The 57,671-nt window shown below is 48.5% G+C and carries 57 protein-coding genes, 1 tRNA gene, 1 other RNA gene and 3 pseudogenes (2 of these 62 cut by a window edge); 40 read left to right on the top strand and 22 right to left on the bottom strand.

Features of this window, described 5'->3' with window-relative positions; genetic code table 11:
* Positions 1–585, top strand: the 3' portion of a protein-coding gene (locus D8682_RS12480) for an HNH endonuclease (protein WP_121814401.1). Its footprint begins 294 nt before the window's first position; 585 of the gene's 879 nt are visible here — the last part of the coding sequence; its start codon lies off the left edge, out of view; the stop codon is at positions 583–585.
* A 50-nt stretch (positions 586–635) separates the two neighbouring features.
* On the opposite strand, the gene D8682_RS12485 is transcribed toward D8682_RS12480, so the two are convergent.
* Entirely contained in the window at positions 636–1,778 is a 1,143-nt protein-coding gene (locus D8682_RS12485; RefSeq protein WP_238392845.1) for a DNA cytosine methyltransferase, read from the bottom strand.
* 254 nt (positions 1,779–2,032) lie between these two features.
* Between D8682_RS12485 and D8682_RS12490 the strand changes: the two genes are divergently transcribed.
* The 4 genes from D8682_RS12490 to D8682_RS12505 all read left to right on the top strand — a co-directional run bounded on the left by D8682_RS12490 (position 2,033) and on the right by D8682_RS12505 (position 6,719).
* Positions 2,033–3,442 (top strand): McrB family protein, encoded by a 1,410-nt coding sequence (locus tag D8682_RS12490; RefSeq protein ID WP_121814402.1) that lies wholly within the window; start codon positions 2,033–2,035, stop codon positions 3,440–3,442.
* A 10-nt stretch (positions 3,443–3,452) separates the two neighbouring features.
* Complete coding sequence (locus tag D8682_RS27345; RefSeq protein WP_121814403.1) at positions 3,453–4,190, top strand: LlaJI family restriction endonuclease; 738 nt, start codon at positions 3,453–3,455, stop codon at positions 4,188–4,190.
* Positions 4,177–4,746, top strand: coding sequence for an LlaJI family restriction endonuclease (locus tag D8682_RS27350; RefSeq protein ID WP_162303067.1), 570 nt, complete (start codon positions 4,177–4,179; stop codon positions 4,744–4,746). The genes D8682_RS27345 and D8682_RS27350 overlap by 14 nt, the downstream gene beginning before the upstream one ends.
* 500 nt (positions 4,747–5,246) lie before the next feature.
* Positions 5,247–6,719: a hypothetical protein gene (locus D8682_RS12505; protein WP_121814405.1), complete on the top strand. Its 1,473-nt coding sequence runs from the start codon at positions 5,247–5,249 to the stop codon at positions 6,717–6,719.
* Positions 6,720–7,024: 305 nt separating this feature from the next.
* Here the strand turns inward: D8682_RS12505 and D8682_RS12510 are convergent, their stop codons facing one another.
* From D8682_RS12510 to D8682_RS12520, 3 genes are read right to left on the bottom strand one after another with little or no spacing between them, the layout of a single operon-like run.
* Positions 7,025–7,600: a phage polarity suppression protein gene (locus D8682_RS12510; RefSeq protein ID WP_121814406.1), complete on the bottom strand. Its 576-nt coding sequence runs from the start codon at positions 7,598–7,600 to the stop codon at positions 7,025–7,027.
* Positions 7,601–7,618: 18 nt separating this feature from the next.
* On the bottom strand, positions 7,619–7,858 hold the full coding sequence (locus D8682_RS12515) for an ogr/Delta-like zinc finger family protein (protein ID WP_121814407.1): 240 nt from the start codon (positions 7,856–7,858) through the stop codon (positions 7,619–7,621).
* A 2-nt stretch (positions 7,859–7,860) separates the two neighbouring features.
* Positions 7,861–8,664: a capsid protein gene (locus D8682_RS12520; protein WP_202914389.1), complete on the bottom strand. Its 804-nt coding sequence runs from the start codon at positions 8,662–8,664 to the stop codon at positions 7,861–7,863.
* A gap of 547 nt (positions 8,665–9,211) precedes the next feature.
* Here D8682_RS12520 and D8682_RS12525 point away from each other — a divergent pair.
* The 8 genes from D8682_RS12525 (at position 9,212) to D8682_RS12560 (ending at position 14,703) form a co-directional block, all read left to right on the top strand.
* Complete coding sequence (locus D8682_RS12525) at positions 9,212–9,478, top strand: AlpA family transcriptional regulator (RefSeq protein WP_121814408.1); 267 nt, start codon at positions 9,212–9,214, stop codon at positions 9,476–9,478.
* Positions 9,475–10,026 (top strand): host cell division inhibitor Icd-like protein, encoded by a 552-nt coding sequence (locus D8682_RS12530; RefSeq protein WP_121814409.1) that lies wholly within the window; start codon positions 9,475–9,477, stop codon positions 10,024–10,026. Before D8682_RS12525 ends, D8682_RS12530 begins: the two co-directional genes overlap by 4 nt.
* Complete coding sequence (locus tag D8682_RS12535; RefSeq protein ID WP_238392846.1) at positions 10,019–10,318, top strand: Derepression protein; 300 nt, start codon at positions 10,019–10,021, stop codon at positions 10,316–10,318. Before D8682_RS12530 ends, D8682_RS12535 begins: the two co-directional genes overlap by 8 nt.
* 3 nt (positions 10,319–10,321) lie before the next feature.
* Complete coding sequence (locus D8682_RS12540) at positions 10,322–10,759, top strand: hypothetical protein (RefSeq protein ID WP_121814410.1); 438 nt, start codon at positions 10,322–10,324, stop codon at positions 10,757–10,759.
* Positions 10,760–10,828: 69 nt separating this feature from the next.
* Positions 10,829–11,086, top strand: a complete 258-nt coding sequence (locus D8682_RS12545; RefSeq protein WP_121814411.1) for a hypothetical protein — start codon at positions 10,829–10,831, stop codon at positions 11,084–11,086.
* Positions 11,083–11,406 carry a DUF5375 family protein gene (locus D8682_RS12550; RefSeq protein ID WP_121814412.1) on the top strand — a complete coding sequence of 108 codons (324 nt, stop codon included), beginning with the start codon at positions 11,083–11,085 and terminating at the stop codon, positions 11,404–11,406. The genes D8682_RS12545 and D8682_RS12550 overlap by 4 nt, the downstream gene beginning before the upstream one ends.
* A gap of 11 nt (positions 11,407–11,417) precedes the next feature.
* Entirely contained in the window at positions 11,418–13,748 is a 2,331-nt protein-coding gene (locus tag D8682_RS12555; RefSeq protein WP_121814413.1) for a primase-like DNA-binding domain-containing protein, read from the top strand.
* A gap of 106 nt (positions 13,749–13,854) precedes the next feature.
* A complete protein-coding gene (locus D8682_RS12560; protein ID WP_121814414.1) occupies positions 13,855–14,703 on the top strand; it encodes an HNH endonuclease in 849 nt (282 codons plus the stop codon).
* Between the two features lie 152 nt (positions 14,704–14,855).
* Here D8682_RS12560 and D8682_RS12565 read toward each other — a convergent pair.
* From D8682_RS12565 to D8682_RS12580, 4 genes and pseudogenes are all read right to left on the bottom strand, one after another.
* Positions 14,856–15,182 (bottom strand): annotated as a pseudogene (locus D8682_RS12565) (tyrosine-type recombinase/integrase); the annotation flags it as partial.
* Positions 15,183–15,211: 29 nt separating this feature from the next.
* Positions 15,212–16,374, bottom strand: a protein-coding gene (locus D8682_RS12570; protein ID WP_121813398.1) for an IS3 family transposase whose coding sequence is annotated in 2 segments (ribosomal slippage) — positions 15,212–16,113 and positions 16,113–16,374 — 1,164 coding nt in all. Because the reading frame shifts where the segments join, the coding sequence is not laid out codon by codon here.
* Positions 16,375–16,440: 66 nt separating this feature from the next.
* Positions 16,441–17,376, bottom strand: a pseudogene (locus D8682_RS12575) (tyrosine-type recombinase/integrase); the annotation flags it as partial.
* A gap of 165 nt (positions 17,377–17,541) precedes the next feature.
* A tRNA-Leu gene (locus D8682_RS12580) sits at positions 17,542–17,626 on the bottom strand.
* 274 nt (positions 17,627–17,900) lie between these two features.
* Between D8682_RS12580 and D8682_RS12585 the strand changes: the two genes are divergently transcribed.
* The 5 genes from D8682_RS12585 to sstT all read left to right on the top strand — a co-directional run bounded on the left by D8682_RS12585 (position 17,901) and on the right by sstT (position 23,351).
* A complete protein-coding gene (locus D8682_RS12585; RefSeq protein ID WP_121814416.1) occupies positions 17,901–18,917 on the top strand; it encodes an HNH endonuclease in 1,017 nt (338 codons plus the stop codon).
* On the top strand, positions 18,917–19,495 hold the full coding sequence (locus D8682_RS12590) for a bifunctional 2-polyprenyl-6-hydroxyphenol methylase/3-demethylubiquinol 3-O-methyltransferase UbiG (protein ID WP_121814417.1): 579 nt from the start codon (positions 18,917–18,919) through the stop codon (positions 19,493–19,495). Before D8682_RS12585 ends, D8682_RS12590 begins: the two co-directional genes overlap by 1 nt.
* A 72-nt stretch (positions 19,496–19,567) precedes the next feature.
* A complete protein-coding gene (locus tag D8682_RS12595) occupies positions 19,568–20,566 on the top strand; it encodes a Gfo/Idh/MocA family protein (RefSeq protein WP_121814418.1) in 999 nt (332 codons plus the stop codon).
* 277 nt (positions 20,567–20,843) lie between these two features.
* The gene (locus tag D8682_RS12600; RefSeq protein WP_064540382.1) at positions 20,844–21,812 is read left to right on the top strand and encodes a TerC family protein; all 969 of its coding nucleotides are present in this window, start codon (positions 20,844–20,846) and stop codon (positions 21,810–21,812) included.
* A 294-nt stretch (positions 21,813–22,106) separates the two neighbouring features.
* Positions 22,107–23,351, top strand: a complete 1,245-nt coding sequence (gene sstT / locus D8682_RS12605) for a serine/threonine transporter SstT (protein WP_064540384.1) — start codon at positions 22,107–22,109, stop codon at positions 23,349–23,351.
* Positions 23,352–23,443: 92 nt separating this feature from the next.
* Here the strand turns inward: sstT and D8682_RS12610 are convergent, their stop codons facing one another.
* The 3 genes from D8682_RS12610 to uxaC all read right to left on the bottom strand — a co-directional run bounded on the left by D8682_RS12610 (position 23,444) and on the right by uxaC (position 26,992).
* The gene (locus tag D8682_RS12610) at positions 23,444–23,989 is read right to left on the bottom strand and encodes a YgjV family protein (protein WP_064540386.1); all 546 of its coding nucleotides are present in this window, start codon (positions 23,987–23,989) and stop codon (positions 23,444–23,446) included.
* Positions 23,990–24,076: 87 nt separating this feature from the next.
* A complete protein-coding gene (locus D8682_RS12615) occupies positions 24,077–25,564 on the bottom strand; it encodes a UxaA family hydrolase (RefSeq protein ID WP_064540388.1) in 1,488 nt (495 codons plus the stop codon).
* An 18-nt stretch (positions 25,565–25,582) separates the two neighbouring features.
* Positions 25,583–26,992, bottom strand: coding sequence for a glucuronate isomerase (gene uxaC / locus D8682_RS12620; RefSeq protein WP_121814419.1), 1,410 nt, complete (start codon positions 26,990–26,992; stop codon positions 25,583–25,585).
* Between the two features lie 490 nt (positions 26,993–27,482).
* Between uxaC and D8682_RS12625 the strand changes: the two genes are divergently transcribed.
* From D8682_RS12625 to D8682_RS12675, 11 genes are all read left to right on the top strand, one after another.
* Complete coding sequence (locus D8682_RS12625; RefSeq protein ID WP_064540396.1) at positions 27,483–28,778, top strand: MFS transporter; 1,296 nt, start codon at positions 27,483–27,485, stop codon at positions 28,776–28,778.
* Positions 28,779–28,904: 126 nt separating this feature from the next.
* Positions 28,905–29,681, top strand: a complete 777-nt coding sequence (gene exuR, locus D8682_RS12630; protein ID WP_064540399.1) for a transcriptional regulator ExuR — start codon at positions 28,905–28,907, stop codon at positions 29,679–29,681.
* Positions 29,682–30,009: 328 nt separating this feature from the next.
* Positions 30,010–30,672 (top strand): DedA family general envelope maintenance protein YqjA, encoded by a 663-nt coding sequence (gene yqjA / locus D8682_RS12635; protein ID WP_064540402.1) that lies wholly within the window; start codon positions 30,010–30,012, stop codon positions 30,670–30,672.
* A gap of 11 nt (positions 30,673–30,683) precedes the next feature.
* Positions 30,684–31,061: an EnvZ/OmpR regulon moderator MzrA gene (mzrA, locus tag D8682_RS12640; protein ID WP_064540405.1), complete on the top strand. Its 378-nt coding sequence runs from the start codon at positions 30,684–30,686 to the stop codon at positions 31,059–31,061.
* 164 nt (positions 31,062–31,225) lie between these two features.
* Positions 31,226–31,594 carry a DUF1090 domain-containing protein gene (locus D8682_RS12645; RefSeq protein ID WP_064540408.1) on the top strand — a complete coding sequence of 123 codons (369 nt, stop codon included), beginning with the start codon at positions 31,226–31,228 and terminating at the stop codon, positions 31,592–31,594.
* A 45-nt stretch (positions 31,595–31,639) separates the two neighbouring features.
* A complete protein-coding gene (locus D8682_RS12650; protein ID WP_064540411.1) occupies positions 31,640–31,945 on the top strand; it encodes a YqjD family protein in 306 nt (101 codons plus the stop codon).
* A gap of 2 nt (positions 31,946–31,947) precedes the next feature.
* Positions 31,948–32,340, top strand: a complete 393-nt coding sequence (locus tag D8682_RS12655; protein WP_064540414.1) for a phage holin family protein — start codon at positions 31,948–31,950, stop codon at positions 32,338–32,340.
* A gap of 2 nt (positions 32,341–32,342) precedes the next feature.
* Entirely contained in the window at positions 32,343–32,633 is a 291-nt protein-coding gene (locus tag D8682_RS12660) for a YqjK-like family protein (RefSeq protein WP_064540417.1), read from the top strand.
* A gap of 209 nt (positions 32,634–32,842) precedes the next feature.
* A complete protein-coding gene (locus D8682_RS12665) occupies positions 32,843–33,235 on the top strand; it encodes a DoxX family protein (protein WP_064540420.1) in 393 nt (130 codons plus the stop codon).
* A gap of 78 nt (positions 33,236–33,313) precedes the next feature.
* Positions 33,314–34,306: a glutathione S-transferase family protein gene (locus D8682_RS12670; RefSeq protein WP_064540423.1), complete on the top strand. Its 993-nt coding sequence runs from the start codon at positions 33,314–33,316 to the stop codon at positions 34,304–34,306.
* Between the two features lie 85 nt (positions 34,307–34,391).
* On the top strand, positions 34,392–34,775 hold the full coding sequence (locus tag D8682_RS12675) for a DUF805 domain-containing protein (RefSeq protein ID WP_064540426.1): 384 nt from the start codon (positions 34,392–34,394) through the stop codon (positions 34,773–34,775).
* 348 nt (positions 34,776–35,123) lie between these two features.
* On the opposite strand, the gene D8682_RS12680 is transcribed toward D8682_RS12675, so the two are convergent.
* Positions 35,124–36,014, bottom strand: coding sequence for a LysR family transcriptional regulator (locus D8682_RS12680; RefSeq protein WP_064540429.1), 891 nt, complete (start codon positions 36,012–36,014; stop codon positions 35,124–35,126).
* A 106-nt stretch (positions 36,015–36,120) separates the two neighbouring features.
* Between D8682_RS12680 and D8682_RS12685 the strand changes: the two genes are divergently transcribed.
* Positions 36,121–36,822: a pirin family protein gene (locus D8682_RS12685; protein ID WP_064540644.1), complete on the top strand. Its 702-nt coding sequence runs from the start codon at positions 36,121–36,123 to the stop codon at positions 36,820–36,822.
* Positions 36,823–36,855: 33 nt separating this feature from the next.
* Positions 36,856–37,041, top strand: a complete 186-nt coding sequence (locus D8682_RS12690) for a hypothetical protein (protein WP_064540432.1) — start codon at positions 36,856–36,858, stop codon at positions 37,039–37,041.
* Between the two features lie 5 nt (positions 37,042–37,046).
* On the opposite strand, the pseudogene D8682_RS12695 reads toward D8682_RS12690, so the two are convergent.
* The 8 genes and pseudogenes from D8682_RS12695 to D8682_RS12730 form a co-directional block, all read right to left on the bottom strand.
* Positions 37,047–38,353: pseudogene (locus tag D8682_RS12695) on the bottom strand (serine dehydratase subunit alpha family protein).
* Between the two features lie 45 nt (positions 38,354–38,398).
* Positions 38,399–39,721, bottom strand: coding sequence for an amino acid permease (locus D8682_RS12700; protein WP_121814420.1), 1,323 nt, complete (start codon positions 39,719–39,721; stop codon positions 38,399–38,401).
* Positions 39,722–40,229: 508 nt separating this feature from the next.
* On the bottom strand, positions 40,230–41,327 hold the full coding sequence (locus tag D8682_RS12705) for an AAA family ATPase (RefSeq protein WP_064540439.1): 1,098 nt from the start codon (positions 41,325–41,327) through the stop codon (positions 40,230–40,232).
* Positions 41,328–41,521: 194 nt separating this feature from the next.
* Positions 41,522–41,900, bottom strand: an RNA gene (gene rnpB, locus D8682_RS12710) — RNase P RNA component class A.
* Positions 41,901–41,941: 41 nt separating this feature from the next.
* A complete protein-coding gene (garK, locus tag D8682_RS12715) occupies positions 41,942–43,087 on the bottom strand; it encodes a glycerate 2-kinase (RefSeq protein WP_064540442.1) in 1,146 nt (381 codons plus the stop codon).
* 98 nt (positions 43,088–43,185) lie between these two features.
* A complete protein-coding gene (gene garR, locus D8682_RS12720) occupies positions 43,186–44,076 on the bottom strand; it encodes a 2-hydroxy-3-oxopropionate reductase (protein WP_121814421.1) in 891 nt (296 codons plus the stop codon).
* A gap of 27 nt (positions 44,077–44,103) precedes the next feature.
* Entirely contained in the window at positions 44,104–44,874 is a 771-nt protein-coding gene (garL, locus tag D8682_RS12725; RefSeq protein WP_121814422.1) for a 2-dehydro-3-deoxyglucarate aldolase, read from the bottom strand.
* A gap of 37 nt (positions 44,875–44,911) precedes the next feature.
* The gene (locus D8682_RS12730; protein WP_064540452.1) at positions 44,912–46,243 is read right to left on the bottom strand and encodes an MFS transporter; all 1,332 of its coding nucleotides are present in this window, start codon (positions 46,241–46,243) and stop codon (positions 44,912–44,914) included.
* A gap of 348 nt (positions 46,244–46,591) precedes the next feature.
* Between D8682_RS12730 and garD the strand changes: the two genes are divergently transcribed.
* Positions 46,592–48,163, top strand: coding sequence for a galactarate dehydratase (gene garD, locus D8682_RS12735; RefSeq protein WP_121814423.1), 1,572 nt, complete (start codon positions 46,592–46,594; stop codon positions 48,161–48,163).
* Between the two features lie 88 nt (positions 48,164–48,251).
* Here garD and D8682_RS12740 read toward each other — a convergent pair whose 3' ends face one another.
* Positions 48,252–49,181, bottom strand: a complete 930-nt coding sequence (locus D8682_RS12740; protein ID WP_121814424.1) for a LysR family transcriptional regulator — start codon at positions 49,179–49,181, stop codon at positions 48,252–48,254.
* A 121-nt stretch (positions 49,182–49,302) separates the two neighbouring features.
* On the opposite strand from D8682_RS12740, the gene D8682_RS12745 reads away from it, so the two are divergent.
* Positions 49,303–50,697: an MFS transporter gene (locus D8682_RS12745; RefSeq protein ID WP_121814425.1), complete on the top strand. Its 1,395-nt coding sequence runs from the start codon at positions 49,303–49,305 to the stop codon at positions 50,695–50,697.
* A gap of 103 nt (positions 50,698–50,800) precedes the next feature.
* On the opposite strand, the gene D8682_RS12750 is transcribed toward D8682_RS12745, so the two are convergent.
* Positions 50,801–51,613: a DeoR family transcriptional regulator gene (locus tag D8682_RS12750; RefSeq protein WP_064540462.1), complete on the bottom strand. Its 813-nt coding sequence runs from the start codon at positions 51,611–51,613 to the stop codon at positions 50,801–50,803.
* 251 nt (positions 51,614–51,864) lie between these two features.
* On the opposite strand from D8682_RS12750, the gene kbaZ reads away from it, so the two are divergent.
* The 7 genes from kbaZ to D8682_RS12785 all read left to right on the top strand — a co-directional run.
* A complete protein-coding gene (gene kbaZ / locus D8682_RS12755) occupies positions 51,865–53,166 on the top strand; it encodes a tagatose-bisphosphate aldolase subunit KbaZ (RefSeq protein ID WP_121814426.1) in 1,302 nt (433 codons plus the stop codon).
* An 18-nt stretch (positions 53,167–53,184) separates the two neighbouring features.
* Complete coding sequence (gene agaV, locus D8682_RS12760; protein WP_034492996.1) at positions 53,185–53,658, top strand: PTS N-acetylgalactosamine transporter subunit IIB; 474 nt, start codon at positions 53,185–53,187, stop codon at positions 53,656–53,658.
* A 10-nt stretch (positions 53,659–53,668) separates the two neighbouring features.
* Positions 53,669–54,451, top strand: coding sequence for a PTS N-acetylgalactosamine transporter subunit IIC (gene agaW / locus D8682_RS12765; RefSeq protein WP_034492995.1), 783 nt, complete (start codon positions 53,669–53,671; stop codon positions 54,449–54,451).
* Entirely contained in the window at positions 54,441–55,316 is an 876-nt protein-coding gene (agaE, locus tag D8682_RS12770; protein ID WP_064540468.1) for a PTS N-acetylgalactosamine transporter subunit IID, read from the top strand. Before agaW ends, agaE begins: the two co-directional genes overlap by 11 nt.
* Before the next feature lie 29 nt (positions 55,317–55,345).
* The gene (gene agaF / locus D8682_RS12775; protein ID WP_064540471.1) at positions 55,346–55,780 is read left to right on the top strand and encodes a PTS galactosamine/N-acetylgalactosamine transporter subunit IIA; all 435 of its coding nucleotides are present in this window, start codon (positions 55,346–55,348) and stop codon (positions 55,778–55,780) included.
* Positions 55,777–56,910 (top strand): N-acetylglucosamine-6-phosphate deacetylase, encoded by a 1,134-nt coding sequence (nagA, locus tag D8682_RS12780; protein WP_121814427.1) that lies wholly within the window; start codon positions 55,777–55,779, stop codon positions 56,908–56,910. Before agaF ends, nagA begins: the two co-directional genes overlap by 4 nt.
* A gap of 303 nt (positions 56,911–57,213) precedes the next feature.
* Positions 57,214–57,671, top strand: the 5' portion of a protein-coding gene (locus D8682_RS12785) for an SIS domain-containing protein (protein WP_121814428.1). It continues 697 nt past the right edge of the window; only the first 458 of its 1,155 coding nucleotides appear in the window; the start codon lies at positions 57,214–57,216; its stop codon lies off the right edge, out of view.

The following is a 57,671-nucleotide window of genomic DNA, read 5'->3' on the forward strand; positions in this document are numbered from 1 at the left end:
TTATATATGAATGCCAGTATTAATTTTACAGGCAATCACAATGATATATTTATAATTTATACAGCAAGAAACCTATCCAACCCTATAATTGGTTTTGTTTCACAAGAGGCATGGGTTAAATTTACAAATCACAGTGATGTAATATTTATTATAAAAAACGAGAATGAAGAAGATATTTTTTATCAGCAAGCTATTTTTTTAGCACAAGCAAAAATCCCTAATGAAAGAAGAATGTTTAGATATGAACGAGATGTTAGCTTAGCTAAAGATGCAATAGAAAGAGCAAGTTATAGATGTGAGGTTAATCATCAACATCAAACATTTATATCACCTTTGACTAATGCTCCATTCATGGAGGCTCATCATATTATTCCATTAGGAAGCCAGCATTATTTTAAATTTAATATAGACCATATTGATAACATATGTTCACTGTGCCCTAACTATCATCGAAAAATTCATTATGATCAAAGCAATATGAAAAGAATACTTTTAAGACAGCTTTTTGATAAACGGAAGAATGTAATGGATAAAATGGGCATTAATTTTGATGTTCTGTGCATGTTATATGGCACTACCAGCTAATAATAGTAAGTAGCCAGCATCTAGGCGAACATGCTGGCTAATAATAAACCTTAAGCCATTTGACGCTTTTCTGCATTTCTGCTTAATTTATCTTCTGCATTTTTTAAAGTAGATATTAGTTGCTCAGCAACTGCATCGATTACCTTCACACACACAGAATTACCAAATTGCTTATAAATCTGGCCATGCGAGACCGAGTCAACAATATAGCTTTCAGGAAAACCTTGCAATCGAGCACATTCTCTCGGCGTTAGCTTTCTTGGATTTTTACCTAGTAAGCTTTGGTCTATTAGAATCTCCGAACCATCTTTATAGTAACGAGCACTTATCGTATTTGTATATTCACTATTCTCATTAAAAAGAGAATAACCAAATCCGTTACCTTTATTTTTGTGTTCTTCTTTTCTTTTCTGATGTCCTACCCACAACTTATCAGAAATAGTATAAGCATCTTTATTTATTGAATGTAAAATTTTCTGTAACTCATCTTGGTTATGTAAAATACTCCCTAATCGAGTCTTAGATTTTGGTGCTACAGGCCATTTGAATAGGGAGCTAAAATCTACATCTTTAAAATAGTCTTTATCAAATCCAATAATGAAAATCCGCTCTCGATTTTGAGGAATACCGAAATCAGCAGCTCTTAAAACTCGATAATCGACCCAATAATTCAATTGCTTAGACAATGCATTGCGAGCTTCTAAACTCATCGGTATCTCAGAGGGTATTTCTTGTTTATTCTCCCCCCTGAGTATATCAAGGATGCTTTTTAGTGTATTACCTTTGTCGTGACCTTGTAATTGTTTTACATTTTCTAAGAGAAATGCTTTTGGTCTTTTTTCAGCTAAAATACGCTGAATTTCAAAAAACATAGTTCCCCTGGTATCACTAAAACCTTGTTTCAATCCTGCCTGAGAAAATGCCTGACATGGAAATCCCCCTAAAAGGATATCGTGTTCTGGTATCTCTGAGGCCGAGATTTTAGTGATGTCACCATGCGGCATTTCACCAAAATTTGCAAAGTATGTTTTCTGTGCAAACTTATCCCATTCGGAAGTAAAAACACAATGCCCACCAAGCTTTTGAAAAGGAAGGCGTATTCCTCCAATTCCAGCAAAGAGATCTATAAAAGTGAAATCGCATGCTTCGAGAGTTTTCTGTTTGAATGGAGCATCAGCAATAGTTGAATTCATTTGTTCTTCCAGTAGTAGTAACTCGCGCCATTTAGTGTCGGATGGAATATGTTCTCCGGATTCCCATCCCCTTACTGTTCTCTCACCAGAAGCATTCATACCTAACAAAGAGGCAAAATTACTGGTACTTAAACCTAATTTAATCCTCAACCTTTTGATATAATTCGCTCGATTAGTACACATGGCATCTAAGTTATCCGGTTTTCGTCCCGGCGATCATAACGCTGTATAAAATCACATGCAATGGAAATTTTATGTATACAAAAACTATCGATGAATTGATAAATGATTGTTCAAAACTATCAAGTGGAATGTCTATTTCTTACAGCCCAATAGCGCCTAGCTTTAAATTTTCTAATACTGGAAGACGTGGTATAAAATATTTTTCAGTAACACTACCTCAATTATTATCCATCTTCGAAGATATTCGTAAAAATATAAATGCGTTCGAAAACCATACTTTCTATATAGAAGGTGAATGGAGAGATTTGCTTTCGAATTATGTCACAGATAATGTTGTAAATGCACTTTCAACAGTTCAAACATTACCTTTATTTGCTCTTTTAAATAAAGTAATCACCATATGTAATGGCAATGTTTATAACGAGAAAAATATATCTTTAGACAAAGATGAACTTGATACAGCTATTGAGTATTTAAAAAATCAAACTCCGAATAATGAGGAATACATTCTAAATCTGTTGAAGAATAAAAACGAAATATCAAATAACATTACTGCTATAAACAAAATTATTTATGGTGCACCGGGAACAGGTAAAAGCTACAAAGTAAATGAAATTATAGGAAGTTCCAAATGCATCAGAACTATATTTTATCCTGATATGCAGTATTCTGATTTTGTAGGATGCCTTAAACCAACATGCTATAAAGATGAAAATGATATCAATCATGTTACCTATGAATTTAGAGCAGGTCCATTTACAAGAGCATTGATAGAAGCCATAAATTTAATGGGTAGTGGGGAACATGTGTATCTAGTCATCGAAGAAATAAACAGAGCTTCAGCTCCAGCTGTTTTTGGTGAAATATTCCAACTGCTAGATAGAGATGACACAGGAAGAAGCAAATATGAAATAGATGTTATTGATCCTGACATGCTTGATTATATTAATAGTAACATTCCTAATAAAATTGAAAAATTGATAATACCACATAATTTAAGTATATTGGCTACAATGAATAGTAGTGATCAAGCAGTAATGCCTATGGATACAGCTTTCAAAAGACGATGGCATTTTGAATACTTATTAATTGATTATAGTAACTCTACAGATGGAACAATACCCATTGATATTTCACATGAAAATAATTCAATTCAAACTATAAATGTTAGCTGGAAAGATCTAGCCCAGGTTATAAATGAAGAGTTAAAGTTATTAAAAATACCAGAGGATAGATTATTAGGACAACGTTTTGTTTCAAGCTCGGAATTAAATTCACCTGAGTTAGCTAGATCTACTCTCGTAAGTAAAGTGTTAGTATATTTATGGGATGATGTTTTGCGACATGGGAAAAAACATTACATTTTCAGCACTGAAGAGTTTAATACTTTTGGTGATATTTATAATGCTTTTATAGAAAGGAAACCTATATTCAATGAGAATATTGAAGAGAAATTAATGTCAATATCACTATCTAAATGAGTCTTGGAATATGTCTGATTTTAATTTTTTCTGTGATAGAGCATTAGTTAATAAAGTTCCGCAAGAACTGGTTTCTTATCTGAGATTAAAAGGATTTATTTTACCCGAGCAAAAAAAAATTCACTTTGTTGGTTTAATTTATCTACATACTGGTATATACATTTTCCTACCTAGAAACAGTAATATTAGCAGTATCATAAAATCAAATGTGTCACTGAAGCATGAAATAGCCAGAAACCTATTATTATCAATCCACAAATATTTTCAATCATCCAGAAATATTCTCACTGGTGCAGATGAGAATGAGCATATTACAGGTGAAAAAAGCTTAAATTTATTAATTACATTACTAGAGGATTATAACACGAATGGTTTATACAAAAGAAGAAACCGCAGAATAGTAAAAAACTCAGGCAAAGTAGACTGGAATAGGACAATTAAAAAATGTGAATCAACTATTGATGAAAACACTCTGAACTTTCTAGATCATATAGGAACACGAAGTGTTGTTGACACAACTAATGAAATTTCAAAAATTCATGCGGAAATTATACGCCAAATTAGCAAAAATTTTGGATGGCTTACTTTTGCAAGTAATGAACATTATGAAAATTCTTTGAACCACATACCTATCTCACATATGGACTCTATTAATAAAATAAAATCAATAGAACATGAAATACTTCTTACTTATTCTGATCGAGATATTTTTTTATTAAAATCTTTAGAACTATATTTTAGATGTTAGCAAAAATGGACATTCAGATTTAATTATCGGCATCCGTGAATTTCATGGAATGTGGGAGAGAATGCTGGAAAAGAGTCTTACTTTAACAATAGATATTAATCATAGGCTTACGGCCCCTCTTTATAAAATTTCTGATGAATATATTTTTGCAGCACAGAAGGGCCAAAAAACAGATATTGCAATTCAATATAAAGATAGAATCATAATCATTGATGCGAAATATTATGGTGCTTCTAACATTAATAATTCGCCAAGTCTTTACGATATTGTCAAGCAGTTTTTCTATGCGAAGTCTCTAAAAATAGCGGAGCTAAGCATAAGTAAAATAGATAATGTTTTTGTTTTTCCAGGACAGACAGGAAGTATTCAATCGATTCACATGGCAACTAAAAGTACTAAAAAGATATATTCTTCTATCGACTGTCTGGATAAGCAATACCCCCCGATCATTTGCTTCTATCAAGACCCTTTAGAATTACTCAATTATTACTCTCAAGATAAAAAAGATAAAAGCCTTACACAAAAAATAATATCAGTTATTGATAACAGTACTTAATAATACATATCGCTATCATTAACAATGATAGCGATATGTACTTTTTTACCATCTGAGCCTAGATCAGCCTAAAGAATATTGGTACTCCAAAATTTGACTGATAGTTTTCAGACGCAAAAAAAGCCGCTCGTGAGCGACTTGATTTGCATATCAGATGGTGCGAAGGCCGGACTAGAAAAAAACAACTATCCAAATGAAATAAAAGGAATAAATTTTTTTAAACATCGTTAAAGACCACCAAATTGACCCCAAACACAAAATTCATCACGGTAATTCAGTTATTTTGCTCATAAAATAAAAACAAATGAAATTATAATTTTTGATATTATTTGCATTGAAACTATCAAAGTCCTATAAACCATCAATTACTCATACAAATGAGCAAATAATGCCATGTACAAATCTACTTCTTGTTTCATGATGTTCCTCATAGACTTACTAGGCATTCCTTGCTTAAGCTGATGAAAAGCTACACGTCATTCTTTACAAAGGATTAGAGCATGTCAAAACCCAAGCTAAGGATTTATTTCTCCGATTTTTATAACGTCAGTCCTGACAGTATTACCGATTATGGCGCTTTTAATATTTCATTAATTAATGATCTACCATTGTTCATTGATCCTTTTCTTTTGTTTAATAGTGAGAATGATAAATATAAAGCTCTTCATACTGAAATAATCAATTATGTATCGTTTCTAAAAAGAATGTCAGATGAAGGAAGATTAACTCCTGGGCTTATAAAAAGTTGGTTTTTATTCCCAGAAGTGAAACAAAACTGGTTTGGTTTTAGTCTAGTTGGCAACGGAGGTAGAGGATTAGGCCCTGAGTTTGCTAAGGCACTTATTGAAAACTTTAGCACTACTTTCAAAAACTTTGGAAATGAAACCTTAACTCGTGGAAGCCACCTTGAGAAGTTATGCCTTATAAAAGATAAAGTTGGAAAAGACAGCATCAGTGATTTCACATCCAACTTAATAAAGAAATACCTTCTCGAGTACACACAGGAATTTTCAATAAAAAATATTGATAAGTCTTTCCTGTCAAAGTTTATGGTCGAAAAAGTTGAATTTAATTATATAACACAGACCTGGGCAGCAAGAGAGTTTACGCTTCCAGCCTACTATGGTGAATATGTTTTACTAACACCTAGAGATATACTTACAAAAGATGAGGCTTGGATTAACCAAAACGAAATGATTGAAGATTTCAGCTTCATTTGCTCATCCATTCCAAATGACCAGTTAAGGGAGCAACTTGGCGATTACTTTGCCAGGATGATTCCTGATAAACCGAAAAAGAAAGACTATGAAGATGCAGCAAGATTTGCAATAAAAAAACATCCTGAGTTTATTGATTATTTTATCAAGTATAAAGAAGACCATAGTTCTGAAGCACATAAGCAAAGTGACTTAAAAGTTTCAGAAATCGAGGATATATTTATTGAACTCGTCCAAGAATTGGCGGAAAAAATCAATACAGAATCTGATTTTTACCGTTCTAAATTCAATACTCTCGATGAAAGTTTCAAACGCGTCAATTACTTGAAACAAGTCATCGAAAACAATGACGGGTATAAGATATTTTACCTCAAAGGATCACCAATAAAACGGGAGGCAGACTTACAACTGCTATTTAGATTAACATGGTTTGCGACTCCTTCTGATGTTAACAGTGAGGTCAATAACGGTAGAGGTCCTGTTGATTATAAGATATCTCGTGGAAATAAAGATAAAACCCTTATTGAGTTCAAATTAGCTAGTAACTCTCAACTAAAGAGAAATTTAGCTAATCAAGTTGAGATTTACGAAAAAGCTAATGAGACTCACAATTCAATTAAGGTGATTCTTTACTTCACCGACACTGAATTAAACTCTGTATATAAGATACTTAAAGAGCTTAAATTGAAAGAAGGTAAAAACCTTGTACTTATAGATGCAAGGCCAAATAAACTCTCTGCTTCAAAAGCAGGATAATATCACTCCCTAATAAGCGCTGCTTGCTCCTTATGTTAGAGCAGCAGGCAACGCTTACACATTTTAAAACGAAAGTGATTTACTCTCTAGTATATAAATTAAATGCTCTACTCTATCTGCGCGCAATGCTATCCCCGCCACGCCTGCGCGCTTCATGGGTGGGTTTTAATGCAGGTGCATGACCACACCGGAGCCGTGCCAGCTCTGGGGTGATGAGGTGTGAAAAATACGGGGTTTTACATGCAAAACCATGCACCGTAATGCATGGTTTAATTGAATTAAATGGCGGGGTTTTCAGGTCGATTTTATGCGGGTGGTAGCTGGCTCAGTTCTGCCTGCCGATGTGCGTAAACATGGTTTTGTGCCGGTGTATATTTCTGCTGATTATCTGCCCGCGAAGCCTTATCAGGCCTGAATCCGATGGCTGTCAAAATGTCGCTGTTTTCCGCTGTGTAATGAATTTCCGGGCCAGTCACCAGATAATCCCGCAGGGCTTCCCCGATGTAATGCGTCGCTCGCCGTATGGCCAGCTCGCGGATTGCCGACGGAAGCTGATTAATCCCCATTAATTCCGGTGCCAGCGTACTGACCAGTGCTGCCCCATTTTGCTTCATAAATGCACCGAGTGAATGACAAATACTGGTGTGCTGTACCGCTTCATGCGAGCGAATATAACGCCCCGCCGCACAGGTGATTTCCCACTGTTTAACCTCGATATATTCACTCAGATAAGTAATCCGCTCCGCGTTCCGGGGATGTCCCGGTGCAAGCTGTTCATCCAGCGCCGTTTCGGCAGTTTTCAGTTCATCTTTTTTATTCTGCCAGGCGGTTTTATTCGCCTGGCATACGGTAAAGGCCTGCTGTAATGGTGTGTCGCTCATGGATTCATCCCCGGCTGGTCATTGTGTCGCTGACGGTCGCTGTTTCGGTGCTTTATCCATTTCCCCCTGGATAAATTCATCAGCCGGTTCATCAGCGGCTACCGGCTGGCGGATAATCGACTCAACGGACTCCATCGAGCGGAACGTTGCTGAACAAAGCACATTCTGGCACTGGTAATAGCGATGTTTAACGCTGTCGGACAGATAACGGCTTGTGCGTGAATGCGCCGAGTTTCTACAAAACGGGCAGTGCATCATGATCACCCCTCCTGTTTTTTGGCTGCTTTCTCTGCCAGCTCTCTGGCAATTATCATTCGTTTAGCGGGGCTGTCGTAAAGATTCATATCGACGCCGGTCAGCGCAGGACGGTACAGGCCAAGCTGAGAAAGCACGGGTTCATTTTCCATGCTGAAACTGTGGAGCTGGCTCTGGCTGAGAATGCGGTCGCCCAGCTCCTGTACTAGCGTTCTTTTCGGTGCCTCATTCCCCTGAATTTCCAGCTCACGCAGGCGCAGGCAGAATGCACGGATCAGGGCTGGACTCAGGTCTTTAATTGCCGCATTCCATTCATTATTTGCGTAAGTGCTAAAAGCGGTACGGTGTGCCTCGATATAGGCTTTGCCTGATGTACAGGCACTGAGCATGGCGCGGGTTTTATCTGTTTCCAGCTCGCCAATCAGCGCAGTGAACTCCTCCGCCAGCTCGCGGTTAGCAATCCGCTGGCTGTGCTCGTTTTTCATTTCCGGTGTAATGGCACCTTTGAGGGCACGAAAGCGGCTGCGCCAGCTGTGCTCTGCTTCCTCACTTTCTTCCAGCGCGACCTGTCGCTCCTTCTCGCTGCGGCTGATGGCGGTGCCAATCTCATTAAGCTCAAGCATGTTTGCGGTATGTCGGGATTTCGCATTGCCGAATGATTTCAGGTCGCGGGTCAGTGCGGCGGTGAGAACCTGGCTTTCCTGTCCGTTCAGCGTATTCAGTGCACTTTTGACACCGTTCTGCGCTTTTCCATCCTGCGCGATACTGGTGACTTTTATTACCGTGTTGAGTGAGTCAGTTTTCATCATTGAGTTCTCCGTTTTTTCAACCTGACGTCATTCTGCCTGTGACGACACAACATCAGTGAGCCACTCCGGATGTACCAGATATGACACAAGAAGACCTGAAAACCGGCTTGCCAGAGGAAAGGTCGCAGGAACATACCCCCCTCTTTTATTATTTTTTTACTAATAACTATTCACTCTGTTCACCTTTAAAAAAAGATAAGTAATACAGTATATTAGAGGGTGAACAATCGAGGTCTGACTGTTCACCATCTGTTCACCACTGTTCACCCGACCAAAATCACTTTGTGCTTTTATTGGATGTTTTAAACTATCAATTTTCTTTTATTAATTGCTGATAATAATTACAATTCTAAGTTATTGCTCTTCCAGTTGCTTCCTGTTGCCTACAGTACCTAAAAAAGTAATTTCGCTTAAAAAACAGACTCCTTGTTCTGTGCCTCATACATATTCACCTTGTTGCATTGAGGGAAAATATTCACAAAATAGAGAGCTACCCGAAGCCGGACGGACACGACCGGATCTCTATGGACTGTTATGAGGTAGCTTTATGCACACCGCTTTTTCCGCACCATCTTCCGCGCCAACCGCGCATCTGCCGCCTGTTTCTGCCCCGACTCAGGAGCGTTTTTTACGCCTCCCGGAAGTCATTCACCAGTGCGGATTGTCCCGCTCCACGCTCTACGATTTGATCGCCCGTAATGCGTTCCCGGCGCAAGTCTCCCTCGGCGGCAAAAATGTCGCCTGGCTTCAGTCAGAAGTCACCGTGTGGATGTCAGAACGTATCGCAGAACGTAACCGGGGATGTGACGCATGAATCAGCCTGGTTTTCAAAAAGCCCCTTTCCCTGGCTTGCATCCCTTCCTGGTTTGCGGTTATAGTTTTTCCGCTGTCGCAAAATCGACAGCCGGGCGTGAGAACCCGTGTTACTTATTGGCGACACAACACGCGCCATGCGTGTTTTTTTACGTCGTTGCTCAGGCACACCTGTTTTTCGGGCTGTGGTGTTTACACCGTAGTCTCGCTCAAATAATGGTGATCCGGGCGGGGCAGCCTTCGGGCTGGCCGGTTTCCAATAAGGCCGGTTTCTCACCCCCGTTCGGGTCACCACCAGAGTGTGAGAACTCCGTTGGTGGCATTAACCGCTACTTATTGGAGGTTGCCCTTATGGCTTCGACCCTCGCCCCGACTCACCCACAATTTGTCTTTGTTTTTGCCGCCGTTCGTCGTACCGAACGCACCAGCCGCGTTTCCATGCTTCGTACCGTCGCCGGTGACGAGCACACAGCCCGCCTTTCCCTTGTCCGTGATTACATTCTTTCCTTTGCCGCCCGTCTGCCCGTTGCGGAGGTGGCGCATGCATAACGCAACCCCCATTAAAAATGTCTCTGCCTGTCGTGGTAACGAAAAACCCGTCATTGCTCATCTGAGTATCGAGGCGTATCACAAACTCAACCGCGCCAGTGCCGTATCGCAGTTTGTCGGCGGTGATTTACAGCGCCGGGAAATGAACGGCTTACACCAGCTCTATATTCCGCAGATATTCAGCTATCTGCATGAAGACATCAGTTTTGTGCTGGAGGAATTAAAAGCGAAAGGGCTGTGTCAGGAATTTCTGTCGCAGGGTGGTCTGTCTGAATTACACGGCGGGGAATAAACCATGTTTGATTTTCCTCAGCCGCGTGAAAAATACCGCACGGATATTTATGCCGCTGTGACGGTGGTGGGGATTCTGGCCGATGGCATTCCTTGGGATTTGCCTTACCGCTGCCCGGATATGGTCTGGAATCCGTTCCGCAAGCCTTACACCATCCTTATTCGTATTGAGTCAGATGGTCAGATCATCGAGATACCGCTCGGGCGCTTTCTGCGGGAATTTACCTGTATTCGTCCTGACGTGTTTAAGCGAAACCCTGAGAACCGTTATACCGTGCTGAAAATAATAACGAATGACCCGGTATTACAAATCTGGCGTGAGCAAAATATTGATATTTATCCGGAAGAGAACAGACCGGTAATTAAAAACAAACCGGTGGTGTATTCGTGGCGTGATATTCCCCGCCTACAACCGGATAACAGTTACCGCCATTATCTGTAATTAAAAACACTTTAAACATTTTGTGTGCGCCCCTGCGCAGGGCTTCGCACACCCTCAGGAGACCGAATCATGAATATCAGCCAGCCGGTAACACCGTCCGGAATTAACGCCACCATTACGCTGGATGACCTGCGTTGCCTTGAACATTTATTACGTGTCGGCCAGTTTGCCGGTGATTTGCTGGAGCATCAGGAATGCACCGTACTGAGCCAGCCCCCGGCACAACAGACACAACTCGCTTCACTGCTGTTTCTGATGACCACGCAGCTCGACGGTGTGGTCGAACGCTGCCACATGAGCTGGATGACTACGGAGAAAAACCAATGAAAAGAATGCCACTTTCACCCGTTCTGCGCGCAGCGCTCTACCGTCGCACCGTGGCCTGTGCCTGGCTCACTGTCTGCCAGCAACAGAAACGCTTTCCACAGCTCACGCTCGGCGAGGTGGAGGATGCCATTGCCGGTGAGCTGGAGGGATTTTATCTGCGCCAGCACGGACTGGAGAAAGGTCGGGAAATTGCCTGTGCATTACTTGAGGATTTACTCGAAAGCGGCGCACTCAAGACAACACCGGCGCTCTCGTTTCTCGGGCTGGCCGTCATGGACGAACTTTGCACCCGCCACTTAACGCAACCGGCGCAGCCGTAAGGAAATAAGCAATGAACATGAAAGTTACCGAAGCCGTGAACGCCGCAAAAGGTCAGTGGCCGCACATCCTCCCGGCGCTGGGCGTGAATGTGGTGCTTAACCGTCATCAGCCGTGTCCGGTGTGCCAGGGCAAAGACCGTTTCCGTTTTGACGATAAAGACGGGCGCGGCACCTGGTACTGCAACCAATGCGGAGCCGGTGACGGCCTGAGCCTGGTTTCAAAAGTGCTGGCCGTGTCGGTTGCGGAAGCGGCAAGCCAGGTCAACAGCGTGACCGGCAATCTGCCGCCGGTGCCAGCAGATGAAGTCGCCACCGCCCCGGACAGTGAGAAAACCATGAAGGACGCGGCGGCAATGGCTACCCGTTTATTTGAGACCAACCGCACCGCTACCGGCAATGCCTATCTCACCCGCAAAGGGTTAGCACAGCGAGCCTGTCAGGTGCTGACCACCACGCATAAAGTGGCGACCATCACTTACCGCGCCGGTGATGTGCTTGTGCCGCTGCACACCCCGGAGGGGGAACTGGTTAACCTCCAGCTCATCAATTCTGACGGCACCAAACGCACGCTCAAAGGCGGCCAGGTGAAAGGCACCTGCCACACCATCGAGGGGAAAAACACCGCCTCAAAACGGCTCTGGTTAGTGGAGGGGTACGCCACCGGCCTGACGGTAAACCAACTCACCGGCGATACCGTTCTGGTGGCGCTTTCGTCCGTGAACCTCCTTTCTCTGGCAAGCCTTGTCCGGGAACGGCACCCGGCACAGCAAATCATCATTGCTGCCGACCGTGACCTTAACGGCGACGGGCAGACCAAAGCCGCAGCCGCCGCAAATACCTGTCAGGGCATTGTCGCGTTGCCGCCGGTATTTGGTGACTGGAATGATGCATTTATGCAGCGCGGCGAAGAGGCCACCCGCAGCGCATTACAGGAAACTGTAAAAGCACCGGCGGTCAGCCCGTTCGAGCAAATGAGCGAGGCCGAATTTACCGCCATGAGTACCAGTGAAAAGGCGATGCGCGTTTCTGAGCATTACGGCCATGCACTGGCCGTTGACCCGAACGGGGAGATTATTTCCCGCTATGAAGCCGGTGCCTGGAAAGTGCTGCCCTCCACGCAATTTGCCCGCGATGTGGCGGCACTGTTTCAGCGTATCGGCGCGGGCTTCTCGTCCGGGAAAATCTCGGCGGTGGTCGATACCCTGAAACTGATTCTGGCGCAGCACGAAGCCCCGGCACGGCGTTTAATCGGTTTCCGTAATGGTGTGCTCGATACCACCAGTGGCATTTTCAACCCGCACAGTAAAACGCACTGGCTGCGCACCCTGTGTGATGTGGATTTCACCCCGCCGGTGAGTGGGGAAACGCTGGAGCGCGATGCGCCGCATTTCTGGCAGTGGCTCGACCGTGCCGCAGGACGGAACGCACAGAAGCGCGACATTATTCTCGCAGCCCTGTTTATGGTGCTGGCGAACCGCTACGACTGGCAGCTCTTTCTTGAAGTGACGGGGCCAGGGGGAAGCGGGAAAAGCATCATGGCCGAAATTGCGACGATGCTGGCCGGGAAAGACAACACCACTTCAGCCGATATTAATGTCCTTGAGTCCCCACGTGAACGTGCGGCGATCATTGGTTTTTCGCTGATTATTTTACCTGACCAGGAGAAGTGGAGCGGTGATGGTGCAGGACTTAAGGCTATCACAGGAGGTGATGCGGTTTCAGTCGATCCCAAATACCGCGACGCCTACTCGACGCATATTCCGGCGGTAATATTAGCCGTGAACAATAACCCGATGCGCTTTACCGACCGCAGCGGCGGTGTTTCCCGTCGTCGTGTCATTCTGCATTTCCCGGAGCAGATTGCCCCGGAAGAGCGCGACCCGCAGCTCCGGGATAAAATCTCGCGGGAGCTGGCCGTGATTGTGCGCCAGCTTATGCAGCAGTTCAGCCGGCCGTTAACGGCTCGCAATCTGCTGCAGGCACAGCAGAACTCTGATGAAGCAATTAGCATCAAACGTGATTCAGATCCAGCATTCGACTTTTGCGGTTACCTCGAAGCTACGTCAGAACCTGACGGGATGTTTATGGGTAACGCAAATATCATTCCACGACAGCCGCGCAATTATCTCTATCACGCCTATCTGGTCTATATGGAGGCCAACGGATACAAAAATACGATGAGCCTGACCATGTTTGGTAAAGGGCTACCCGTAATGCTGAAAGAGTACGGGCTTAATTATGAAAAACGACGAACAAATCAGGGCATGCAAACCAATTTGATACTTGCTAAAGAAAGTAATACCGACTGGATGCCCAAATGTGATACTCCAACAATAAATTAACCAATTCAAGACCGGCAGCCGCCGGTCTTTTCAATCTACTTACAACTATCTCGAAATTACCTTAATCTATGCCCTATAGTGTCGGACACATTGCATAGGCTAAAAAATGAACACATGGATCATATATGTTGGCGGTAAATCATCGACTAACTATGTCATTGGTAAGAAAGGAGGAATATGGGGACTTAAAAACCTGAAATCTCACTCTGAATTGAAGGAAGTAAATTCAGGGGATGAAATAATTTTCGTACATAATATTACTCGCCCTAAAAAACTCTTTCCCGAATCTATTCCAGGTTTCCCTAGGGTAAAAAATGCTGAACACTTCAAATTTCAAGGTGTTGTCGAAGAAATAGTAAAAGGAAAAATAACTAAAGGCTTCTATGAATCATCAGAAGTAGTTTGGCCTGATAATACCTACCCGTATCGATTCCACTTCGAAATTGAATCAACTGAAAAAAATGTACTTTTCACTATTCAAAAACATGGTGATGACTTTATTAAAAAAACGTTACTTTCATTCCATTCCAAGGGTGATGTAGCAAAAATTGAATTAGAAAATAATGCTTCTTCGCTAAAAGACGAATTAACTTTAGATGCCAACTCTAAAGAACTTTCATCATTAGAAGGAAAAATCACCTACAGAATAGCTAAAGAAGTCGTCAGGGATGCCAAACTAGCACAGAAGAAAAAAGCAAATCACCTAATTGAGCATGGTAAGTATTTTTGCCAAGTCTGCGATTTCTCTTTTTACGATTTCTATGGCGTTCAATATGATTATATAGAGTGCCATCATATCAACCCACTTTCTGAAACTGGCGAAACAGAGACTCAACTATCAGACCTTATCTTGCTATGTGCCAACTGCCACAGAGTTGTACATCAATCCACGGAATGCATGACCATAGAGAAGTTAATGGTGCTCGTAGGCAAACGCAAAACAGACGTCATTTAAACCCCGCCCCTTGCTTTAAAATCCTTCTTTGTCGTTTAGGTGAAGAGTAGAGTGTTCACTCTTCACTAACTAAACACCTATTATCTTATTGATTTATAAAAATAAAAATACGTAGTGAACAGAGTGAACAGTTATACTAAAAAAAAGTTTATTTATGACTGATACCGCTTAGCAAACTCAAATGGTGTTATATGCGCGTTTGCGTTGGCATCTAAATAATCAGCCCACCATTGCACCATCAATCTCCGTTCTTCCAAATGTTCTGCTTTATGAATGTATGCAGCGCGAACACCGTTTCTTTCCTGATGGCTCATTTGCCTTTCTACCGCATCACGAGACCATAGTCCTGACTCAACTAACGCACTACACGCCATCGCACGGAAACCATGTCCACATACTTCGGTTTTGGTGTTATAACCCATCCCACGTAAAGCGTTATTGATGGTGTTTTCACTCATGGGTTTAGTTGGATGATGATTGATCCTACCCACGTAATGCAGACACGGCCCTAAGCGAGATTCAGATTTTCAAATTGTTCCGGGCTGAGTCCGCCACAGGCACTGTGGCGACGCCACCGATTGTAATCACACTCGATATAATTAAACACCGTCGTCCGCATCATTTCCCGGCTGATAAAGCGTTCACCGTGGATACATTCGACTTTCAGTGAGTGGAAGAAGCTTTCTGCACAGGCATTATCGTAACAACAACCCTTTGCACTCATGCTACCGCGCAGGTTATGCCGCTTCAGTAGCGCCTGATAATCCGCTGAGCAGTACTGCCCACCACGGTCGGTGTGAACGATGACATTTTCCGGGTGCTTACGTCGCCACAACGCCATCTGTAGCGCATCGCAGGCCAGCTGTGCCGTCATCCGCGATGACATTGACCAGCCGATAACAGCACGTGACCACAGATCGATGACGACAGCCAGATATAGCCAGCCTTCATCAGTACGTAAGTAGGTGATGTCACCCGACCATTTCTGGTTTGGACCGCTGGCGTAAAAATCCTGCTTCAGCAGGTTCTCCGACACCGGCAGGTCATGCTCGCGGTAACTGACCGGGCTGAACTTCCGTGACGCTTTCGCCCGAAGCCCCTGACGACGCAGGCTGGCTGCCACGGTTTTCACGCTGAAGCGGTAACCCTGAGCATGCAGTTCATCGGTCAGGCGCGGTGCGCCGTAGCGCTGTTTTGCCCGGTGAAAAGCCTCGTGCACGGCGCTGTCACAACTCAGACGGAACTGCTGGCGTGAGTTTAGCCTCGCACGCCGCTGAGCCCACGCATACCAGCCGCTGCGGGCCACCCGGAGGACGCGACACATGGCTTTGATGCTGAACTCAGCCTGATGTTTTTCAATAAAGACATACTTCATTTCAGGCGCTTCGCGAAGTATGTCGCGGCCTTTTGGAGAATGGCCAGCTCCTCGTCCCGTTCCGCCAGCTGGCGTTTGAGACGAGCATTTTCAGCAGCGAGTTCATTTTCACGCTCAGAGGATGAGAGCTGTTGCTGCTGTTTACTGCGCCAGTTATAAAGTTGCGATTCATACAGGCTGAGTTCACGGGCAGCGGCAGCAACACCGATGCGTTCAGCGAGTTTCAGGGCTTCACTGCGAAATTCAGGGGAATGCTGTTTACGGGGCTTTTTGCTGGTTGATACTGTTCTTGTCATGTGAGTCACCTCTGGTTGAGAGTTTACTCACTTAGTCTCGTGTCCACTATTCGCGGGTAGGATCAGATCGCCGGGGAAGACTAGATCACTATGACCACTTAACATCCTGATTTCTTCAAGTAATGCTATCGCCTGATGAGATAGGGGTACTAAATGAGTCGTTCTCATTTTCGACCCACGGTGGGAATGTTTTACACCTTCAATGGCCTCTCGTTCACCAGGAATAGTCCAAAGTGCTTTCTTGAGATCAATCTCCTTCCATCGTGCAAAACGTAACTCGCTGGAACGGATAAAAACATTGAGGCAAAGTTGAAGAGCCAAACGCGTTAGTAAGCGGCCTTTATGGCATTCAATTTTTTGCAGAAAATCAGGTAGTTTCTCAAGAGGTAAAGCAGGTCTGTGAGTCGCTTTTTTTGATGTAATAGCCCCAGCGAGATCCTGTGCTGGATTTCGGTCAATGAGGCCACTTTGTACGGCGTAGCGCATAATACCGGTGATACGTTGCTGTAAACGAGAAGCTACATCCAGGCGACCGCTCATTTCTACTTCACGCAGTGGAAGCAAGAGATCTCGTGTAGATAAATCTGCAATGTTTCTTGCGCCGATAGTTGGAAGAATATTGCGCTCTAAATCTCGCCATACTCTTTCAGCATGACCGCTAGACCAACGCTTATTATTCGAGTGCCAGTCTTTTGCCACTTTCTCAAAAGTATTTAACGCTGCTTGCTCCTGCTCTCTCACCTCTTCTTTTTTTGCATTAGGGCTAATCCCTTCAGCTAACAAGAGGCGTATCTCATCACGTTTTTCACGCGCTTTTGCGAGGGATACAAGAGGATAAGCACCCAAAGCAACTCGGCTTTCTTTACCTTCAAAGCGGTACTTCAGATACCAGCGTTTAGAACCAGTTGGTTTAACTAAGAGATATAAGCCGTGGGAGTCAGTGAGTTTGTATTCTTTTTCGCGGGGCTTTGCTGTGCGGGCTGCTACGTCTGTGATAGCCATAAATTGGGGGTCAATCCTTTATCGAACCGAGCTGACCACCATTCTGACCCCCATTAGTACTGGATGTCAACGGATGCCCTCGGACGAATCAGGACCAAAAAAAAAGCCTTTCGGCTTTATTTTTAGTAACTTACGGACTGTTACGGACGTTCTCGAACATTCAAATGGTGCCGAAGGCCGGACTCGAACCGGCACGTCTTTCAACGGTTGATTTTGAATCAACTGCGTCTACCGATTTCGCCACTTCGGCACGAAGAGGTATGCGGAAAACGTTGGGGATTATACCTGTCGTGCTTAACCTTGCAAGCCCCATTATATCGTTTACGTGCTAAGTGCTGAAAAAATCAGCGCACCTTCAACTCCTTACCCTTTCTACCGCTCTTCCCGGCCTGTATAGCTCACAAATTCACTAAATCTATCCTTCCTCGGTTTACATCACCTTTCATTTGTTATGTGATCACGTTACAGGTTTCAGTAACCCAACTCCCCTTCTGCATCACCAAACCGTAACCGGGAAAACGTGAATGGATTTTTATCAGGCTGACCCCACGCTTGAGAATTATTGGCGCGGTGTGATCCTTTTTGGAAGAAACGTCGCATCTTACAAATTTGCCCTCGCGCACGCTTTGTATGATGTGGACAAATCAGGTAGCGACCTGGTCACGCTTGAAGATCTTGCCGTTCCGTTTAGCCGCCATCTTTGCGAGCATCTTTTACATGCTCCAAAGCAAATCACATCCCGAGGCAGTCAGTATCTGGAAGCCTGTGTACAGTTTAACAATGGTGAGATATCGCAGGATAAATTGACGGAAACCACGGTGCGGCTCGGGTTTAACAATGTGATTGATGCCTTCCATAACGTTAATCAAGGCGAGATCGAGAAACGCTTTTTCCTTGATGAGCGAAAAACGCATAAAGGGATTCGGCTTACCGATAACTTTTATCAGCTAAGCGAACGGCAGCAATATCAGAATCTTGCCTTTGAAACGAACGCGCGATGGAATCTGGTTGAGCAGGCCTGGGCGATGGGCGTTTCCCGAAATCTGGTTGCGGTAGAGTTCGATGAACATAATCAGCTTCTCTTCAGCCGTATTAATGAAAGGCGAGTAGATATCACCAGTTGCCGGGACAGTTTGAATGGTTACCAGAAAGGCCGTTGTTTCTACTGTTTTAAACCCATCAGCCTGATACCCGGCGACGCCGAACTGGCTGACGTTGATCACTTCATTCCCTGGTCTGCGCGTGAAGAGGTCAACAATATCAATGGCGTGTGGAATTTGGTGCTGGCGTGTAAATGCTGCAACCGTGGCGTTGAGGGTAAATCTTCACATTTGCCAAGCCGTAAACTGTTGCAGCGGCTTCATGCTCGCAATGAGTATTTTATTCAAAGCAAACTGCCACTGCATGAAACCATTGTGAAACAGACGGGAAAGCAGACCATGCAGCGGATAGATTTTCTTGAAAGCCACTGGAATAAAGTCAAAAACAACAGACTGTTCCACACGTGGGAACCGAAAGCAGAAGGCGAGGCCACATTCTGATGACGCTTAATTATTACCAAAACAATGCCCAGACCTTTTTCGACGGCACCGTGAATGTTGACATGTCTTCGCTGTACGAATCTTTTACCCGTCATTTACAACCTGGTGCGGCGTTGCTGGATGCAGGCTGCGGTTCCGGGCGTGATGCTAAAGCATTCCATGAAATGGGTTATATCGTTGATGCGTTTGACGCCTCTTCAGAAATGGTGGCGTTGGCAACGCAACATAGCGGTTTGTCCGTTCAACAAATGACGTTTGCCGATATCAGTGCTAAGAACAAGTACGACGGCATCTGGTGTTGCGCTTCTCTGCTCCACGTTCCCAATCAAGAATTACCGGTTGTGATGCACAAACTAACTGATGCGCTGAAATCCGGCGGCACCTGGTACGTCTCGTTTAAGTATGGCGAAAGTGAACGTGAGAAAGATGGGCGTCGGTTTACGGATATGAATGAAACCAGTCTCAATAAATTACTGGAGTCCATTTCGGAAATAGATATTGAAACGATGTGGACGACGGCGGATAAGCGCCCCGAGCGTGACGAGATTTGGCTGAATGCACTTCTCAGAAAACGCTAGCCCACCACTGGTTTTCCCCACACATCATGATAGTCTTTCAAAGATAATCCCCTTCGGAGATAGCACCCGTTTATGATACGCCTCGCTGTTATTGGAACTAACTGGATCACCCGTCAGTTCGTCGATGCTGCCCACGAAAGTGGCAAATATAAACTCACCGCGGTCTACTCCCGCTCGCTGGAACAGGCGCAAACCTTCGCCAGTGACTATCCGGTGGAACATCTGTTTACCGATCTTGATGCGATGGCGAAGAGTGACGCCATTGATGCAGTTTATATCGCCAGCCCGAACTCTCTGCATTCCCCGCAAACTCTGCTGTTTCTCAGCCATAAAAAACATGTGATTTGCGAGAAGCCGCTGGCGTCTAATTTGCGTGAAGTGGAAGCGGCGATTGCCTGCGCGCGTGAAAACCAGGTGGTGTTGTTCGAAGCGTTCAAAACCGCCAGCTTGCCGAACTTTATCGCGCTGCAACAGGCGTTGCCGAAAGTGGGTAAGATCCGCAAAGTGCTGCTCAACTATTGCCAGTATTCCTCGCGCTATCAGCGTTATCTCGATGGCGAGAACCCAAACACCTTTAATCCAGCGTTTTCCAACGGCTCGATTATGGATATCGGTTTTTACACGCTGGCGTCAGCAGTGGCGTTGTGGGGCGAGCCGTATTCGGTTCATGCTACCGCCAGCCTGCTGGAAAGCGGTGTCGATGCGCACGGTTCGGTGCAGATGAATTACGGCGATTTTGACGTGAATCTGTTGCACTCCAAAGTGAGCGATTCCACTATCCCAAGTGAGATTCAGGGCGAAGCTGGTTCGCTGGTTATCGAGAAAATCTCTGAATGCCAGCGCATCACCTTTATCCCTCGTGGTGGCAAACCGCAGGATCTGACGCTCCCACAGCATATCAATACTATGCTTTATGAAGCCGAAGTTTTTGCTCGTTTGGTCACCGAGAATGAAGTTAATCATCCTGGTTTAGTGACGTCACGCTCCACCGCGTTGCTGAGCACCGAGATTCGCGCGCAGACTGGCGTGAAATTCCCGGCAGATGATCTCCCAGTACATTCACCTGCGTGATGCATCGGCGTAAAGCTGTGTAAAACAAAGAGGGAAATGTTGACGAAATGTATGGGAAGTAATATTTTCCTGCCCGCAAAGGGGAGTAACTTCTTCGTCGGTTAATCGTCATTACGGTGTTTAAAAATAAAACACCCGGTTACCGGGCAACATATATATGTAACGTATATATGTTGTAAGTGAGACCTTGCCGGAAGGCGAGATCCCTGTTGCAAGCATTAGCGGCTGGCGTCTTCCGACGTTGGCCGTTTTTGTTTTGTTTGAAGGAAACCCTTTTATGAATAGTGTCGGCACTCCATTACTGTGGGGCAGTTTTGCTGTCGTGGTCGTTATCATGTTGGCCATCGATCTGCTGCTTCAGGGTCGTAAAGGCTCACACACCATGACCATGAAGCAGGCGGCCGTATGGTCCCTGGTTTGGGTTACGCTTTCGCTGCTGTTTAATGCGGCATTCTGGTGGTATCTCACCGGCACATCGGGCCGTGAAGTAGCGGATGCTCAGGCTCTCGCCTTCCTCACCGGTTATCTGATTGAAAAATCACTCGCCGTGGATAACGTGTTTGTCTGGCTAATGCTGTTTAGCTATTTCGCCGTGCCTGCAGCCTTGCAGCGCCGCGTGCTGGTCTATGGCGTGCTGGGCGCAATTGTGCTGCGTACCATTATGATTTTCGCCGGCAGTTGGCTAATTTCTCAGTTTGAGTGGCTGCTGTATGTATTCGGAGCCTTCTTGCTGTTCACCGGTTTCAAGATGGCGCTGTCGAAAGAAGATGAAGGCGGTATTGGCGATAAACCGCTGGTACGCTGGATTCGCGGCCACCTGCGCATGACGGATAAGATCGAGGGCGAAAGGTTCTTCACCCGCCAAAATGGGGTGCTGTTCGCCACTCCGTTGCTGCTGGTGCTGATTCTGGTTGAATTGAGCGATGTGATTTTCGCAGTAGACAGTATTCCGGCTATTTTTGCGGTAACGACCGACCCGTTCATCGTGCTGACTTCAAACCTGTTTGCCATCCTCGGTTTGCGTGCAATGTACTTCTTGCTGGCGGGCGTAGCTGAGCGCTTCACCATGCTGAAGTATGGATTGGCGATTATCCTGATATTTATCGGGGTGAAGATGATGATTGTCGATTTCTACCATATCCCAATCGCGATTTCGCTGGGCGTGGTGGGTGGCATTCTGGCGTTAACATTGATCATTAACGCTATTGTTAACTACCGTAACGATCAGAAGAGACTCGCGAAGTAATATTTCGTCGGATGGCACTACGTTTATCCGACCTTCGAAAAACTTCTCTGACCCCGTCTTTGGCGGGGTTTTTCTTTTTACGATATCAGCTGTGCGAAGTGCCGCTAATGTCACACATTTGTTAAAATTTAGTTATAAAAACTAGCTTATACCGAAATAATCAGTGTTTACTACTTACTACCCTGAGACATTTCCTTATACTCAACCAGGCAAACACCAATCTATACATCCGGTCGAAAAGCACCTTAGAGTGCAGGCCAGGATGGGACGACACACTAAACAGGAAGGTTATTCATGGCAACACAATCCCCAGGTATTCTAAATCGCCTGGCAAAGGGCAGTCTGGTAAAACAGATTTTGGTTGGACTGGTGCTCGGTATCGCACTGGCAGCTATTTCAAAACCTGCGGCAATTGCCGTTGGGTTGCTCGGTACATTATTCGTTGGAGCGTTGAAAGCCGTCGCTCCGGTACTGGTTCTGATGTTGGTTATGGCATCCATTGCTAACCACAAACATGGTCAGAAAACCAGTATCCGTCCGATTCTGGTTCTTTATCTTCTGGGTACCTTCACCGCTGCATTGACTGCTGTGGTGATCAGTTTCGCGTTCCCTTCCACGCTACATCTGGTGACTGGGGCAACTGACATCACCCCGCCATCAGGCATTGTCGAAGTCATGCGCGGTCTGCTGATGAGCATGGTTGCAAACCCAATTCATGCGCTGCTGAACGCCAACTACATCGGGATTCTGGTGTGGGCTGTGGGTCTGGGCTTTGCTCTGCGCCACGGCAATGAAAGCACCAAAAATCTGATTAACGATGTTTCCGACGCAGTGACGTTCATCGTTAGAGTGGTGATTCGCTTTGCCCCAGTCGGTATTTTTGGCCTGGTCGCATCAACACTGGCAACCACTGGCTTTGAAACACTGTGGAGCTATGCGCAACTGCTGTTGGTACTGGTTGGCTGCATGTTCGGTGTGGCGCTGGTCATCAACCCACTGCTGGTGTTCATCAAGATTCGTCGCAACCCGTACCCACTGGTGTTTGCTTGCCTGCGTGAAAGTGGCGTTACCGCCTTCTTTACCCGTAGTTCTGCGGCCAACATTCCCGTGAACATGGCGCTGTGCGAGAAGCTGAATCTGGACCGCGATACCTATTCTGTCTCTATCCCGTTGGGTGCAACCATCAATATGGCGGGTGCGGCAATCACTATTACCGTGCTGACGCTGGCGGCGGTGAATACTCTGGGCGTGCCGGTAGATTTACCTACTGCGCTGCTGCTGAGTGTGGTCGCTTCGCTGTGTGCTTGCGGGGCTTCTGGTGTGGCGGGCGGGTCTTTGCTGCTGATCCCACTGGCCTGCGGCATGTTTGGTATCCCGAATGAGATTGCCATGCAGGTAGTCGCTGTCGGCTTTATCATCGGCGTGTTGCAGGATTCTTGCGAAACCGCACTCAACTCCTCAACAGATGTGCTGTTTACAGCGGCGGCTTGCCAGGCAGAAGATGCACGCCTGGCGGATAAAAACCCGTTACGCGGTTAATGTTTAACGCTCCCTGTCTTACGAGGCAGGGAGTAACATAACTGAGATTTTTCGGGTGGCGCTGCGCTTAACCGACCTACAAAAGAGTCCGATTACCCCTCTTGTTGCTGCACTTCTTTTTCGACCTTAAACGGATCAATTCCTCGCCTTTGCATACGCCAGAAACGAACGATGTTCAGGCCGTTCATCACCAAAAAACTCCCTTCGATTAATGTCCCGCCAATCGATCCCAGCCAGAAGTTATGCGTCACCCAGCAAGCCGTTGAACACCACATCACACAGCGTATCGTCAACCCTTTGCAGCGGAACAACGCCCAGGTACTGGCAACAGTTCCGGCAATCGGCAGCAATTCCATTGCATGATCAAATTTCGCCAGGCCTAACCCCAGGGTTAGTGCAATGAAAATCCCCATTACCCACAAGCTACGCGTACGCAAAGAGATAACCGTGCGGAACGCGTTAAGTTCGGCACTCATGCCTGCCGGGCTTGCGCCCATCAAAAAGAAGTGAATGCCGATGATGGCGCTGTATGCCGCCAGTTGCAGTTTGAAACGCCGTTCATCGCGATTGATGAAGGTGGTAATGCCGACCAAAAAGGCGAGAACGCCGACGCCCTGGGCAACCCAATACGCGGTCATGACTAATCCTTGTGAGTAAAATTAGGCGAAAAAAAACGGCATTTCGAAAATCAAAATGCCGTTTCATGTTATCACCTAAGGGGCTTTTTACAACGTAACGCCGCTTTTAAAGATGGCTAATTCGCGGAAATCATTACGTTCATTACAGGTCTTTTTACCGTTGGCAATATCAACAATGGTGTCGATAAACTCGCTCAGTAAGGTGTTCATATCGCTGCCGTGCAGCAGTTTGCCTGCGTCAAAATCAATCCAGTGCGGCTTTTTGGTCGCCAGTTCACTGTTAGTTGCGATTTTAACGGTTGGCACAAAACCACCGTATGGCGTGCCGCGCCCGGTGCTGAACAACACCATGTGGCAACCTGCTCCAGCCAGTGCGCTGGTTGCAACAGCATCGTTACCTGGTGCGCTTAACAGGTTCAGACCTGGCGTTTTCAGGCGCTCGCCATAACGCAGCACATCAACCACTTCGCTCTCACCGGCTTTTTGCGTGCAGCCGAGGGATTTTTCTTCGAGCGTGGTGATACCGCCAGCTTTGTTCCCTGGTGATGGGTTTTCGTAGATCGGCTGGTTGTGTTCGATGAAGTATTGTTTGAAGTCGTTCACCATGGTGACGGTTTTTTCAAACGTCGCTTCGTCGCGGCAATGGCTCATCAGAATGCGTTCAGCACCAAACATTTCCGGCACTTCCGTCAGCACAGTCGTGCCACCGTTCGCCACCATATAGTCGGAGAAACGGCCCAGCATTGGGTTTGCCGTAATACCGGACAAACCATCTGAACCACCGCATTCAAGGCCGAATTTCAGTTCGCTGATTTTACCTGGTTCGCGCTTGTCGTGACGCATCACTTCATACAGCTCTTGCAGTTGCTCAAGCCCGGCTTCTACTTCGTCGTCTTGCTGCTGGCAAACCATAAACTTCACGCGCGACGCATCGTATTCGCCCAGCGTTTCGCGGAAGGCACTCACCTGGTTGTTTTCACAACCGAGGCCAATCACCAGTACCGCACCTGCATTCGGATGATGCACCATATTTTGCAGCATGGTGCGGGTGTTGATGTGGTCTTCACCCAACTGAGAGCAACCAAACGGATGGCTGAACAGGAACACGCCGTCGATATCTTCGGCGTCGTTATTCTGCTTCAGGAAACGGTTCTGGATTTGGCGTGCAATGCCGTTGACACAACCGACAGTGGGCAAAATCCATAACTCATTACGCACACCGACTGAGCCGTTCTCACGGCGATAAACGTTGACTTCACGGTCCGCTGCCTGGCTTGCAAGAGACTGGAAATCAGGTTGATAGCGATACTCATCCAGGTCGCTCAGATTAGTACGCGCATTGTGTGAGTGAATGTGCTCACCGGCTTCAATGGTGGCCAACGCGTGGCCAATCGGCAAACCGTACTTAACAACATTCTCACCTTGCGCGATGGTGCCAAGCGCAAATTTGTGGCCGCGCAGTACCGGCTGGCGCAGAGTCACCTCTGCCCCTTCGACGGTAACGACTTCACCTTCAGCCAGGTCCACTAACGCAACAGCGACGTTATCTTGCGTATGGATCTTGATGTATTGCATATCAACCTCAGAGCCTGATTAGTTCAGTTCAATGCCAAAGTAGTCTCGGGCGTTGTTAAAGCAGATGTTTTCCACCATTTGGCCCAACAGCTTGATATCAGCTGGAGCTTCGCCCGCTTCAACCCAGCGGCCAATCATCTGGCAGAGGATGCGACGGAAGTATTCGTGGCGGGTGTATGACAGGAAGCTGCGGCTGTCAGTCAGCATGCCCACAAAGCGGCTTAACAGACCCAGTTGCGCCAGCTGCGTCATTTGACGCTCCATGCCATCTTTCTGGTCGTTGAACCACCAACCGGAACCAAACTGCATTTTTCCTGGCATACCTTCGCCCTGGAAGTTGCCGATCATGGTGCCCAACACTTCGTTATCGCGTGGGTTCAGGCAATACAGAATCGTTTTTGGCAGTTCATTGTTTTCGTTTTGCTTGCTGAGCAGGCGAGAAAGTTCTTCAGCCATTGGGCGGTCGTTGATGGAGTCAAAGCCCACATCAGGCCCCAGCAGTTTGAACTGGCGCAGGTTGTTGTTACGCAGCGCACCGATGTGGTACTGCTGAACCCAGCCGCGGCGGGTGTATTCAGCTGCCAGCCAAACCAGAACCGCAGTTTTGAACTGTGCAGTTTCGTGTTCAGTTGGCGTCGCACCGGAAAGACGACGCGCCAGAATGCCATCCAGAGTCGCTTCGTCTGCTTCAGCAAACAGCACCACATCTAATGCATGGTCAGATACTTTACAGCCATGCTCGGCGAAGTGATCCAGACGCTTGCTCAGTGCGGCTTGCAGGTCGCTGAAACGGCGGATGTCGGTATCAGACACTTCGGCAAGTTTGCCCATGTATTCAACAAAAGTAGCTTGTTCAATGTTGAACGCTTTGTCCGGGCGCCAGCTTGGCAGCACTTTGGTTTCAAACGCGTCAAGCGCGATTTGGCGGTGGAAACGCAAATCGTCAATTGGGTCATCAGTGGTGCCGACCATTTTCACGTTCATCTGCTTCATGATGCCGCGAGCAGAGAAGCTATCCTGGGCCAGCAGCTCGTTACATTCGTTCCAGATTTCATCAGCAGTGGTTGGGGACAACAGTTTGCCAGTGATACCGAACGGACGGCGCAGTTCAAGGTGGGTCCAGTGGTACAGCGGGTTACCGATAGTGTGCGGAACCGTAGCGGCCCAGGCATCGAACTTCTCGCGGTCAGTCGCATCGCCAGTACACAGACGCTCTTCCACACCGTTAGCACGCATGCCACGCCACTTGTAGTGATCACCTTTTAACCAGATGTCATACAGGTTTTTGAAACGGTAATCTTCAGCAACCTGCTGTGGTTGTAAGTGGCAGTGATAGTCGAAAATAGGCTGATCGGCTGCAAATTCATGGTACAAGCGGCGGGCAAATTCTGTATCCAGGAGAAAATCTTCAGTCATAAACTGGGCCATTGTAGGGTTCCTCTGTTCATAGCAGTTCGATGCTTGCGCATAATGCAAATAAAGTTATCACACCAATTTCCAGAGACCGAGTGGATTTTTGTGGTATTCGTCACAAAAACCACACTTTTATTGTTAATATTGTGTTTAAAAAGAACCCGTATCCCGCGCCAGTTCTGGTCTGCAAGCCCCTTCTCCCCTGGAGTGAGCAGATCGACACTTTTGTGATATCACTCAACTTTTGAAGCTGTATGACAAGTTATCTTTCCTGCCGTTGCAATACATCAGTAATGGAAATACATCAGACGCTGGTATCACGAACAGCGCATTGCGGTACGGAAACCGGAATTGCCACAGTTTGTTTATTTTAAGGCAAGGTACGGGTCGTACCGGGTGATACCCCCGGATATGAACCCCTCTAATCGAACACTCGTTCTGGCAGCAATGCCGGACGTGCAACCGCATGACACACGGTTGATTATGAAGACGGGATGAAATTCCAATGGGAAAGATTAAAGGCTTACGCTGGTACATGATTGCCCTGGTAACTATGGGCACCATACTGGGTTATCTAACACGTAATACTATTGCAGCGGCCGCTCCAACATTGATGGAAGAGCTGCATATTTCGACTCAGCAATATTCCTACATTATAGCCGCCTACTCAGCTTGCTATACCATTATGCAGCCCGTTGCGGGCTACGTGCTTGATGTCCTGGGGACTAAAGTAGGCTACGCCTTCTTCGCGGTCGCATGGGCAATTTTCTGTGGTGCAACAGCACTGGCGGGAAGCTGGGGTGGCCTGGCAATTGCTCGTGGTGCCGTGGGTGCTGCAGAAGCCGCCATGATCCCTGCGGGCCTGAAAGCCAGTAGCGAATGGTTCCCGGCTAAAGAGCGTTCTATAGCAGTAGGTTACTTCAACGTCGGTTCTTCTATCGGCGGCATGATTGCTCCACCATTAGTCGTTTGGGCGATTGTCATGCACAGCTGGCAGATGGCATTCATCATCTCTGGTGTGCTGAGCTTTGCCTGGGCAATGGCCTGGTTGATTTTCTACAAACACCCACGCGATCAGAAACGACTTTCTGAAGAAGAACGTGAATACATCATTGGCGGCCAGGAAGCTCATCACCAGACCGGCAACAGCAAGAAAATGAGCGCCTGGAAAATCGTGCAGAACCGCCAGTTCTGGGGTATCGCACTGCCACGTTTCCTGGCAGAACCCGCGTGGGGGACTTTCAACGCCTGGATCCCATTGTTCATGTTCAAAGTGTATGGCTTTGACCTGAAACACATTGCGATGTTTGCCTGGATGCCAATGCTGTTTGCTGACCTGGGCTGTATCGTTGGCGGCTACCTTCCTCCTATCTTCCAGCGCGTATTCGGCGTGAACTTGATTGTTTCCCGTAAAATGGTTGTGACCATGGGCGCGATTCTGATGATTGCTCCAGGCACCATCGGTCTGTTCACCAGCCCATATGTGGCAATCGCCCTGCTGTGTGTTGGCGGCTTTGCTCACCAGTCACTGTCTGGCGCACTGATTACGCTCTCTTCTGACGTATTTGGTCGTAATGAAGTGGCAACCGCGAATGGCCTGACCGGTATGGCGGCATGGACTGCGAGCACCATGTTTGCTCTGGTGGTTGGTGCGTTGGCCGATACCCTTGGCTTCAGCCCACTGTTTGCAGCTCTGGCGGTGTTCGACATCCTCGGTGCTATCGTTATCTGGACCGTGCTGCAAAACAAACCCATCAGTGAGTTGAATGACCAGCAAAAACCGAAACAAGCGTTAGCATAATCGGTGTCTCAGTTTGCACTTAAAGCCGCCTTAATGGCGGCTTTTGTGTATCCAGAATATGGAGCCTATCTTTGAAAAGTGGTATAACAAATAAGGTTAACCGCAGGACCTTTCCCGGAGCTACAGATGGATATTATGGAACCACGTCGTCTTTATCAGCAACTGGCCGCTGAACTTAAACAACGCATCGAAAACGGTGTTTATTTGGTTGGGGAAAAACTCCCGGCGGAGCGCTTTATTGCTGAAGAGAAGAACGTGAGTCGCACTGTGGTTCGTGAAGCAATAATCATGCTGGAAGTGGAAGGATACGTCGAAGTACGCAAAGGCTCCGGCATCCATGTCATCGCCAATCAGGCGAAATACACCAATCTTCCTGATGAACAGTTTGAATTCGCTAGTTTTGGTCCCTTTGAGCTGCTGCAAGCTCGTCAGTTGATTGAGAGCAATATCGCTGAATTTGCGGCGACACAGGTCACTAAGCAAGACATCGTCAAGCTCATGGAAATTCAGGAAATGGCGCGTAATGAGCACAATTTCCAGGATTCAGAGTGGGATCTTCATTTCCACACTCAGGTGGCTCTGGCATCACAAAATACAGCCCTTGCAGCCATCGTGGAAAAAATGTGGAGCCAACGCATCCACAACCCATACTGGAAAAAACTTCACGAGCATATTGATAAGCGTACCGCTGACAACTGGTGCGACGATCACGACCAAATTCTTAAGGCACTGATTCGTAAAGACCCACATGCGGCTAAAGTGGCGATGTGGCAACACCTGGAAAACACTAAACAAATGCTGTTTGATGCAACCAGTGATGATTTCGAGTTCAATGCTGATCGCTATTTGTTTGCGGATAATCCGGTAATTCATCTCGATACCGCAGCAAACGGCCAAAAGTAGTTATTTTCCTCTCGCGAGGGTAAGCAAACCAACAATAGTGTCAGCGTTTGTAAATACCCTCGCCAGCCCCTCGACTAGCAATCAAAATCGTCCCTCAACAAAGCACAAATACTGTGACGCCTTGCACAGAGCTTTGTTACAATTAGATGCAATTTCACTGTAAGAATCAGCTTTGCTTTCACTACCTGTTCGCTTTCATAGGGAAATGTAATACGAACCGGCAAAGAGCAGTGAATGACAATCGGCAACAACACAACACACATAACAAAGCCGTGCTCTACCATCTGACTTTGATCAGCGGTCTTAATCGATGTGCCAGGAACACTGAATGGAACTTTTCACGCAATTGTTGAACGCTTTATGGAACCAGGATTTTGAAACGCTCGCCAATCCGGGAATGATTGGCATGCTTTACTTCGTGTTATTCATGATTTTATTCCTTGAAAATGGTCTGTTACCAGCAGCTTTCCTGCCCGGTGATAGCTTGTTAGTTTTGGTCGGTGTATTGATTGCCAAAGGGGCTATGGGTTTTCCTGAAACCTTGCTTTTATTAACCACCGCCGCAAGTCTCGGCTGTTGGCTCAGTTATATTCAAGGGCGCTGGCTTGGGAATACGCGCATCGTGCAGAATTGGCTTTCGCACCTTCCTGCACACTACCATCAACGCGCGCATAGCTTATTCCACAAACATGGTTTGTCTGCGTTGCTGATTGGCCGTTTTATCGCTTTTGTTCGCACCCTGCTGCCAACTATTGCCGGTTTATCCGGTCTGAATAATGCGCGCTTCCAGTTCTTCAACTGGATGAGCGGGTTATTGTGGGTTCTGATTTTGACCTCGCTGGGTTATCTGCTTGGCAAAACACCTGTATTCCTGAAATATGAAGATGCGTTGATGTCCTGCCTGATGCTGTTACCAGTGGTGTTACTGGTATGCGGCCTGATCGGTTCGTTGATTGTGCTTTGGCGTAAGAAATACGGTAACCGCAGTTAAGAGGGATGACGATGAAAACACACGTTTTTCGTGGCCTGCGGGCCACGATATTGATCGGTGTTGTTGCGGCAGCGTCCATATTGATATGGTCTGGAATGCAGCGCACCGAATCAACGCTGGAAATTCGCTCTAATCAACAAGGTATCAGCATGCCTGACGGCTTTTTTGTCTGGCATCATCTTGATGCTAACGGTATCCGTTTCAAAAGCATTACCCCTGAAAACAACTCCTTGTTGATCAAATTTGATTCAAGTGCGCAAAGCGAAGCCGCAAAAGTCGTGTTGTACAGGACACTGCCGCATGGTTATGTCATCGCTCAACAAGAAGAAGAAGACAGCGCCAGCAGTTGGCTGACACGCATGCTCAACGAAAATATCCGCATCGGTTAACCCTTTCCAGAAATCCTAAATTGTTACCACGGATTGGGTTTATACTCAGTTTCTGACTATGCTTGTTTACTTAAATCGCTACAAATCATCATTTTCGAATAATTTCTGGATTCTTTGTGTGTTTAACCTTACGGCTAAACGTACATCACAATGGAAGGTTTAACATGAACACTCGTACCGTATTGGCTATTGCCTTGTTATCTTTAACTTCTGCGGCACATGCCAACTCGCTGTGCAGTGAGAAAGAGCAGGATATTCAACGTGAAATTGGCTATGCGGAAAAACATCAGAACAAAAGTCGTGTCGATGGGCTTAATAAAGCGTTGAAAGAAGTCCGCGCCAATTGTACTGACAGCAGTTTACGCGCGGCCCATCAGAAGAAAATCAACGAGCAAAAAGCCGAAATTACCGAACGAAAAGCTGACCTCAAAGAAGCTCGCGAAAAAGGCGATGCGGAAAAAATTACCAAGCGGGAGCAGAAGCTGTCTGAAGCAGAACATGAACTGAAAGTCCTGCAGGCCCGTGATTACTAAGACTCTTTAATAAACCCGTCATTCTTAGAAAATCTGGAGAGAACTATGTCAAAAGATACTACATCAGAACACTTGCGCGCAGAGCTGAAATCCCTGGCTGATACCCTTGAAGAAGTGCTGAGTGCATCGACGGACAAGTCAAAATCCGAACTTGAAAGACTGCGTGGCAAAGCCGAAAAAGCGCTGAAAGAAAGCCGTGTCCGTCTGGGTGATACCGGCGACGTGATTGCCAAACAAACGCGAGAAGCGGCGGCAAAAGCTGACGATTATGTTCGTGAAAATCCATGGACCGGCGTGGGTATTGGGGCGGCGATTGGCGTCGTGCTCGGTGTCCTGCTGACTCGCCGTTAATTATGCCTGAATCCCATCACACTCAAGGGCCGGGCAAAAGCGTCCTCGGCATTGGTCAGCGCATCGTCACCATCATCGTTGGGATGGTGGAAACGCGCCTGCGTCTTGCCGTGGTTGAACTGGAAGAAGAGAAAGCCCATCTGGTTCAGTTGCTGTTAATGCTTGGGTTAACCATGCTATTTGCAGCATTCGGATTAATGAGCCTGGTGGTGCTGATTTTCTGGGCCGTCGAACCGCAGTATCGTCTGAATGCCATGATTGCGACGACCGCAGTCCTGCTGGGGCTTGCGGTGATCGGAGCTATCTGGACGCTGCGTAAATCTCGCCAGTCCACACTGCTGCGCCATACTCGTCGTGAACTCGAAAACGACCGTGCTTTGCTGGAAGATGACTAACCATGAGCAACCGTGAGCTTGATAAGCGCAAGGCCTTTTTACTCAGCCAGATTCAACAACAACGGCTGGATTTAAGTGCCAGCAGGCGCGATTGGCTGGAAGCGACAGGCGCCTATGATCGCGGCTGGAACACCTTACTGAGCTTGCGCAGTTATGCGTTAATCGCCAGCAGCGTGATGGCTATCTGGACTGTGCGCCACCCGAGCTTCCTGATGCGCTGGGCCAGACGCGGTTTCGGTGCCTGGAGCGCCTGGCGCCTGATTCGCAATACGGTGCAACAGCAATCGCAGTAATCCCTAACGCCGCTTAAAATAAGCGGCGTTTTTATTAGCAGGCTTACTCAAGTAATTTGAAAAACATCGACAGTATTCCTTGCTAACAATCCATTAATGCCCCGTCTATTATCCTCCACATCAACCGCAGTTAACGGTAACCACCGGAAATTGCAAAGACAAAAAATCCTGGGCTGATAGCACCCAATAGAATTTCTCTGGAGAGTAAAATGAAAAAATTAGATGATGCTGGTGTACTGTTAGCTCGTATCTTGATGCCAATTCTGTTCATCGTTGCAGGTTGGGGCAAAATTAACGGTTATGCCGGTACTCAACAATATATGGAAGCGATGGGCGTCCCAGGGTTCTTGCTGCCTTTGACCATTCTGCTTGAGTTTGGCGGCGGTCTGGCCATCCTGTTCGGCTTCTTCACACGTACCACGGCGATTATTACTGCGGTATTTACGCTTCTGACGGCATTCCTGTTCCACGCTGATTTCAGCCAGGGCCCGAACTCCATCATGTTTATGAAGAACTTCACCATTGCCGGTGGTTATCTGTTACTGGCTATCTTCGGGCCAGGCGCATACAGCATCGACCGCCTGCTGAAGAAAAACTGGTAAGGTTCTATACTGATTATCAATAAGAGCGAAGGTTAATCCCTTCGCTTTTTTGTTTTTAAAGCTCACCTGGAGAACAGCATGGGACAGTTAATTGATGGCGTCTGGCACGATGTCTGGTATGACACCAAATCTACCGGTGGCAGTTTCAAACGTTCAGAGTCAGTGTTTCGCAATTGGCTGACGGCTGATGGCGAACCCGGTGCGAACGGTAAAGGTGGCTTTGCCGCTGAAAAAGACCGTTACCATCTCTATGTTTCCCTCGCTTGTCCGTGGGCGCATCGCACCCTCATCATGCGAGCTTTGAAAGGCCTCGAATCTTTTATCTCGGTTTCAGTGGTTAACCCGCTGATGTTGCAAGATGGCTGGACGTTCGATGACGACTTCCCGAACGCGACCGGTGATGGCCTATACCAGCACGAATATCTCTATCAACTCTATCTGCAAGCTGACCCAAACTACACCGGCCGCGTTACCGTTCCGGTTTTATGGGACAAGAAAACCCAGACGATTGTCAGTAACGAATCTGCTGAAATCATTCGCATGCTGAATACCGCGTTTGATGCCAAAGGGGCTCGTGCCGGAGATTATTATCCGCCACAGTTACGCAGCCAGATTGATGAACTGAATAGCTGGATTTACGACACCATTAATAACGGCGTGTATAAAGCAGGTTTTGCCACTTCTCAGGAAGCTTATGATGAAGCGGTCAGCAAAGTGTTTGAATCACTGGCGCGCGTCGAGCAAATCCTTGGCCAGCACCGCTATTTAACCGGTGACCAACTGACTGAAGCCGATATTCGCCTGTGGACGACACTGGTACGTTTCGATCCTGTGTACGTCACCCACTTTAAATGCGACAAACACCGCATTAGTGATTACCTGAATATCTACGGATTCTTGCGGGATATCTACCAAATGCCGGGCATTGCCGAGACCGTCGATTTCGCGCATATCCGCAATCACTATTACCGCAGCCATAAAACGATTAACCCAACGGGCATTATTTCCATTGGCCCTGCGCAGGATTTAAATGAGCCACATGGTCGCGATGAACGGTTTAACCACGGTTGATTAAATTCACCCAAGCTATGATTTACGCAAAAATCATTCGCGACTATTCTTGAATTAGATCGTTAGAACTCAAGGTAGGCAAAAAATGGATTGGTATTTCAAAGTACTAAGAAATTACATTGGTTTCAGCGGACGGGCGCGACGTAAAGAATTCTGGATGTTCATTCTGGTGAACCTGGTACTGACCGTCGTGTTAACCATTCTGGATAAGATGTTAGGACTGCGAATTGCGAAAGAAGAAGGTCTGCTGGCTACCATTTATGGCCTGCTGATTTTCCTGCCTTACTGGGCTGTACAGTTCCGTCGTTTGCACGATACCGATCGTTCAGCCTGGTGGTTACTGCTGATATTTATTCCGATTGTCGGCTGGCTGATTATTCTGGCGTTCAACTGCCAGAATGGCACACCGGGTGAGAATAAATACGGTTCAGATCCAAAAGCGATGGATGCCAGATTAGTCAGTGAATAATGCTTTGCCCCTCACCCTAGCCCTCTCCCTGAGGGAGAGGGAATTGTCCGGTTTTCCCCCTCTCCTGAGGGAGAGGGAATTGTCCGGTTTTCCCCCTCTCCTGAGGGAGAAGGCATTGTCCGCTTTCCCCCTCTCCTGAGGGAGAGGGAATTGTCCGGTTTCCCTCCTCTCCTGAGGGAGAGGGAATTGTCCGGTTTCCCTCCTCTCCTGAGGGAGAGGGAATTGTCCGGTTTCCCTCCTCTCCTGAGGGAGAGGGAATTGTCCGGTTTCCCTCCTCTCCTGAGGGAGAGGGAATTGTCCGGTTTTCCCCCTCTCCTGAGGGAGAGGGCCGGGGTGAGGGCGTAGCCACTACTTCAACAATTTTGGAATTTCACGCAAGCACCAGGCTTTCGCCTCGCCCATGCTATCGCGTCGCCACGCCATAATAATGTCAATTTCGTTGGTGTATTCAGGGCTCACCACGCGCAAACGCCCTTCGGCAATATCCTGTTCGACCAGCGGATAAGGCATCGTCGCCACACCCAAACCGGCCAACAACGCCTGCCGTTTATCTTCCATGCTACTCACCGTCAAACGCGGCTGTTTATCCAGTAATTGCACCGTGATCACCGGGCGTTCCCGCGCAGTATCAGCCACCGCAATACCGCGATACTTCACGCGTGTCACTTCTGAAAGTGGCTCCGGTTCATTGTGAATCGGGTGGTCGGGTGCGGCGACATAAACGCTCATCACCTTGTACAACTTGCGCGAGTTAATCTCCGATGAAGAACGGAAATGCATATCCGGCGCAATCACAATATCCGCTCGCCCCTGCTCTAAACGCTCCCATGAACCCGCCAAAACTTCCGTAATGATCGATAACTGGGTGTCCGCTTTACCTGCAAGTTTTTCGACTAACGGATACAACTTCGCCGTTGGCACCAGCGCTTCAGTCACGATGGTGAGATGCGTTTCCCAGCCACGAGCTAGTGCTTCAGCATCGGTCGTCAGTTTTTCAGCCGCTTCGAGCAAAACTCGCCCGCGCTCCAGCAACATGCGCCCGACATTGGTAAATTTTGTGCGATGGCCCGAACGGTCAAACAGCACCACATCCAGTTCTTCTTCAAGCTTCTGCATGGTGTAACTCAGCGCTGACGGCACACGCCCTAGCTCATCAGCAGCCGCGGCGAAACTCCCGCGCCGGTCAATTGCGTCCATGACCCGCAATGCTTCCAGCGTCAATGCTCTCTCTTTAGCCATCTCGTTCTCATTCAGGAAATTTGAACATACCGAGCAGATTAACTAGCTAACAATGCGACGTCCAGAGTTTTACCATGGGCCTAGTGTAAAAAGAGGCCATGAAATTATGATTACGCCAAGAACTGCCAAACAATGCGGAAAAGCGGACTACGGATGGCTGCAGGCACGCTATACGTTTTCTTTCGGTCACTATTTTGACCCGAAATTGCTGGGCTATGCATCGTTGCGCGTACTCAATCAGGAAGTCCTGGCACCTGGCGCTTCATTCCAGCCGCGAACTTATCCGAAGGTCGATATCCTCAATTTGATTCTCGAAGGCGAAGCGGAATACCGCGACAGCGAAGGTAACCATGTTCAGGCGAAAGCAGGTGAAGCGTTGCTGCTTTCCACCCAACCTGGGCTGAGTTACAGCGAGCATAACCTCAGTAAAGAGAACTCGCTGACGCGTATGCAGTTGTGGCTGGATGCCTGCCCGGAGCGTGAAAACCCATTGGTGCAAAAAATCAGCCTGACAGACCAGCCGCAGCAATTGCTGGCGTCGCCGGATGGCAGCAAAGAGAGCCTGCAATTGCGCCAGCAAGTGTGGGTCCATCAAATTGAACTGGAGAAAGGCCAGCAATTGAGTTTCCAGTTACATGGCCCGCGAGCTTATTTGCAGTCGATTCACGGTGCAGTTCATGCTGTTACATCTGCCGAGCAAAAAGAAGGGCTTACCTGTGGCGATGGCGCTTTTATCCGTGACGAAGCTAACATAACGTTGGTTGCAGATACTCCGCTGCGTGCATTGCTGATAGATTTACCGGTCTGACCAGTGCCAAAGTCTGACCAACAGGAGTTATTTGTGAGTAAAAAACTGGCTACCCGGAAGAGTACAAAAAAAGCAGCGCCGTCACCTGTGGCAGCGGTTGCCATTATCACGGCAACCGCTGAACCCGAACTCAGCTACGACGAAATGTTGAACGAGCTGGAAGCCATTGTTATCGAAGCGGACGTCCGCCTGACCGAGATGGCTGAAGAAGAAGCTTAGGGATATCAGGCAACTTTGTTAGCCATAATCGTAATAATCTGACGGTCTGTGTGCTGCATTGCCTGGCTTGCCAGGGCACACAGATTGCTTATCGACTGCTCTACATCATGAGCAACGATACCTTCATTCCCCGTGACCGAAGTATTATCCAGCGCCATCAGTACCGCTTTCCATGCCGAAGCAGCACTGGTCGACACTTTCATTGCACAGCTATTTGATGCGCCATCGCAAATCATCCCACTAACATCACCAATCATATTGCTGATTGCCATCGAGATACTCTGATAACTTCCGTCAATTAACCAGGCTATCCCAGCCGCAGCACCCATCGCGGCCGTCGTTGCTGCGCACAATGCCGACAACGTAGGTAACTGATGGTGAATGTAGATAGCGGTCAGATGCGACAGTATCAACGCACGCGCCAGCCGCTCGCTATCGCAACCAAGGTGCTCGGCTACCACCACAACCGGCATCGTCGCCGTAATCCCCTGGTTACCAGAACCTGAGTTGCTCATTGCAGGCAGACAAGCCCCCCCATGCGCGCATCAGATGCCGCCGAAGTACGGATCATTATGTCACTTAACAGATCCTTAGCCATTAAACCGCGATCGCGATGGCGGCTTAATGTCGAACCAATATGCAAACCATATTGCGCCCGCAATCCTTCGCGCGACAGTTCACCGTTGAGCAACGCGGCATCAAGAATAAAACCTATATCGTCAAACGGAACGCTCTGGGCAAACTCAACAATCTGCTCGAGGTTAAATCGCTCCAGATGGTACGCCTGCTCATTGTCAACGGGCTTAGCCTCCCCTTGCGCATCGAACAATACCGCTCCGTCCTTTTCGATACGGCTTACCCTGGTATGTTCGCCAGATATCACCACCGTAGCTGACTCTTCTGCGGTATAGACCGTAACGCGGGTATAGAGGATTTCCTCACAAAGTTCCTGAATTGTCACCGTCACTTTGCCACTTGCCAACAGCAACTTCCCGGCGGCAATCGCCTCTACTGGCGCACCTTTGAGAACTTCTAACCCCGCCAGCGGATCGCCGCCCAATGCGCCCACTGCGGCGGCAATAGGTAGCCCCACCATTCCCGTTCCAGGAACGGTAACACCCATGCCATTTTTCATCAGATTAGGTGAAACCTTGGCCTCAATTCGAATCACTCTCCCGGCCAAATGCGAGGCAGCCAGTGCGCTTGCCAGCGCCAGTGAAACGGGTTCCGTACACCCTACTGCTGGCTTCACATTTTGTTTTACCGCACGGATTAACTCTGCCCACGCAGGGTTCATTTCTGTATTTGTCATTTTTTTAACCTTAATACTGAGAACTACAATACAAACACCTGCGAATCAGGAGAACGCCAGGAATGGAGAAACACATAACAGCAACCCGGTAATAATGATAATCACCAGCGATGCACCTTTATATTTGTGCAGTGCCGGTACTTTATAAACCAGCCATGCAGGAATTAAACAACCAACCATGCCAAATATTGGGCTACAGATTGAGGTAAAACTTAATACTGGTGCGTTAAGGACGATCGCACTCCAGGCCAATAAAATGGCGAACAACATAATTCCGCGCTGCACCCATTTTTGGTTTATTTTTTCTTCTGGCATTCTGCGACGTAAAATATTAATAACGATACCTTGTGTTGCTTCACGGAAACCAAGATAAACACCAAAGAATGCCGTCATGACTGCAAAGATATTGAGCATTACGCTAACGACAGTGACCCACGCGCCCGAAGCGCCATCAATGAATTGGGCAGCGATAGCGAGAGCCGAAATATTTTGCTCATAGGCTTTTACAGCTTCGTCGTGCCCCATTGCCAGCGTGAAAGAAACTGCATAAAAGAACACCGTCACGAAAAGAATACCGAAGGCAATATTCATGGCACGCAACGCTTTAAAACGAGCCACTTCCCGGGACTTTTCTGTTGAGCGATACGAAATCACCATCGGGCTTAATGTTTGAATAAACAGAATAGAGGTCAATGTAAATGGCAGGGTAATGATCGCATTCTTAATCAGCATCCCCATTGGCGGCAGCATCCCGGTGTTGTGCAAGTGCCACATGCCAATCATTGAGAAACCCAATGCCGCGACAACCAAAAGCTTTGCCAGCACCATGAAGCTTGAGATTTTAAATAAAAGCTGCTCGCCTCGTGAAGAAATGGCGACCAGAACACAAATCAGTCCCAATCCATAAAAAGGATTATCTGATAACAGCCCTTCGGTCACGCCAAAAGTATGTAAATAAGAGGCACTATCATTAGTAATGGCAGTAGAATAAACGAACAACCAAATAACCAACATAACAAAATAGAGAGCGCCTAATAATATCCCCCAGTTTTTACCTAAATAACCACTAATCACACTAGGGTAATCTTTACATTCCGGTGATTCCGCTAAGGTATTAATAAAGAGACGCTGGAACAAATACATTGCCGGATATCCTACTATTGAGGAGAGCAGAAATACCCACAACCCCATTAATCCGACTTGTACTGGTAAAAAGACTATTCCGGCACCAATCGCCATCCCGATACTCATAATTACCCAGCCGACATCTTTACTATCGAATTTTGTCGCGGCCTGCCATTCACTTTCTGTCATTCCTGCTCGACCGGATGCTGGAATATTAACCGCAGTAATGCTTCCCGTTTCCATAAAGTGCTCGCTTATATTTGTAGGTTTTAATCGTGAATATTCAATACAGAGTGATGACCAGATACTCGAAAAACGAGATCGGTGTCCTGGACGTGTATTTAGAATGAGAAAAGGATAGCGCGGGTAGCGGAGAAAAAATTTGCTACTCCTCAAGAGGAAGCCAAACAAAAGAGTAAATTTTTCTCCGTTTAGAGGTAAATCTGCATATTTCATGCAGTATTTTGCTAATTTGGTAGAAAAGAGTTATTGGAAAGGTATCGCTAAAAAATTAACTCATTGTTTTTAAAGTATTTGTTTTGAGTATTTTGTTTTAAAGGAAATTACCCACCCACCGCGAATGTGAGCTGGCGCAACTCGTGAGGTTAATGCGGTGTGACAATATGGCCACCAGATTTTGACTCACCTCACACTGCAACGGCGATTCAGAATTAATCACTGTTTATTGTATCAATATGGTTAAGATTTAGATTTTTTATCTCCCATTTCGCCATACGGTTACAGCAAATTATCAGGAAAGCCGGTTAACGCGCGTTTCTCCGTTCTCAATCGCCAATTGATACAGCGTAAACGGAGTATGTCTCTCGATAAGCGTCGCCAGTTCTGGCGAGTGGCTGGTTAACCAAATCTGCGTGTAGCGACTCGCTTGTGCGATCAAACGTGCCAGTGCGGGCAACATCTGTGGATGCAGGCTGTTTTCCGGTTCATTGAGGGCAATAAAACGTGGTGGTCGGGGGCTAAGCAGCGCAACGGTCAGGCACAAGAATCGTAATGTTCCGTCAGAAAATTCAGCCGACTCCAACGGGCGATTAATCCCCTGTCGGTGCATCATCATCTGGAAACGCCCGTTCCTGTTATCACAGAAAAATGTGCATTCAGGGAACGCTTCATCCAGCACCGCAAACAGTAATTCGCTATCACCTATTTCAACGATGGTCTGGAAAGCCGCGGCCAAATTCAAACCATCACCGCCCAGAACAGGTGAGCGATAACCGACCTGCGGCAAACGCAATCCGGCCCCCTTGGTAATATCGAATTCGTGGTAGAAACGCCAGTTGCGCAGTATTTCCCGTGCGCTGGAAACTTCAGGATAAAGATGCGGCTCGCCTAACTGGCCGAACAAAGATTCGTTTTCGTAGAGTGTGGCGGCATGCGTCACCTTCTCACCGTTCACATCATTGAGAAAAACCGCCTGGTTACGCCGGTGCATAATGGAAGATGAAGGGCGACGGCGGAAACCACTCAGCCAAATTTGTTCTTCTTTAACAATAGGATCGAGATCAAACATGGTTGGATACGGCAGTTTATCAGGGAAGCCGACCTGCAATTCATACTCAAAATCGTCGGTATCTACCGCCAGTGTCATGCGGCGCGGCGCACTGGCATACCCTTTGGCGCGATCGCCCGCCCACATCACTTTCTGAATACCGCCTTCATCCGATAACCAATGCGACAACTGCCCCATCGCCGCCCCGTGAATCAGATGGATTGCTTTATAAATGTTGGATTTACCGCAGCCATTAGGACCAAAAACCACGTTCAGCCGTTCGAGATCGATGGAAAGCTTGCGCACGGAACGGTAGTTGTCGATATACAGGGATTTGATCATGGCGGAGTGGAATCCGGTGATGGCGAGGTTCGTATTATGGCAATTGTTTGCCCTCACCCCAACCCTCTCCCTCAGGAGAGGGAGAAAAACTCGATCCATCCCCTCTCCCTGAGGGAGTGGGCCAGGGTGAGGGTGGTAAAACACACATAGCAAAACGCCCCGCACAATTTACACTGTGCGGGGCGTTCCTGAATGGTTGAAGCTGACCGATAAGCCGGGTTCTGTCGTGGACAGTCATTCATCTAGGCCAGCAATCGCTCACTGGCTCAAGCAGCCTACCCGGGTTCAGTACGGGCCGTACCTTATGAACCCCTATTTGGCCTTGCTCCGGGTGGAGTTTACCGTGCCGCGAACTGTTACCAGACGCGCGGTGCGCTCTTACCGCACCCTTTCACCCTTACCTGATCCCACTTGCGTGGGCCATCGGCGGTTTGCTCTCTGTTGCACTGGTCGTGGGTTACCCCCCCAGGCGTTACCTGGCACCCTGCCCTATGGAGCCCGGACTTTCCTCCCCTCCGCCTGTCTCCTTCCGAAGAAGGACGACGACGAAGCGGCGACTGTCTGGTCAGCTTCGGCGCGAAGTATAGAGGTTTTACCCGCCCCTGTCACCCCTGCTAACGGGTGGTATTGATACCTATCGCCACCGTTGCCGCAATATTGCGCGACGCACGATAAATATTGTCGAATGCGTTTTTCAACGCTTCTTCCAGCGTAACAATACTGTTGAGCACACTGAACACTGCATCGATGCCATGTTGATGGACTATCGCCACATCGCTGGTCAGCGAACCTGCAATACCAATCACCGGTTTACGGTACTTTTTCGCCACGGCTGCCACACCTACCGGGACTTTGCCACGAATACTCTGGCTATCCATACGCCCTTCGCCGGTCACCACCAGCGAGCAGTCATGAATGTGTTCTTCAAGGTGCAGAGCTTCGGTCACAATCTCAACGCCGCTGCGTAATTCTGCGCCAAGGAACGCCATTAAAGCCGCGCCCATGCCACCCGCGGCACCCGCGCCTTGCGCATTTTTCACATCAATATGTAAATCTTTTTTAATCACATCGGCGAAGTGGGCAAGGTTGGCATCCAGCTCAACGATCATCGCTTCGTCAGCCCCTTTTTGCGGCCCGAAGACACGTGAAGCGCCGTTATCGCCAATTAAAGGATTCGTCACATCGCAGGCCACGTTAATCACGCAATCTGCCAAACGGGTGTCGAGGCCTGAAATATCAATAGTGTTCAGGCTCATTAAACTGCCACCTCCGTGGCTAATCTCTTTGCCCGTTGCGTCACACAGTTTCGCGCCCAGCGCCTGCACCATGCCCGCGCCACCGTCGTTGGTTGCGCTACCGCCGATGCCGATAATAATGTTGCGCGCACCGTTATCCAGAGCGCGTAAAATCAGCTCGCCAGTACCATGTGATGTAGTAATCAATGGGTTACGGTTTTTGAGCGGTACTAGCGCAAGTCCGCTGGCTTCAGCCATTTCGATAAACGCCGTCTTGCCGTCGCCGGACATTCCCCAAAATGCGCTCACCGGTTCGCCCAACGGCCCGGTCACTGTTGTGGTGATTTTTTTGCCTTGTGTCGCACTGATCATGGCATCGACCGTACCTTCCCCGCCATCTGCAACCGGGACCGATATATATTCTGCATCAGGAAATATCTCACGGAATCCTTTTTCAATGGCCTTCGCCACATCAACAGCTGAGAGGCTTTCTTTATAAGAGTCGGGTGCGATTACGATTTTCATAATGTATCCATGCCAAAAACTTAAGGGCCGAGTTTTGTAGGGTGGATTCATCCACCAATTATTGGCGGGGGCGCATGGCTTGCCCGCCCTACGATTGATTACCTGGCGACTTCTACTTTTGCCAGTTTTTCGTAGTAACACGCGATGGCGCTATGGTCATCGTTACCGTGCCCATCGGCTCGCAGCGCCTGCATCATCTCCATCACTGCCGCAGTCAGTGGCAATTGGGCACCAACGCCGTGGGAGGTATCCAGCGCATTTGCCAGATCTTTAATGTGCAGATCGATGCGGAAACCTGGCTTGAAATTACGATCCAACACCATCGGCGCTTTCGCGTCCAGAACGGTGCTGCCCGCAAGACCGCCACGAATCGCCTGGAAGACTAACTCCGGGCTAACACCTGCTTTGGTCGCCAGTACCAGCGCTTCAGACATCGCCGCAATGTTCAGCGCTACAATCACCTGGTTTGCCAGTTTGGTGACGTTGCCGGCACCGATATCGCCGGTATGCACCACGGAACCGGCCATGGATTTCAGCAGGTCGTAATACTTGTCGAAAATCGCTTTGTCGCCGCCAACCATCACAGACAACGTACCTTCGATAGCTTTTGGCTCGCCACCGCTGACCGGTGCATCCAGCATGTCGATACCTTTGGCTTTCAGCGCTTCGCTGATTTCACGGCTTGCCAGTGGCGCGATAGAACTCATATCGATAACCACAGTGCCCGGTTTTGCCCCTTCAATAATACCGTTCGCGCCCAGTGCCACTTCTTTCACATGCGGGGAGTTAGGCAGCATGGTGATGATCACATCACACTGCTCGGCAATATCTTTAGGCGTGGCTGCGGTTTCGGCACCCGCCGCAATAATTTCAGCAATAACCTCTGGATTACGGTCGGCAACCACCAGCGAATAACCAGCTTTGATGAGGTTTTTACTCATTGGTTTGCCCATGATACCCAGGCCAATAAACCCAACTTTCAGTGTCATAATTCAGTCTCTCTCTTTAAATGGTGGTTATTTTTTAAAAGAATCAGCGAGTTTCTGCGTTGCAGAGCGGAAGCAGCCTAAATCGCTACCAACGGCCACAAAGGTGGCGCCCCATTCCAGATAACGGCGCGCATCCGCTTCAACGGGTGCCAGAATCCCGGCCGGTTTACCGTGCGCTTTAGCACGAGCAAAGATGTGTTGGATGCAATGTTGCACTTCCGGATGCGAGGCATTACCCAAATGGCCCAACGCCGCCGCCAAATCACTTGGCCCGACAAAAATGCCGTCCACGCCCTCAGTCGCGGCAATCGCATCAACGTTATCCACTCCCTGCTGGCTTTCGATTTGCACCAGAATCGTGATGTTCTTGTTGGACTGTGCGAAGTAGTCCGGCACGGTGCCAAACATATTGGCGCGATGCGAAACAGACACGCCGCGAATCCCTTCCGGTGGATAGCGGGTTGAAGACACCGCCAGCGCCGCTTCCGGCTGGGTTTCCACAAACGGAATCAGGAAGTTGTAGAAACCAATATCCAGCAAGCGCTTGATAACCACCGGGTCGTTAGTTGGTGCACGAACCACCGCCGCACTTTCGCTACCCTTTAACGCCATCAGTTGCGGGATAAAAGTGGTGATGTCGTTTGGCGCATGTTCGCCATCCAGCACAATCCAGTCGAACCCTGCCAGCCCCAACACTTCAGTACTGATAGGATTTGCCAGTGCAGACCAGCAACCGATTTGCGTCTGATGTGCTGCCAGTGCCGCTTTGAATTTGTTGGGGAAAACGTTGTTATTCATCTGTTGCCCTTATTTATGCAGTTATCTGTTGAGAGAATTACTTCTGCAATTCCATACGTTTAATGTCGCCAACTACGAACAGATAACAAACCATTGCCATCAGCGCCGAGCAGCCAACAAAGATCAGCGCCGCATTGAAGGAGTGAAGCTCAGAAACCAGGTAACCAATCACTAGTGGTGTCACGATAGAAGCCACGTTACCGAACACGTTAAAGACCGCTCCACACAGACCGACCATCTCTTTTGGAGCCGTGTCGGCAATAACCGGCCAGCCCAGGGCACCAAAACCTTTACCGAAGAAAGCGAATGCCATCAGCGCGATAACCAGCGCGGTACTGTCGGTGTAGTTACAAAGAATGATGGTGGAAGCCAGCAACATTCCGAGCACAATCGGTATCTTACGAGCAACAGTCAGTGAGTAACCGCGTTTGATTAACGAATCTGAGAATACGCCGCCCAACACCCCGCCAGCGAAGCCACACAGAGCCGGAATAGAAGCCACCATCCCCACTTTCAGAATCGACATACCTTTATCTTGCACCAGGTAAATCGGGAACCAGGTCAGGAAGAACCAGGTAATGGTGTTGATAAAGTACTGACCGAAGAACACGCCCAGCATCATGCGGTTAGTCAGTAATTGTTTGATGTAATGAAGTTTTGGCCCCTCAACCACGGCACCTGGTTTTTTGTGGTCCATATCGACCACTGCGCCGCCTTTAGTGATGTAATCCAGTTCTTCTTTTGACATACGCGGGTGGTCAGTCGGGTTATGGATAAACTTCACCCACAGGAAAGTCAGCACAAAACCGATACCGCCCATTACGGTAAACACGTGTTCCCAGCCCCAGGCAAAGGTCAGCCAACCGAGTAATGGAGAGAACAACGCCAGCGAGAAATACTGTGCAGAGTTAAAAATCGCAGATGCGGTGCCGCGTTCTTTGGTGGGGAACCAGGCCGCAACAATACGGGCGTTCGCCGGGAAAGAAGGTGCTTCAGAGAAACCGAGCATAAAGCGCATGATAAACATGGAGATACCCGCATACGCCAGCGGTACCATGTCGACAAAGCCCTGCATAAAGGTAAACAGCGACCAGAAGAACAGGCTGTAAGTGTAGACTTTCTTCGAACCGTAGCGGTCAAGCAACCAGCCGCCTGGGATTTGCATCAGCAGGTAAGCCCAGCCAAATGCTGAGAAAATATAACCCATTGAGATTGCACTGAGTTGTAATTCTTTAGCAACTTCAGTACCTGCAATAGAAAGTGTGGCGCGATCCGCATAGTTAATCGTCGTCACAATAAAGATAATTAATAATATTAGGTATCGCGTATGCTTACCTTTTTTAGACTCAATGGCTGTATCCAAAATCATTTTTCACATCCTCTGTTGCGGGTACTTTATTCAAGGATTTTTATTTAATAAGATATTAATAAATTATATTTCGGGATGGCACTGCTTAATATATGCAACACAGTATAGCCATCAGTAACTCAATGGACATTAGGCATATGCCCAATTAATGACATGAAAAACAATAAATAGTTAAACCTATGCACATGTTTGTGGGGGGTATTGCACAATTTCATTGATTGCCCACCCCTCCAGATTAGGCGTCACAATATAAAGTGATCTCGCTCACATTTTTATTTCTCACGGACTGACATTCTTTATTTAGCTTGTGAGAAGTCACGATTAGAAAAATTCTGGAGAATAGCGACAATGTCAAATATAGAAATTAAACAACAACCCCCTGGCTCCTTTTATATAAAAGTTCATGAGACAGATAATGTCGCTATTATTGTTAATGATAACGGCCTGAAAGCCGGTACGCGTTTCCCGGATGGTCTGGAATTAATCGAACATATCCCGCAAGGCCATAAAGCTGCACTGATTGATATTCCCGCACACGGTGAAATCGTCCGTTATGGTGAAGTGATCGGTTACGCGGTGCGTGATATTCCACGCGGTAGCTGGATTGACGAATCACTGGTGGAATTACCAAAAGCGCCACCACTCCACACGCTGCCATTAGCGACCAAAGTACCGGAACCTTTGCCGCCGCTGGAAGGTTATACCTTTGAAGGTTATCGCAATGCAGACGGCAGTGTCGGTACCAAGAACCTGCTTGGCATCACCACCAGCGTCCATTGCGTTGCTGGCGTGGTGGATTATGTCATCAAAATTATTGAACGTGATTTGCTACCGCGCTACCCGAATGTTGATGGCGTGGTCGGCCTGAACCACCTTTATGGCTGTGGCGTGGCGATCAACGCCCCTGCAGCGGTTATCCCGATTCGCACCATCCATAATATTTCTCTGAACCCGAACTTTGGCGGCGAAATTATGGTGATTGGCCTGGGTTGCGAAAAATTGCAGCCTGAGCGCCTGCTCGAAGGCACCGACGACGTGCAAGCGATTAACGTTAGCGATGCCAGCATTGTGCGCCTGCAAGACGAACACCACGTCGGTTTTAAATCAATGGTCGACGACATTCTGACGGTCGCTGAGCGCCACTTAGTGAAACTGAACCAGCGCCAGCGCGAAACCTGCCCGGCGTCTGACCTGGTGGTCGGTATGCAGTGCGGCGGTAGCGATGCGTTCTCCGGCGTGACGGCTAACCCGGCAGTAGGTTTTGCCTCTGACTTGTTAGTACGCTGCGGCGGCACGGTGATGTTCTCTGAAGTCACCGAAGTGCGCGACGCCATTCACCTGTTAACCCCACGCGCCATCAATGAAGAAGTCGGCAAACGCCTGCTTGAAGAGATGGAATGGTACGACAACTATCTCGATATGGGTAAAACCGACCGCAGCGCCAACCCATCACCGGGCAACAAAAAAGGTGGCCTGGCAAACGTAGTGGAAAAAGCGCTCGGTTCCATTGCCAAATCAGGGCAAAGCTCGATTGTTGAAGTGCTTTCTCCAGGGAAACGCCCAACCAAACGCGGCCTGATTTTCGCGGCAACACCGGCCAGTGATTTCGTCTGCGGCACGCAACAGGTCGCATCGGGCATTACGGTGCAAGTGTTCACCACCGGTCGCGGCACACCATACGGCTTGCTTGCGGTTCCGGTGATTAAAATGGCCACCCGTACCGCCCTGGCAAACCGTTGGTACGACTTAATGGATATCAACGCCGGTACTATCGCCACGGGTGAAGCGACCATTGAGGATGTCGGCTGGGAATTGTTCAAATTTATTCTTGATGTCGCGAGTGGACGCAAGAAAACCTTCTCGGATCAGTGGGGGCTGCACAATGCTTTGGCGGTGTTTAACCCAGCGCCGGTGACCTGATTTTTTGAAAAATGGCGGATGACGCCAACGCTTATCCGCCCTACCGATTTTGTAGGTTGGATAAGCGCAGCGCCATCCAACACCAGCCTCATCCCGGCAATTTCTGGCGACAAACCTTCAACACCAACTGCCGCAACCATTGATGCGCGGGGTCGGCTTCCGAACGTGGATGCCACATCAACGACACCGTAATCTCATTGGTTTTCACCGGCAACTCAAAAACAAACAATCTCGCTTCCCCTGAGTTCCCATTCAATCCAGGCTGATTTAACAAAAACGTCGCCGGAACCAACGCCACCAAATCAGACGCTTGCGCCACCGCCAGCGCCGCAGGGAAGCCCGGCACCATCGCCACAATCTTGCGTTCTAAATTAAGCTCAGCCAGCAATACATCCACCGGGCCGGTTCCACGTTCATGGCGGGAAACCACCACATGCCCCAACGCAGCATACTTCGCAGCCGTTATTTCCCCATACTGTTCCAGCGAATGCCCTTTCCTGACCACACCAACAAACTTATCGCGATACAGCGTGGTGAGCCGTATTTCCGGCCCCATCTCACCGAGCACGCCGACCTCAAGGTCAATCAAACCTTCGCGCAAATACTTCGCTGTTTTCTCCGGTTTGGGCATAAAACGCAGTTGCACTAAAGGCGCGACAGCAGCAGCCGCGGCAATCAATGCGGCACCAAAAATCTCGATAAACCCGGCGTTAGTCCGCAGAGTAAAACTGCGCTCAAGCGTGGCAAGATTGAGCGCGCTTGAAGACGGGCGCAGTATCGCCCGCGCTTCAAACACCGCATTTTGCGTGCGCTCACGGATCTCCTCGGCATAAGGTGTCAGCACCATGTTACGCCCGGCGCGCACCAGTAGCGGGTCGCCGGTGGTGGCACGAAGCCGGCTTAACGTGCGGCTCATCGCCGAGGCGCTTAAGCCCAGACGGCGCGCAGCACTCGCCACACTTCCTTCCGCCAGAAGCACATCTAAAGCAATCAGTAAGTTCAGATCGGGTTCATTCATAAAGTAATAGTAACCAGAGAAGGCGTTTGGTGCAGGTTATCAATGCAAATGCTGCGTCTTCCACCACATCTCAGACACCGCTATATTTGCGCCATCAACCTGCGAAAGAGAACTATAACCGATGGCGTTATTTACCGATCAACCCGGCGATGAAGGATTACCAGGCCGCGAGCGCGGCTTAGCAATGGTAGCAGTGATGACTATGGCAGCGATGGTCGTTTTCGATGGCTCGATGATCAACATTGCGCTACCACAAATCGCACGCTCACTTAACGCCTCCGTCGGCGCTACCGTCTGGGTAGCGAACGGTTATTTGTTATCCGCAGCGATGACGCTGGCGATCTTTGCGGCACTTTCCAGCCGTCTTGGGTTCCGTGCCATCTTCACCTTCGGACTCAGCGTTTTTACTCTGGCATCCGTCGGTTGTGCGCTGTCGTCATCACTGGAAATGCTGGTCATTATGCGCGTATTACAAGGTATCGGCGGTGCCGCGACCTTAAGCATTGGCCCGGCAATCCTGCGCTCGGTTTTCCCCAACCGCCTGCTCGGACGCATCCTCGGCCTGAACGCATTACTGATTGGCACCAGCACCGCCATCGCGCCTATTCTGGGTGGAACCTTACTTTCGGTATTGAGTTGGCAATGGCTGTTTGCGATAAATATTCCGTTGGGAATCATGGCTGTGATACTCACTCTGCGCGCGGTTCCCCATAATCCGGCATTAACACGCGAACCGTTTGATTTTGCCGGAGCCGTTTTATCCGCCGTTGCATTAGGTGCGCTGGTGATGGCGGCCGACGCCTTCACCCGTACCAATAACAGCGGTCTGCAACTCGCGATAATGTTCACCTGCACCGCCATTGCGACTGGCCTGGCGTTCATCTGGGTACAGCGACGCGCCACAAAACCGCTGCTCCCGCTCAACATGTTTGCCTCTTCCCGATTCTCGCTGGCAGCGCTCACTTCTTTAGCGTCTTTTGTCAGCCAGGGGATAACTTTTATCGCGCTGCCCTTCCTGTTTCAGAGCGTTTACGGTTACAGCGCGCTGGTTTCGGCACTGCTTTTCACACCGTGGCCCATCGGCATTATTCTGGCCGCACCCCATGCCGGACGTCTTGCCGACCGCTATTCAGCGGCGATCATTTCCACCATTGGCTTGAGCATTTTTGCGGTTGGCCTGGCATTGCTGGCGATGCTCCCGGAACACGCTCAGGCGTGGGATATCTGCCTGCGTAGCCTGTTATGCGGAATCGGTTTTGGCTGCTTCCAAAGCCCGAACAACAGAGAAATGCTCTCCAATGCCTCACGCGAAAACAGCGGCTACGCTTCAGGCGTGCTGGCAATAATGCGCACCTTCGGCCAGTGCCTCGGTGCGGCATTTGTGGGCGTGTTTATGTCGCTTTATGCGCAGAACAGCGCCGTGCAAATCAGCTTGTGGGTAGCCGTCATCGCCACGGTTTTAGCCATCGCGCTGAGCGTGAGCCGGTTGCGGGGATATAAATTAGCGGCAGGGTAAGAGAAAAAACCAGTACAAATTTCTCCCGCCATTTCTCCCGCCATATTGGCGGGAGAACCCTGGTTGTAGGGTAGATAAGCGCAAGCATCCACCCCTTCTACAATCAGACATCGCCAACCAACACCACTTCAATGCCGCCTTTACGCAGCCCTTTCAGGCTCTCTTCAGGAATACCCGCGTCGGTGATCACCATATGGATCCGTTGGGTATCAATGATCTTATGCAGGCTGGAGCGGTTAAATTTCGTGGAGTCCGTTACGACGATTACGCGTTCAGCCACTTCGCACATACGGCGGTTAAGGCGCGCTTCATCTTCGTTATGTGTACTAACACCGCGTTCCAGATCGATGGCATCAACGCCGAGGAATAGCATGTCGAAGTGATAGTTTTGCAGCGATTGATCGGCCTGATCTCCGTAGAATGAAAGCGACTGGCGACGCAAATGCCCACCGGTCATCAGCAATTCCACGCCTTCCGCTTCAAGCAATGCATTCGCCACGTTCAAACCGTTAGTCATGGCGATGACTTCTTTATGGTTGCGCAGGTGGCGTGCAATTTCATAAGTGGTGGTGCCGGAGTCAAGAATAACGCGGTGGCCAGGCTTAATAAGATCCGCAGCCACGCGCGCGATGCTGCGTTTAAGAGAAGTATTCAGAGAGCTTTTATCTTCAACCGTCGGTTCTACCGCCGCCGTCCCTGAATCGCAGACCAGCGCCCCGCCGTAAGCACGCACCGCCACGCCCTGCTTTTCAAGGAAAGCCAGATCGTTACGGATCGTCACCGTCGAAACACCAAAAAATGAAGAGAGATCATTAACCTGCACACTTCCCTGCTGGCGAAGACGCTGAATAATGTGTTCGCGTCTTTCACTTGTACCTGTTACACGCTTGTCCGTTGCTGCGTCGGTATTGCTCATAATAGATCCTTTCATAAAACCTTTCGTTTCATTTCACTTTGCCTATTAACACCTTTCTTTTCGCGGAAAGCAAGCCTTTACATCGCCCGCTGCATTCACTGTCATTGTGTCAAATAGGCTTTCATTATGTTTCTTTTGCGAAACAGATCGCAATTCTATTATCTTTCGTTTTGTTTTTATCGCACGATATACCACTATTAAATGAAACAAATCGAAAGATAAATAGTTCCCCAACTCATACGGAGAGGAAAGTGAAACATTTAACCGCGTTTGTGGCCGACCATAAACAGGATTCACGATGTGGCATTTTTGCCGTTTGTTCCGCTCACCCAATGGTTCTCGAAGCGGCAATGCGCCATGCAAGAGAAGCCAAATCTCTCTTATTGATTGAAGCGACCTCCAACCAGGTCGATCAGAATGGCGGTTACACAGGAAAGACGCCGCAAGACTTCCGCGAGTTTGTCGAGTCAATGGCAGACCAGTATCACTTCCCACGCGAAAACCTGATTCTGGGCGGCGATCACCTTGGCCCAAACCGCTGGCAGGGACTGAACGCAGAAGAAGCCATGCGCAATGCAGATGAGCTGATTCGTTGCTATGTCGCCGCAGGTTTTAAAAAGATCCATCTCGATTGCAGTATGTCCTGCGCTGATGACCCAGTGCCGTTGACCGATACTATTGTTGCGATGCGCGCCGCAAGACTGGCGAAAATTGCCGAACAAACCTGTGCTGAGAAATTCGACGAGTCCGATTTAGTTTACGTTATTGGCACTGAAGTTCCGGTGCCTGGCGGCGCACACGAAACGCTGGCGGAATTAGCGGTGACAACACCGCAGGCTGCAAAAGCCACGCTGGAAGCTCACCGCCACGCTTTTGAATTACAAGGTTTAAGCGATATCTGGCCACGTATTATTGGGCTGGTCGTTCAGCCTGGCGTTGAGTTCGACCACACGCAGGTTATCGATTATCAGCCGGAGAAATCACTTTTCCTGAGCCAGATGATTGAAGCGTTCGACACCCTGGTATTTGAAGCGCATTCCACCGATTACCAGACCCCGCAGGCATTGCAGCAACTGGTTCAGAACCACTTTGCGATTCTGAAAGTCGGCCCGGCGCTGACCTTTGCACTGCGTGAAGCGCTATTTTCACTGGCCGCTATCGAGCATGAGCTACGCCCGGCACATAAATGCTCAGGGCTGCGGGAAGTGCTGGAAAACGTCATGCTCGAGCAACCTGAATACTGGAAACACCATTATCACGGCAATACCAGCGACTGCCGTCTTGCACGTGGCTACAGCTTCTCTGACCGCGTCCGCTATTACTGGCCGGATCGTGACATTGATGAAGCATATTCAAACCTCGTTACTAATCTGGCCGGTGAATCTATTCCTTTGCCGCTCATCAGTCAGTATCTGCCACTTCAATACGCTAAGGTCCGTGAAGGAAAAATCGCGGCCACGCCGCATGAGCTGATTATCGACCATATCCAGGACGTGTTGCACCAGTACCATTGTGCCTGTCTGGGCACACAAAAATCTCCATTAACACAATGATAATAAGAGGATAAAAACATGCCAAACATTGTATTAAGCCGCATTGATGAGCGACTGATTCACGGCCAGGTAGGCGTTCAATGGGTCGGATTTTCCGGAGCAAACCTCGTCCTCGTCGCTAACGACGAAGTTGCCGAAGATACGGTACAGCAAAATTTGATGGAGATGGTTCTGGCGGAAGGAATTGCCGTGCGTTTCTGGTCGCTGCAAAAAGTTATCGACAATATTCACCGCGCAGCCGACCGCCAGAAGATCCTTCTGGTTTGCAAAAACCCTAATGATTTTCTGACGTTAGTAAAAGGTGATGTGCCTGTTTCGCGGATCAACGTCGGCAACATGCACTACGCAGAAGGCAAAAAACAAATCGCGAAAACCGTCTCTATAGATGACCAGGATATTGCTGCTTTTGATGGTCTACAAAAGGCCGGAGTGGAATGTTTTGTTCAGGGTGTGCCGACGGAATCCGCGCAGGATCTCTACAAACTCCTCTGAGGGATTTTCTATGGAAATTAGCTTATTACAGGCATTAGCGTTGGGTATTCTGGCCTTTATTGCGGGTCTGGATATGTTCAACGGCCTGACGCACATGCACCGCCCGGTCGTCCTGGGGCCACTGGTTGGCTTGATTCTTGGCGATCTTCATACCGGTATTTTGTGTGGCGGTACGCTGGAACTGGTGTGGATGGGCCTTGCACCACTAGCAGGCGCACAGCCACCCAACGTGATTATCGGCACTATTGTTGGCACCACATTTGCCATCACAACGGGTGTAAAACCTGAAGTCGCCGTCGGTGTTGCGGTGCCGTTCGCCGTGGCCGTGCAAATGGGGATTACCTTCCTGTTCTCAATCATGTCCGGCGTGATGGCGCGCTGCGATCGAATGGCGGCCAACGCCGACACCGATGGCATTGAGCGCGTGAATTATCTGGCATTGCTCGCGCTCGGTATCTTCTATTTCTTGTGCGCCTTCCTGCCTATTTATTTCGGCGCGGAACACGCCAAAACCGCCATCGACTTGCTACCTGCTCGCCTGATTGACGGCCTCGGCGTGGCGGGTGGCATCATGCCAGCTATCGGTTTTGCCGTGTTGCTGAAAATCATGATGAAGAATGTCTACATTCCTTATTTCATTCTCGGCTTTGTGGCTGCCGCCTGGCTGAAACTACCCGTGCTGGCGATTGCCGCCGCCGCATTAGCTATGGCGCTGATTGATTTCTTACGCAAAGACCCGGCACCGCAGCAACCTACACACGTCAAGCAAGAGGAATTTGAAGATGGGATCTAACGAACAGACTCTGCCAGGCGTTAACGTCGCTGACACCGCCGAGGTCGATAAAAATGACAATGTCTATGAAGATCAGCGCATTGGTGCAGAACTGACTAAGCAGGATATTAACCGTGTGGCATGGCGTTCCATGCTGTTACAGGCGTCCTTTAACTATGAACGTATGCAGGCATCCGGCTGGCTTTACGGTTTGTTGCCCGCGCTGAAAAAAATCCATACCAACAAAAACGACCTGGCTCGCGCCATGAAAGGTCACATGGGATTCTTCAATACTCACCCATTCCTCGTGACCTTTGTTATCGGCATTATCCTGGCGATGGAGCGCTCAAAGCAGGATGTGAATAGCATCCAGAGCACGAAAATTGCCGTCGGTGCGCCGCTGGGCGGGATTGGCGACGCCATGTTCTGGCTGACCCTGCTGCCTATTTGCGGCGGTATCGGGGCAAGCCTGGCCTTACAAGGTTCGATACTTGGCGCAGTTATCTTCATCGTACTGTTTAACGTCGTGCATCTCGGCCTGCGTTTTGGCCTGGCACATTACGCTTACCGCATGGGTGTGGCCGCCATCCCACTGATTAAAGCCAACACTCGCAAAGTCGGCCATGCCGCGTCTATTGTGGGGATGACGGTGATTGGCGCACTGGTCGCAACCTACGTTCGCCTCTCTACCACGCTTGAAATCACCGCGGGCGATGCGGTGGTGAAACTGCAAACCGATGTTATCGACAAACTGATGCCGGCATTTTTGCCACTGGTTTATACCCTGTGCATGTATGCGCTGGTGCGCCGCGGCTGGAGCCCACTGCGCCTTATCGGTATCACGGTCGTTCTGGGTGTTGTCGGGAAGTTTGCCCACTTCCTGTAAATGAGTCCCTGTAAGCGAGATAAAACAATATGTTAAGTATTATTCTCAGCGGTCACGGTGGCTTTGCCACCGGGCTGGAAAAAGCGATGAAGCAGATCCTCGGTGAGCAGGAACAATTTATCGCCATTGATTTCCCTGAAACCTCTTCAACAGCACTCCTGACGGCGCAGTTTGAAGAAGCGATCGGTGCACTAGATGAAAGCGAAGGTCTGGTATTTTTAACCGATTTGCTCGGCGGCACACCGTTCCGCGTGGCTTCGACCATGGCGTTAGAGCAGCCAGGGCGTGAAGTCATTACCGGCATCAACCTGCAACTGCTGCTGGAAATGGTGCTGGAGCGCGACGGCCTGAGCAGCAAAGAGTTCCGTCTTCAGGCGCTGGAATGCGGCCATCGTGGGCTAACCAGCCTGGTCGATGAAATGGGGCGTTACCGTGAAGCGCAGGCGGTTGAGGAAGGAATATGACCACGCTGCTGCGCGCCAGACGTGTTCTGACCGAACAAGGCTGGCGGGACGATCACCAGTTACGCATTGAAAACGAAACGATTGTCGCCATTGAGCCGATTCCTGTCGGCACCCTGGCGCGTGAGGCTGAACTGCTTTGCCCGGCTTACATCGACATTCATGTTCACGGTGGTGATGGGGTTGATGTGATGGATGACGACCCCGGCGTCCTCGAGCGACTGGCAATACACAAAGCCCGTGAAGGTGTGGGTGGCTGGCTGCCCACCACCGTTACCGCCCCGCTTGCGGATATCGAGCGGGCATTGCAGCGAATCGCGCAGCGCTATTATCACGGCGGGCCTGGAGCCAGTGTACTGGGCAGCTATCTTGAAGGGCCGTATTTTACACCGCAGAACAAAGGCGCTCATCCGCCAGAATTGTTCCGCGAATTAGATATTGCCGAGCTGGACAGGTTGATAGAGGTGTCGCAAAACACCTTGCGGGTGGTTGCGCTGGCACCGGAAAAACCCGCAGCGCTGGAAGCCATCAAGCATCTGAAAAGTCGTGATGTGCGCGTGATGCTTGGTCACAGTGCCGCCAGTTATGAAGAAACACTAATGGCGTTTGATGCCGGAGCCGACGGGCTGGTGCATTGCTTTAACGGCATGACGGGCCTGCACCATCGTAATCCTGGCATGGTGGGAGCGGGTTTAAGCGATAAACGTGCATGGCTGGAACTGATTGCCGATGGGCACCATGTTCACCCCGCGGTAATGAATATTTGTTGTCACTGCGCGAAATCGCAAATCGTGCTGATTACCGATGCCATGAGTGCCGCCGGAATGCCAGATGGCGACTATTCGATTTGTGGCCATCCGGTGACCATGCAAAATGGAATTGTGAGAACGGGAAGCGGCGGGCTTGCCGGAAGCACGCTCTCGCTTGATGCGGCGGTGCGCAATCTGGTCAACAGCGCTGGCGTTGCCGCTGAGGATGCCATCCATATGGCTTCGCTGCATCCTGCAAAAATGCTCGGTCTGGAGAACTCACTTGGCTCTCTGGCGGTGGGAAAACGCGCCAATCTGAATGCGCTTAACCCGCAGCTTTTACTGCAAAACATCTGGATTAACGGCCAGGCTGTCCTCCTGTAGTTCTTTCGTTGTGCTCCGTTTTGGTCTGCTACCCACCCCGCAGCAGACCTTTCTTTTCCTTTCGATTATATTCGCACATATTATTTCATTCTAATAAATTACCATTTAAATCAACTAACTAATCAAAAACACTGTCTTCAGGGATCACATTTTTCGTTTTATTGTTTTTCTTACATTGACCTTTCGTTTTCTTTTCTATAGATTTTATTTAAGCATGAAGTTGAGTAAATGAAACAAAACGAAAGATTGTCCTGTACTGCTTTGTGCTACTTCCGATGATCTTGCACTGCTAAGGACTGAGTTATGAGCGAAACCCAATCTGCCTGTCTTTCCGGCACATCAACCTGGACTGAAAAAGAGATCCGCCAACAACCGGCAAGCTGGATCCAGTCACTAAAAAATATTGGCCATCAACGTAGCAACATCGACGCGTTCCTGGCGCCTTTGTTACAAAACACCTCATTAAAAATCATCCTGACGGGTGCAGGAACCTCCGCATTTATTGGCGACATTATTACGCCATGGCTTTCGCGCCACACCGGGAAAAACTTTGTTGCCGTGCCAACCACCGACCTCGTGACCAATCCGGTGGACTATTTAACCGAGCAAGAGCCGACGCTACTGGTTTCGTTTGCACGCTCAGGCAACAGCCCGGAAAGCGTGGCGGCGGTCGATTTAGTCAACCAGGTCGTGAAGGATTGTTACCATCTGGTCATCACCTGTAACGAAGCCGGCAGCCTGTATCAAAACGCGGCGACCAG

It is taken from the genome of Buttiauxella sp. 3AFRM03, from assembly GCF_003675305.1.
Classification (GTDB): Bacteria; Pseudomonadota; Gammaproteobacteria; order Enterobacterales; family Enterobacteriaceae; genus Buttiauxella; species Buttiauxella ferragutiae.

Excerpts from the sequence above, each read along its gene's own strand:
- agaF (WP_064540471.1), top strand. The coding sequence starts at position 55,346 with ATGTTAAGTATTATTCTCAGCGGTCACGGTGGCTTTGCCACCGGGCTG.
- D8682_RS12685 (WP_064540644.1), top strand. The coding sequence starts at position 36,121 with ATGATTACGCCAAGAACTGCCAAACAATGCGGAAAAGCGGACTACGGA.
- sstT (WP_064540384.1), top strand. The coding sequence starts at position 22,107 with ATGGCAACACAATCCCCAGGTATTCTAAATCGCCTGGCAAAGGGCAGT.
- garR (WP_121814421.1), bottom strand. The coding sequence starts at position 44,076 with ATGACACTGAAAGTTGGGTTTATTGGCCTGGGTATCATGGGCAAACCA.
- D8682_RS12660 (WP_064540417.1), top strand. The coding sequence starts at position 32,343 with ATGAGCAACCGTGAGCTTGATAAGCGCAAGGCCTTTTTACTCAGCCAG.
- D8682_RS12650 (WP_064540411.1), top strand. The coding sequence starts at position 31,640 with ATGTCAAAAGATACTACATCAGAACACTTGCGCGCAGAGCTGAAATCC.
- D8682_RS12485 (WP_238392845.1), bottom strand. The coding sequence starts at position 1,778 with ATGAATTCAACTATTGCTGATGCTCCATTCAAACAGAAAACTCTCGAA.
- D8682_RS12560 (WP_121814414.1), top strand. The coding sequence starts at position 13,855 with ATGAACACATGGATCATATATGTTGGCGGTAAATCATCGACTAACTAT.
- D8682_RS12550 (WP_121814412.1), top strand. The coding sequence starts at position 11,083 with ATGAAAAGAATGCCACTTTCACCCGTTCTGCGCGCAGCGCTCTACCGT.
- D8682_RS12745 (WP_121814425.1), top strand. The coding sequence starts at position 49,303 with ATGGCGTTATTTACCGATCAACCCGGCGATGAAGGATTACCAGGCCGC.
- D8682_RS12505 (WP_121814405.1), top strand. The coding sequence starts at position 5,247 with ATGTCAAAACCCAAGCTAAGGATTTATTTCTCCGATTTTTATAACGTC.
- garD (WP_121814423.1), top strand. The coding sequence starts at position 46,592 with ATGTCAAATATAGAAATTAAACAACAACCCCCTGGCTCCTTTTATATA.
- D8682_RS12545 (WP_121814411.1), top strand. The coding sequence starts at position 10,829 with ATGAATATCAGCCAGCCGGTAACACCGTCCGGAATTAACGCCACCATT.
- D8682_RS12525 (WP_121814408.1), top strand. The coding sequence starts at position 9,212 with ATGCACACCGCTTTTTCCGCACCATCTTCCGCGCCAACCGCGCATCTG.
- agaE (WP_064540468.1), top strand. The coding sequence starts at position 54,441 with ATGGGATCTAACGAACAGACTCTGCCAGGCGTTAACGTCGCTGACACC.
- D8682_RS27345 (WP_121814403.1), top strand. The coding sequence starts at position 3,453 with ATGTCTGATTTTAATTTTTTCTGTGATAGAGCATTAGTTAATAAAGTT.
- D8682_RS12615 (WP_064540388.1), bottom strand. The coding sequence starts at position 25,564 with ATGCAATACATCAAGATCCATACGCAAGATAACGTCGCTGTTGCGTTA.
- D8682_RS12655 (WP_064540414.1), top strand. The coding sequence starts at position 31,948 with ATGCCTGAATCCCATCACACTCAAGGGCCGGGCAAAAGCGTCCTCGGC.
- D8682_RS12540 (WP_121814410.1), top strand. The coding sequence starts at position 10,322 with ATGTTTGATTTTCCTCAGCCGCGTGAAAAATACCGCACGGATATTTAT.
- D8682_RS12675 (WP_064540426.1), top strand. The coding sequence starts at position 34,392 with ATGGATTGGTATTTCAAAGTACTAAGAAATTACATTGGTTTCAGCGGA.
- yqjA (WP_064540402.1), top strand. The coding sequence starts at position 30,010 with ATGGAACTTTTCACGCAATTGTTGAACGCTTTATGGAACCAGGATTTT.
- D8682_RS12515 (WP_121814407.1), bottom strand. The coding sequence starts at position 7,858 with ATGATGCACTGCCCGTTTTGTAGAAACTCGGCGCATTCACGCACAAGC.
- agaV (WP_034492996.1), top strand. The coding sequence starts at position 53,185 with ATGCCAAACATTGTATTAAGCCGCATTGATGAGCGACTGATTCACGGC.
- D8682_RS12730 (WP_064540452.1), bottom strand. The coding sequence starts at position 46,243 with ATGATTTTGGATACAGCCATTGAGTCTAAAAAAGGTAAGCATACGCGA.
- garL (WP_121814422.1), bottom strand. The coding sequence starts at position 44,874 with ATGAATAACAACGTTTTCCCCAACAAATTCAAAGCGGCACTGGCAGCA.
- D8682_RS12610 (WP_064540386.1), bottom strand. The coding sequence starts at position 23,989 with ATGACCGCGTATTGGGTTGCCCAGGGCGTCGGCGTTCTCGCCTTTTTG.
- D8682_RS12740 (WP_121814424.1), bottom strand. The coding sequence starts at position 49,181 with ATGAATGAACCCGATCTGAACTTACTGATTGCTTTAGATGTGCTTCTG.
- D8682_RS12585 (WP_121814416.1), top strand. The coding sequence starts at position 17,901 with ATGGATTTTTATCAGGCTGACCCCACGCTTGAGAATTATTGGCGCGGT.
- nagA (WP_121814427.1), top strand. The coding sequence starts at position 55,777 with ATGACCACGCTGCTGCGCGCCAGACGTGTTCTGACCGAACAAGGCTGG.
- mzrA (WP_064540405.1), top strand. The coding sequence starts at position 30,684 with ATGAAAACACACGTTTTTCGTGGCCTGCGGGCCACGATATTGATCGGT.
- D8682_RS12555 (WP_121814413.1), top strand. The coding sequence starts at position 11,418 with ATGAACATGAAAGTTACCGAAGCCGTGAACGCCGCAAAAGGTCAGTGG.
- D8682_RS12595 (WP_121814418.1), top strand. The coding sequence starts at position 19,568 with ATGATACGCCTCGCTGTTATTGGAACTAACTGGATCACCCGTCAGTTC.
- exuR (WP_064540399.1), top strand. The coding sequence starts at position 28,905 with ATGGATATTATGGAACCACGTCGTCTTTATCAGCAACTGGCCGCTGAA.
- D8682_RS12530 (WP_121814409.1), top strand. The coding sequence starts at position 9,475 with ATGAATCAGCCTGGTTTTCAAAAAGCCCCTTTCCCTGGCTTGCATCCC.
- D8682_RS12750 (WP_064540462.1), bottom strand. The coding sequence starts at position 51,613 with ATGAGCAATACCGACGCAGCAACGGACAAGCGTGTAACAGGTACAAGT.
- garK (WP_064540442.1), bottom strand. The coding sequence starts at position 43,087 with ATGAAAATCGTAATCGCACCCGACTCTTATAAAGAAAGCCTCTCAGCT.
- D8682_RS12490 (WP_121814402.1), top strand. The coding sequence starts at position 2,033 with ATGTATACAAAAACTATCGATGAATTGATAAATGATTGTTCAAAACTA.
- D8682_RS12665 (WP_064540420.1), top strand. The coding sequence starts at position 32,843 with ATGAAAAAATTAGATGATGCTGGTGTACTGTTAGCTCGTATCTTGATG.
- D8682_RS12645 (WP_064540408.1), top strand. The coding sequence starts at position 31,226 with ATGAACACTCGTACCGTATTGGCTATTGCCTTGTTATCTTTAACTTCT.
- D8682_RS12590 (WP_121814417.1), top strand. The coding sequence starts at position 18,917 with ATGACGCTTAATTATTACCAAAACAATGCCCAGACCTTTTTCGACGGC.
- D8682_RS12520 (WP_202914389.1), bottom strand. The coding sequence starts at position 8,664 with ATGATGAAAACTGACTCACTCAACACGGTAATAAAAGTCACCAGTATC.
- D8682_RS12700 (WP_121814420.1), bottom strand. The coding sequence starts at position 39,721 with ATGGAAACGGGAAGCATTACTGCGGTTAATATTCCAGCATCCGGTCGA.
- D8682_RS12600 (WP_064540382.1), top strand. The coding sequence starts at position 20,844 with ATGAATAGTGTCGGCACTCCATTACTGTGGGGCAGTTTTGCTGTCGTG.
- uxaC (WP_121814419.1), bottom strand. The coding sequence starts at position 26,992 with ATGGCCCAGTTTATGACTGAAGATTTTCTCCTGGATACAGAATTTGCC.
- D8682_RS12535 (WP_238392846.1), top strand. The coding sequence starts at position 10,019 with ATGCATAACGCAACCCCCATTAAAAATGTCTCTGCCTGTCGTGGTAAC.
- D8682_RS12680 (WP_064540429.1), bottom strand. The coding sequence starts at position 36,014 with ATGGCTAAAGAGAGAGCATTGACGCTGGAAGCATTGCGGGTCATGGAC.
- D8682_RS12625 (WP_064540396.1), top strand. The coding sequence starts at position 27,483 with ATGGGAAAGATTAAAGGCTTACGCTGGTACATGATTGCCCTGGTAACT.
- D8682_RS12510 (WP_121814406.1), bottom strand. The coding sequence starts at position 7,600 with ATGAGCGACACACCATTACAGCAGGCCTTTACCGTATGCCAGGCGAAT.
- D8682_RS12705 (WP_064540439.1), bottom strand. The coding sequence starts at position 41,327 with ATGATCAAATCCCTGTATATCGACAACTACCGTTCCGTGCGCAAGCTT.
- D8682_RS12670 (WP_064540423.1), top strand. The coding sequence starts at position 33,314 with ATGGGACAGTTAATTGATGGCGTCTGGCACGATGTCTGGTATGACACC.
- agaW (WP_034492995.1), top strand. The coding sequence starts at position 53,669 with ATGGAAATTAGCTTATTACAGGCATTAGCGTTGGGTATTCTGGCCTTT.